The sequence below is a fragment of the Pseudomonas sp. LBUM1670 genome (genome assembly GCF_059695695.1).
In genome coordinates, this window is sequence record NZ_CP166783.1 from 1,986,941 (window position 1) to 2,044,611 (window position 57,671).

At 57.4% G+C, this 57,671-nt stretch carries 46 protein-coding genes and 2 other RNA genes (1 of these 48 cut by a window edge); 17 read left to right on the plus strand and 31 right to left on the minus strand.

Annotation, left to right across the window (positions count from 1 at the left end; genetic code table 11):
- Positions 1–138: 138 nt before the first annotated feature.
- Positions 139–235: signal recognition particle sRNA small type (ffs, locus tag ACA073_RS09065), an RNA gene on the plus strand.
- An 883-nt stretch (positions 236–1,118) separates the two neighbouring features.
- On the opposite strand, the gene ACA073_RS09070 is transcribed toward ffs (ACA073_RS09065), so the two are convergent.
- Positions 1,119–1,379 (minus strand): hypothetical protein, encoded by a 261-nt coding sequence (locus ACA073_RS09070; protein WP_497402974.1) that lies wholly within the window; start codon positions 1,377–1,379, stop codon positions 1,119–1,121.
- 1,055 nt (positions 1,380–2,434) lie between these two features.
- Between ACA073_RS09070 and ACA073_RS09075 the strand changes: the two genes are divergently transcribed.
- Entirely contained in the window at positions 2,435–5,797 is a 3,363-nt protein-coding gene (locus ACA073_RS09075) for an SIR2 family protein (protein WP_497402975.1), read from the plus strand.
- Between the two features lie 571 nt (positions 5,798–6,368).
- Here the strand turns inward: ACA073_RS09075 and ACA073_RS09080 are convergent.
- Entirely contained in the window at positions 6,369–6,992 is a 624-nt protein-coding gene (locus tag ACA073_RS09080) for a recombinase family protein (protein WP_497402976.1), read from the minus strand.
- A 451-nt stretch (positions 6,993–7,443) separates the two neighbouring features.
- On the opposite strand from ACA073_RS09080, the gene ACA073_RS09085 reads away from it, so the two are divergent.
- Positions 7,444–8,400 carry an HNH endonuclease gene (locus tag ACA073_RS09085; protein ID WP_497402977.1) on the plus strand — a complete coding sequence of 319 codons (957 nt, stop codon included), beginning with the start codon at positions 7,444–7,446 and terminating at the stop codon, positions 8,398–8,400.
- 1,081 nt (positions 8,401–9,481) lie between these two features.
- Here the strand turns inward: ACA073_RS09085 and ACA073_RS09090 are convergent.
- Positions 9,482–10,495 (minus strand): hypothetical protein, encoded by a 1,014-nt coding sequence (locus ACA073_RS09090; RefSeq protein WP_497402978.1) that lies wholly within the window; start codon positions 10,493–10,495, stop codon positions 9,482–9,484.
- Between the two features lie 326 nt (positions 10,496–10,821).
- Entirely contained in the window at positions 10,822–12,129 is a 1,308-nt protein-coding gene (locus ACA073_RS09095) for a site-specific integrase (protein WP_497402979.1), read from the minus strand.
- A gap of 123 nt (positions 12,130–12,252) precedes the next feature.
- On the opposite strand from ACA073_RS09095, the gene ffs (ACA073_RS09100) reads away from it, so the two are divergent.
- An RNA gene (ffs, locus tag ACA073_RS09100) (signal recognition particle sRNA small type) lies at positions 12,253–12,349 on the plus strand.
- A 182-nt stretch (positions 12,350–12,531) separates the two neighbouring features.
- Here the strand turns inward: ffs (ACA073_RS09100) and ACA073_RS09105 are convergent.
- Positions 12,532–12,846, minus strand: a complete 315-nt coding sequence (locus ACA073_RS09105; RefSeq protein ID WP_497402980.1) for a helix-turn-helix domain-containing protein — start codon at positions 12,844–12,846, stop codon at positions 12,532–12,534.
- A gap of 417 nt (positions 12,847–13,263) precedes the next feature.
- Here ACA073_RS09105 and ACA073_RS09110 point away from each other — a divergent pair, with 417 nt between their 5' ends.
- Positions 13,264–14,964 carry a putative bifunctional diguanylate cyclase/phosphodiesterase gene (locus ACA073_RS09110; protein WP_497402981.1) on the plus strand — a complete coding sequence of 567 codons (1,701 nt, stop codon included), beginning with the start codon at positions 13,264–13,266 and terminating at the stop codon, positions 14,962–14,964.
- Between the two features lie 118 nt (positions 14,965–15,082).
- Here ACA073_RS09110 and ACA073_RS09115 read toward each other — a convergent pair whose 3' ends face one another.
- Complete coding sequence (locus tag ACA073_RS09115; RefSeq protein ID WP_497402982.1) at positions 15,083–15,820, minus strand: substrate-binding periplasmic protein; 738 nt, start codon at positions 15,818–15,820, stop codon at positions 15,083–15,085.
- 122 nt (positions 15,821–15,942) lie between these two features.
- Between ACA073_RS09115 and dnaX the strand changes: the two genes are divergently transcribed.
- The 5 genes from dnaX to ACA073_RS09140 all read left to right on the plus strand — a co-directional run bounded on the left by dnaX (position 15,943) and on the right by ACA073_RS09140 (position 21,713).
- Positions 15,943–18,018, plus strand: a complete 2,076-nt coding sequence (gene dnaX / locus ACA073_RS09120) for a DNA polymerase III subunit gamma/tau (RefSeq protein ID WP_497402983.1) — start codon at positions 15,943–15,945, stop codon at positions 18,016–18,018.
- Between the two features lie 66 nt (positions 18,019–18,084).
- On the plus strand, positions 18,085–18,423 hold the full coding sequence (locus ACA073_RS09125) for a YbaB/EbfC family nucleoid-associated protein (RefSeq protein ID WP_008028561.1): 339 nt from the start codon (positions 18,085–18,087) through the stop codon (positions 18,421–18,423).
- 264 nt (positions 18,424–18,687) lie between these two features.
- Entirely contained in the window at positions 18,688–19,722 is a 1,035-nt protein-coding gene (gene curA / locus ACA073_RS09130; RefSeq protein WP_497402984.1) for an NADPH-dependent curcumin/dihydrocurcumin reductase, read from the plus strand.
- 65 nt (positions 19,723–19,787) lie between these two features.
- Complete coding sequence (recR, locus tag ACA073_RS09135) at positions 19,788–20,390, plus strand: recombination mediator RecR (RefSeq protein WP_497402985.1); 603 nt, start codon at positions 19,788–19,790, stop codon at positions 20,388–20,390.
- A 174-nt stretch (positions 20,391–20,564) separates the two neighbouring features.
- Positions 20,565–21,713: an acyl-CoA dehydrogenase family protein gene (locus tag ACA073_RS09140; protein WP_497402986.1), complete on the plus strand. Its 1,149-nt coding sequence runs from the start codon at positions 20,565–20,567 to the stop codon at positions 21,711–21,713.
- Between the two features lie 138 nt (positions 21,714–21,851).
- Here the strand turns inward: ACA073_RS09140 and ACA073_RS09145 are convergent, their stop codons facing one another.
- The 19 genes from ACA073_RS09145 to ccoN (ACA073_RS09235) all read right to left on the minus strand — a co-directional run bounded on the left by ACA073_RS09145 (position 21,852) and on the right by ccoN (ACA073_RS09235) (position 39,536).
- Positions 21,852–22,400, minus strand: a complete 549-nt coding sequence (locus ACA073_RS09145; RefSeq protein ID WP_027921719.1) for an adenine phosphoribosyltransferase — start codon at positions 22,398–22,400, stop codon at positions 21,852–21,854.
- Between the two features lie 80 nt (positions 22,401–22,480).
- Entirely contained in the window at positions 22,481–23,215 is a 735-nt protein-coding gene (gene fnr / locus ACA073_RS09150) for a fumarate/nitrate reduction transcriptional regulator Fnr (protein ID WP_497402987.1), read from the minus strand.
- Positions 23,216–23,326: 111 nt separating this feature from the next.
- On the minus strand, positions 23,327–24,709 hold the full coding sequence (hemN, locus tag ACA073_RS09155) for an oxygen-independent coproporphyrinogen III oxidase (protein ID WP_497404030.1): 1,383 nt from the start codon (positions 24,707–24,709) through the stop codon (positions 23,327–23,329).
- A 192-nt stretch (positions 24,710–24,901) separates the two neighbouring features.
- Entirely contained in the window at positions 24,902–25,585 is a 684-nt protein-coding gene (locus tag ACA073_RS09160; protein WP_497402988.1) for a sulfite exporter TauE/SafE family protein, read from the minus strand.
- Positions 25,578–25,796: a cbb3-type cytochrome oxidase assembly protein CcoS gene (ccoS, locus tag ACA073_RS09165; protein WP_017337529.1), complete on the minus strand. Its 219-nt coding sequence runs from the start codon at positions 25,794–25,796 to the stop codon at positions 25,578–25,580. Before ccoS ends, ACA073_RS09160 begins: the two co-directional genes overlap by 8 nt.
- Positions 25,797–25,820: 24 nt before the next feature.
- Positions 25,821–28,271: a heavy metal translocating P-type ATPase gene (locus tag ACA073_RS09170; RefSeq protein ID WP_497402989.1), complete on the minus strand. Its 2,451-nt coding sequence runs from the start codon at positions 28,269–28,271 to the stop codon at positions 25,821–25,823.
- Between the two features lie 174 nt (positions 28,272–28,445).
- Positions 28,446–28,985: a FixH family protein gene (locus tag ACA073_RS09175; protein WP_497402990.1), complete on the minus strand. Its 540-nt coding sequence runs from the start codon at positions 28,983–28,985 to the stop codon at positions 28,446–28,448.
- Between the two features lie 11 nt (positions 28,986–28,996).
- On the minus strand, positions 28,997–30,412 hold the full coding sequence (ccoG, locus tag ACA073_RS09180; protein WP_497402991.1) for a cytochrome c oxidase accessory protein CcoG: 1,416 nt from the start codon (positions 30,410–30,412) through the stop codon (positions 28,997–28,999).
- 207 nt (positions 30,413–30,619) lie between these two features.
- Positions 30,620–31,030 (minus strand): type II toxin-antitoxin system VapC family toxin, encoded by a 411-nt coding sequence (locus ACA073_RS09185; RefSeq protein WP_497402992.1) that lies wholly within the window; start codon positions 31,028–31,030, stop codon positions 30,620–30,622.
- Positions 31,030–31,284 (minus strand): type II toxin-antitoxin system Phd/YefM family antitoxin, encoded by a 255-nt coding sequence (locus ACA073_RS09190; RefSeq protein ID WP_497404032.1) that lies wholly within the window; start codon positions 31,282–31,284, stop codon positions 31,030–31,032. Before ACA073_RS09190 ends, ACA073_RS09185 begins: the two co-directional genes overlap by 1 nt.
- Positions 31,285–31,428: 144 nt before the next feature.
- Entirely contained in the window at positions 31,429–32,430 is a 1,002-nt protein-coding gene (locus ACA073_RS09195) for a metallophosphoesterase family protein (protein WP_497402993.1), read from the minus strand.
- Between the two features lie 202 nt (positions 32,431–32,632).
- Positions 32,633–33,616, minus strand: a complete 984-nt coding sequence (ccoP, locus tag ACA073_RS09200; RefSeq protein ID WP_497402994.1) for a cytochrome-c oxidase, cbb3-type subunit III — start codon at positions 33,614–33,616, stop codon at positions 32,633–32,635.
- The gene (locus ACA073_RS09205; RefSeq protein ID WP_003175465.1) at positions 33,613–33,798 is read right to left on the minus strand and encodes a CcoQ/FixQ family Cbb3-type cytochrome c oxidase assembly chaperone; all 186 of its coding nucleotides are present in this window, start codon (positions 33,796–33,798) and stop codon (positions 33,613–33,615) included. Before ACA073_RS09205 ends, ccoP (ACA073_RS09200) begins: the two co-directional genes overlap by 4 nt.
- Before the next feature lie 5 nt (positions 33,799–33,803).
- Complete coding sequence (ccoO, locus tag ACA073_RS09210) at positions 33,804–34,412, minus strand: cytochrome-c oxidase, cbb3-type subunit II (RefSeq protein ID WP_461951065.1); 609 nt, start codon at positions 34,410–34,412, stop codon at positions 33,804–33,806.
- Positions 34,412–35,854, minus strand: a complete 1,443-nt coding sequence (gene ccoN, locus ACA073_RS09215) for a cytochrome-c oxidase, cbb3-type subunit I (protein WP_497402995.1) — start codon at positions 35,852–35,854, stop codon at positions 34,412–34,414. The genes ccoO (ACA073_RS09210) and ccoN (ACA073_RS09215) overlap by 1 nt, the downstream gene beginning before the upstream one ends.
- 482 nt (positions 35,855–36,336) lie before the next feature.
- The gene (gene ccoP, locus ACA073_RS09220; RefSeq protein ID WP_497402996.1) at positions 36,337–37,290 is read right to left on the minus strand and encodes a cytochrome-c oxidase, cbb3-type subunit III; all 954 of its coding nucleotides are present in this window, start codon (positions 37,288–37,290) and stop codon (positions 36,337–36,339) included.
- A complete protein-coding gene (locus tag ACA073_RS09225) occupies positions 37,287–37,487 on the minus strand; it encodes a cbb3-type cytochrome oxidase subunit 3 (RefSeq protein WP_497402997.1) in 201 nt (66 codons plus the stop codon). Before ACA073_RS09225 ends, ccoP (ACA073_RS09220) begins: the two co-directional genes overlap by 4 nt.
- Positions 37,488–37,492: 5 nt before the next feature.
- Positions 37,493–38,101 carry a cytochrome-c oxidase, cbb3-type subunit II gene (gene ccoO, locus ACA073_RS09230; protein ID WP_497402998.1) on the minus strand — a complete coding sequence of 203 codons (609 nt, stop codon included), beginning with the start codon at positions 38,099–38,101 and terminating at the stop codon, positions 37,493–37,495.
- A gap of 10 nt (positions 38,102–38,111) precedes the next feature.
- The gene (ccoN, locus tag ACA073_RS09235; RefSeq protein WP_497402999.1) at positions 38,112–39,536 is read right to left on the minus strand and encodes a cytochrome-c oxidase, cbb3-type subunit I; all 1,425 of its coding nucleotides are present in this window, start codon (positions 39,534–39,536) and stop codon (positions 38,112–38,114) included.
- Positions 39,537–39,632: 96 nt separating this feature from the next.
- Here ccoN (ACA073_RS09235) and ACA073_RS09240 point away from each other — a divergent pair, with 96 nt between their 5' ends.
- The gene (locus tag ACA073_RS09240; RefSeq protein WP_497403000.1) at positions 39,633–40,310 is read left to right on the plus strand and encodes an alpha/beta family hydrolase; all 678 of its coding nucleotides are present in this window, start codon (positions 39,633–39,635) and stop codon (positions 40,308–40,310) included.
- 204 nt (positions 40,311–40,514) lie between these two features.
- Here the strand turns inward: ACA073_RS09240 and ACA073_RS09245 are convergent, their stop codons facing one another.
- Positions 40,515–42,080 (minus strand): methyl-accepting chemotaxis protein, encoded by a 1,566-nt coding sequence (locus ACA073_RS09245; protein WP_497403001.1) that lies wholly within the window; start codon positions 42,078–42,080, stop codon positions 40,515–40,517.
- Positions 42,081–42,411: 331 nt separating this feature from the next.
- Positions 42,412–45,153 carry an aconitate hydratase AcnA gene (acnA, locus tag ACA073_RS09250; protein WP_497403002.1) on the minus strand — a complete coding sequence of 914 codons (2,742 nt, stop codon included), beginning with the start codon at positions 45,151–45,153 and terminating at the stop codon, positions 42,412–42,414.
- 222 nt (positions 45,154–45,375) lie between these two features.
- Here acnA and rlmM point away from each other — a divergent pair, with 222 nt between their 5' ends.
- Both rlmM and tusA read left to right on the plus strand, forming a co-directional pair.
- Positions 45,376–46,449: a 23S rRNA (cytidine(2498)-2'-O)-methyltransferase RlmM gene (rlmM, locus tag ACA073_RS09255; protein WP_461951055.1), complete on the plus strand. Its 1,074-nt coding sequence runs from the start codon at positions 45,376–45,378 to the stop codon at positions 46,447–46,449.
- Between the two features lie 203 nt (positions 46,450–46,652).
- Positions 46,653–46,904 (plus strand): sulfurtransferase TusA, encoded by a 252-nt coding sequence (gene tusA / locus ACA073_RS09260; RefSeq protein ID WP_392886918.1) that lies wholly within the window; start codon positions 46,653–46,655, stop codon positions 46,902–46,904.
- Between the two features lie 68 nt (positions 46,905–46,972).
- On the opposite strand, the gene ACA073_RS09265 is transcribed toward tusA, so the two are convergent.
- The gene (locus ACA073_RS09265) at positions 46,973–48,424 is read right to left on the minus strand and encodes an MATE family efflux transporter (protein ID WP_497403003.1); all 1,452 of its coding nucleotides are present in this window, start codon (positions 48,422–48,424) and stop codon (positions 46,973–46,975) included.
- Between the two features lie 271 nt (positions 48,425–48,695).
- Between ACA073_RS09265 and pdxB the strand changes: the two genes are divergently transcribed.
- Positions 48,696–49,838: a 4-phosphoerythronate dehydrogenase PdxB gene (gene pdxB / locus ACA073_RS09270; RefSeq protein WP_497403004.1), complete on the plus strand. Its 1,143-nt coding sequence runs from the start codon at positions 48,696–48,698 to the stop codon at positions 49,836–49,838.
- Between the two features lie 154 nt (positions 49,839–49,992).
- Here pdxB and ACA073_RS09275 read toward each other — a convergent pair whose 3' ends face one another.
- Positions 49,993–50,172 carry a PA1571 family protein gene (locus ACA073_RS09275; RefSeq protein ID WP_497403005.1) on the minus strand — a complete coding sequence of 60 codons (180 nt, stop codon included), beginning with the start codon at positions 50,170–50,172 and terminating at the stop codon, positions 49,993–49,995.
- Positions 50,173–50,428: 256 nt separating this feature from the next.
- Between ACA073_RS09275 and ACA073_RS09280 the strand changes: the two genes are divergently transcribed.
- Together ACA073_RS09280 and ACA073_RS09285 are read left to right on the plus strand one after the other, a co-directional pair.
- Positions 50,429–52,195 carry an ABC transporter transmembrane domain-containing protein gene (locus ACA073_RS09280; protein ID WP_497403006.1) on the plus strand — a complete coding sequence of 589 codons (1,767 nt, stop codon included), beginning with the start codon at positions 50,429–50,431 and terminating at the stop codon, positions 52,193–52,195.
- A gap of 67 nt (positions 52,196–52,262) precedes the next feature.
- Positions 52,263–53,297: a Fic family protein gene (locus ACA073_RS09285; RefSeq protein ID WP_497403007.1), complete on the plus strand. Its 1,035-nt coding sequence runs from the start codon at positions 52,263–52,265 to the stop codon at positions 53,295–53,297.
- A gap of 118 nt (positions 53,298–53,415) precedes the next feature.
- Here ACA073_RS09285 and ACA073_RS09290 read toward each other — a convergent pair whose 3' ends face one another.
- Positions 53,416–55,344 carry a transglycosylase SLT domain-containing protein gene (locus ACA073_RS09290; protein WP_497403008.1) on the minus strand — a complete coding sequence of 643 codons (1,929 nt, stop codon included), beginning with the start codon at positions 55,342–55,344 and terminating at the stop codon, positions 53,416–53,418.
- A gap of 213 nt (positions 55,345–55,557) precedes the next feature.
- On the opposite strand from ACA073_RS09290, the gene ACA073_RS09295 reads away from it, so the two are divergent.
- Entirely contained in the window at positions 55,558–57,477 is a 1,920-nt protein-coding gene (locus ACA073_RS09295; protein ID WP_497403009.1) for an ATP-binding cassette domain-containing protein, read from the plus strand.
- 193 nt (positions 57,478–57,670) lie between these two features.
- Here the strand turns inward: ACA073_RS09295 and ACA073_RS09300 are convergent, their stop codons facing one another.
- On the minus strand, position 57,671 holds a 1-nt sliver of the coding sequence (locus ACA073_RS09300) for a universal stress protein (protein ID WP_008028495.1). 440 nt of this gene lie beyond the right edge of the window; just 1 of its 441 coding nucleotides falls inside the window; its start codon lies off the right edge, out of view; only part of the stop codon is in view: it crosses the right edge, with 1 base visible at position 57,671.

Sequence of the window (57,671 nt, forward strand, 5' to 3'; positions counted from 1 at the left end):
AAGGCTGCGATCTTTTCAGGCGTACCGCATGTCCTTGAAGCAGTTCATATTTTTTAATCCGCCCGAACGGTTGTAACTTCGTCTCAGACAGGTACAATGGCGCGGCTCGCCGTCAGGTGAGCATCGTTATGGTGACTCCATCGGTCCCCCCGCAACGATTACCCGTGAACCTGGTCAGATCCGGAAGGAAGCAGCCACAGCGGGAACATTGTGTGCCGGGGTGTGGCTGGTGGGGTCGCCACCTATCTCTAAGTCCTTGATTTTTCAAGGATTTGTCAGTTAAAAATCTTGTAGTGTGACAGCGTTTAAGTACACCCAAGTGGTGCACCATAAGCGGCATATTATCGTGCTTGCGATAGCTACTCCAGCAACTCACTGAGCGCTCTACGATTGGATCATGTAGTCGGCAGCGGTAAGTCAGCTAGAGATGCCTTCCCGCGAAAAGATGCTGAAGTGTAAGTGTGGCTTCCTGTGTGACGAGTTAGGAATGACTTGATCACTCCACGCATTCAAAGGTGTAATTCCGATCCCAGTAACCGCCCTTGATTGTCATCTTGGCGTAGCGGTTGTGTTTCAGGCATTCAGAATCAGCCAATCTCTGTGCCCCCCTGTGTATTCAGAGACTGCGACTCAACAACATTCCGTGGATTTGAATTGACCACTGACGTGGAGCATCCGCCCAAGGCAAAGATAATGCCGATCACTGCGGCATGACACCATTTCAACGGACTGTGCAGGAGGATCTTGTGCATGGGCTACTCCACGTTGTTCTGAGGGACTGGGAATGCCAGGTGCCGGGCTAGCTGCGCGATTCGAGTCGATATTGTCGTTCGGATGAAATAGGTCCGATCTGAGCATGCTTAGAGATTTAGCTTGGACAAGATCAAGCAGAGCCCTGAGATATCAGGCTCCCAGCTAAGAGCCCGCAGATGCTCAAGTGCGAACCTGTGATTATTCGGGGGATAGCTGTGAGTTTTCCTGAAGCTGCTCCCCGGTCTCAGGTGTCATCCTTTTAGAAGGAAAAACCATAGAGATGGCGAATTGGATTCTCGATTCTTGCCCCGCCTTATCCTTCAAGCTCCCGCCTGCATTGAGCCCGAAGGTAGTTATTGCAACCTTCAACCCTGCATTCCCTTCGTGGAAGCCTCAGTAGTTACACCCACATCAAAATTAACTCGCTCTACAAGCCGTGTCCGTGAAAGTGACGATTTGTCATCCACTTCAAGTGTGCGGGCGAAGCCCTTAGGACCATCATTGCTGTGAGTATTATTCTGGGTGGGGTTCACCACTGCGTCTGTGTGCTTCAGCGCTTCGTTCGCGGCTAAGATTCCTTCTGTAATCTGGGTCAGGCTATTGGCGATGAAATCCTTTAAATCCATGGCGATGTCCTCAGGCTGTGGCAGCGGAGAAACGGCCAGTGAAGGCGTAGCAGGGGTTGAGGATCATGCCTCTTGGCTTCTGGGTTATCTGGCATGGCTATGGTCCTTGGGGTGATGGTCCTACAGCGCTAGTTCATGAGCTGGAGTGACGGTGTACGTCTCTGTGGCTTAGGGTGCCGCTCGTGGCTCGGTTTGAGTTCATTCACAAATCTGCCTGCCATATGTAGGCAGCTACTTGAACCTAGCGTAGGTCATGACCATATTCCAAGAGCTGGTTTCCGTAAAGGTCTGGATAATGCACCGTGGTAATAGCAGATTTCGTTTCTTTGGTGTGTCACGATTGGCGGGTTGGATGAAAGTCTTCAGTTCATTACTATAAAATTGTTTTTTAAGTACAGGAACTGGCAGCTAACTATCTTTAGTGATCGTTGCAAAGTAAGTTATTTACTTTGTTGGCGGGGTGTATCCAGTTTTCGGTTTTACTTATCGCCTTGTCTTAGGTGATTATGTGTAAATGCCGATTGCTTGATGTAGAGGAGAATTTAAATTTATAGGGGTTTCCTCCTTTGGGTTTCAATAAGCTTCACGATAATTTTAAATGATTGTTAAGTTTTATTTTGTTGATTTTTTTGTGGGTCGGTAGGCAAAACATGGATTAGGTGTTTTTTTGCGGTGTAGTTTTTGACGATGGTCGGGCATGAGCAGTGTGTTGCGTCTGAGGGGGGGCAATCTGCATGGCGTCGAACCCCTAGGTTTGCCTTCTTTTTAATGGGGCCGGTCGTTGCTCGTGGGCGGGAAAATATTCCGGTGAAGGCTGTCTGCATTTCTGCAAGCCGACTATGGGCGTTTTTCCTTTATTTGCGGGCTCTATCTGCCTATTAAATATTGGAGAAAAGCTAAAATAAAAGTAGCATGGCCCCATTGCTAATGGCTTGGTTTACGTCTGTGTCGCTGTAGCGCTAGTGGCGTCGATAGCTGCAAATCATAGGGCGCCACGTACCTGCTGATTAGGGCGGTTTGGTGGAGCAATCAAAAAATATGCAGGGAGAGCTCTGGTGTCTGATCTAGAAAAAATCGCAAGTGTCAAATCCTCTGCTGAAAAGGGCGAGTTGGTTGTGGTTGTGGGGACCGGAGTTAGCTTAGCTCTAACCAACGGGAGCCACTCTCATCTTTCATGGAGAGGGCTGATAGAAAATGGATTTAGCTATGGTGTTGCTAAAGGGAAAATTGAGGAGGGTCAGCGAGAACGTTGGAGTCTCCTATTGGGCTCATCAGATATAGATGAGCTGTTAAGTGCCGCAGAGTTTATGGGTAAAAAACTTGAGTCTCCATCAGGTGATCTCTATAAGAGATGGATGTATAGTCTTTTTGAAAAAATAAAGCCCGAAGCCAATCAGATGTTTGATGTAATTAAGTGTGTTGCGAGCTTAAACATACCCATTGCTACATTAAATTATGATACCTTGATTGAAGAGGTTACTGGTCTTAACTCTATTTCTGTTGCGGACTTAAGAAGAACGACAGGTTGGATGCGTGGGGATGAAAAGGGCGTTTTGCATCTGCACGGATGTTGGCAAGAGCCAGAGTCGTGCATTCTTGGTATTAGGGATTACGAAAAAACCATAAATCACGAAACTAGAGATCTTTTTCAGCGTACTCTAGGTACCTTCAAGCGATTGCTATTTATTGGTTGTGGAGATACTTTTTCTGATCCGAATTTTTCTGCGTTAATACTGTGGTTACGCAATAACATGAAGGCCACAACACTTCAACATTATGCTGTTGTCGCTAATTCCCAGTGTTCTGATCGCAATAGAGATGAATCATGGCATGGTTTCGTTGAGCCTATTGGATTTGGTGATGATCGGGCAGCTCTTCCGTCTTTTTTAATGGCATTGCTAACGGATATTAAAAATAACACCCCGAAAGCGCACAGAATTAGAAAGCAAAAAGCTGACTCTGGAAAAAATGATGACTTGTTAAATGAGTATAGAGGTTTTCTCCTAAAAGACTGCGGCGAGATGGCTATTGAGGGCATTCGAGCTGATATGGAAACAGCAAGGAAACGTTTTGACTTAGAGCAGCTGTTCGTTCCATTGGATTTGCAGGCGTGTCCTCCGCATATTCCATTGGGTGATACTGAACGCGACAAAAAGCTTGCGGCTTGGGAGGAGAAAAATAAAAAAAACAAACCGTTCGGAGAGGTTTTTAGTCGTACTCGTGGATTGGCTCTTCTTGCTCTTCCTGGGGGCGGAAAATCACTATTATTAAAACGCCTTGCAGTTGCATACTCAAGTGAAGAGCGTCGCTTGCGTGGTAAGGATTTACTCCCTAAAGAAGATTTGACACCCGTTTTGATCCGGTGCAGGGAATGGCGAGATCATATAAAGCTACCAATCATGACGCTTCTTAAAAAATTAGGGGACATTACCGGATATTCATCCTTGGCAGGGCTGGGAAAGGCTCTCGTTCCGTTACTGAAAGAAGGGAAGATTCTGCTATTGGTCGATGGATTAGACGAAATTCACGACAATGCAGATCGCACAATATTTGTTGAGAATTTAAGGCGTTTTTTAGACACTTACAGGGGAATAAGAATTGTCGTAACAAGTAGGGAGGCTGGTTTTTCTCTAGTAGCACCTTGCTTGATGGAATACTGTGAGTTATGGAGGGTTGCTCCTCTAAGTAAATACGCAATCGAATTGCTATGTCAGTACTGGCATCAGTTGATGGTCACAAATGTGCAGGTTGGAATGAAGGAGGCTGCGGCACTAAGCGACCAATTGACCAGTACTGAATCATTAAGAAGGCTTGCTGAAAATCCGCTGCTGCTAACCATGTTGCTTGTAGTGAAGCATGGGGCAGGTCGCTTACCACCTGATAGAGTAAGCCTGTACGGTAGAGCGGTCGAACTTTTGCTCGATACATGGAACATAAAAGGGCATGATGCTCTTAGTATAAAAGAGTCAGTTCCGCAATTGTCTTATGTGGCTCTTGCACTTATGCGTTCTGGGCAGCAGACCGCAACGGAGAAAGAGCTACTTGTATTGCTAGAAAATGCTCGAGATAATGTGCCGCAAATTAAACGCTATGCTCGCGATACTCCTTACGAGTTTCTTAAAAGGGTCGAACTTCGTTCAAGCTTATTGCTTGAGGCCGGTCATCAGTTTGAAAAAGGGATGCCTATTCCTTTCTACCAATTCAGGCACTTGACTTTTCAGGAATATTTGGCAGCAATTGCAATTGCTGAAGGTAATTATGAAGGCTTTGATACGCGCTCCACAATATTGAAACCCTTGGCAGACAAGCTTGCGGTAGATGAGTGGAAAGAAGTTATTCCAATGGCTGCTGTTTTGGTTGGTAAGCAGGCTGAGCCCTTGATTGCTGCTTTAGTAAAAAGAAGTCTGGTTCTAAAGAAAAAAATACTGGAAGGAAAAGATTTTCCAGGTAAAGCTGATTGGCTGACTAATATTGCACTACCAAGTGATGTGTCAAGATTGGTACAAAGCCTTGCTGAGGAGGCTGAAGCTGAATCGCCAACCATTACTAAGGCATTAAACATTATTGTATTTTTTGCTAAAGGTTGCAGGACTGAGAATGACTGGCGTGCGCTTGCGTGCGGCCCTTACGGTGAAGAGTTATTACATCAATCGTGGCTGCTCTATAGAAATATGGATTGGCCGAGCGAAACTTGGATGAGAAATAGTTATGCGGGTCTGGCGATACTTAGAAAGCCAACCGCTTACTGGTTAAGCGCTGTAGGTCAAAAAGAAATTATTGCTTTAATTGAAGATACATCGCCTGAAAAAATATGCCTTGGGCTTATGACCTATGTAGGTTTGCTATGGAATAATGTAAGTTTACCGGTTCGAATCTCTTCAAAGTTTATGCCAGTTATAGAAGAGAGATTTAATCATGCACATCCTGGTATTGTGCATGTTGCTATCTGGTGTTGGGCGTTAACTCGTTATCGCTCTAAGTCTCCGGTGGTGCCCGCTATAAAGATTCTAGATGATTTGCTGCGGATTTGGTTAGATGATAATACGTTAATGACGCGAAATCTCTGTGACATGGCGTTTGGTACTTGTGATGGCATAACTCGACGTGATTGGTTGCCGTCATTATCAGCTGAAAATATTGAGACGATTCGAGCTGAAGTTCCTGCGGAGTTTTCATCTAAGGTTTCATATTTTGGTAATATATTCGTGGCCTTTCATTCTGGAAAGGTGTGGTCCGACGAACAGTTGGTTGACAGAGTCGCGCAGATAGAATGGGCTTTGGCGACTGAAGGAAGTCACCAGTGGAAGACTGTAACGAATATGTTGCAGCAGATTGAACCATATGGTGTTGACTTCCTCAAAGACAGCAGAAAGTCGCGTAAACGTAGAGGGTCTCGGAGACACGGCAATGCAGATTGATATCTTATAATTGGCCTAACCTGGTGCGGGCGGAGTTACGCCCGCAATCGGGTTATAGGTGTATGGCAGCAAAGTCAGGGGCGCGATATTTATCTCCGCTGATGTGTTGATCGTGACGTTGATTTCGTCGTCATACAATCTGGCCAAGGCTTCGGCAGAGGGAGGGGCGTGTCAAGCTGCGAGTACTTCGGACTTTTTTCCAGTGACGCTTTTTACAGTAGCATAGGGATGGCGTGGGAGCTCTGTTTTATCTAGCTGCTGGCTGAACTTGAGTGGCAGAGTAGTTTGCAGGGATCCAGATATGTTTGGCTGCTGCTCACCGGCTCACTATCTTATTTTGGCCAACTACCTAAATTTTCAAAATTGCCATGGCAGGCAGGTTAGAAATGTCGGGCCATTGAACGGGCGAATATCAAAGGGGGGATTCTGTCAAGCGGATGGAGAGTAACGTTATAGAGCGGGCTACTTAACCCGGTAGGGCTTTCCATAGGCTCGCATACCATTCTGTTTCTCGAATATCCTGAAATGAAAAAGCAACTCATGGCGCTTCTCTCATATGAGCTGAAGACGCTTACAGCGACAATTCCCTCTTGATGCGGTAAACGGTGGCGACACCGCAATCGGCTAACTTGGCGATCTTGTCCGCAGACATTTTTGGATGCTCCCGCATTAACGACTGTACCTCTGTCCACTTGGCTTCATTCTTACCCTTGCCCGCTGGCCTCCACCCAGGATCAGATGCACGCTTGTTCTCAAGGCCTTGCTTGATGCGCTCCACACGTTTCTCTTGATCAAGACGTGCCATGGTTGCCATCAGGTCTAGCAACATGCTGTTGATTACTTCCATGATTTGGCCGGTTATGCCCTTGTCCTCAACCATCATATGACTCGTGGGAAGGTCAGCCACTACCAGGCGAAGCCCCTTGGTCTTAATGGTTGACTTGAGAGTATCCCAATCAGGTTGTGAGAGGCGACTCAAGCGGTCTACAGACTCCACCAGCAACACTTCACCCTTTTCGGCGTTGTTTAGCAGGCGCATCAGTTCAGGACGAAGGAGTTTTGTCCCGCTGATGTTCTCGGCATACACACCCGTAATGTGCAAACCCTTGTCAGTAGCGAACGATTCCAAGGCGACTTTCGCACGGTGGGCGTCCTGATCCTTGGTACTGGCACGCAGATAAAGGTGAGTGTTCATGACGTACTATCCTTTAGCATTTGGTTTGATAGAGCTATGATAATAGAATCATATAGATATCCACAATAGTTATTTGATAGTTGCTTGGAGGGTGTTGCAGGACTATCAGACCTGTCTAGTCCTTTGATCGTCAGATCATCAGTATTTGTCCAGTAGCGAGGTAGTCGCCCATGGAAGCCGACGACATTGATTGACATGCTCGGCTGGGGGGAGTTTTCCATCAGAAATTTTGTGATCTGGAAATTTTTGAGCGCCTGTTTTTTAGATTGGTTCCTACCCAAAACAAAGGGGCCCCATAAGCCCCTTTGGACCGTTCTGACAGTATGTAGTCGGTCCCCCCCCTTCCCAAGACCATCTCCGTTATGATTTCACCAATGGCGCATACGAGCCGTTTCAGTGGTAGCGTTGCGCACTCAGCCTCCTCAATTCTCGTAATGACAAGGGACGTTTAATGATCAGCAACGGACGTGCTTACTGGTGGGTCAATCACAAGCAGACATTCAAGGAAGAAACCGAGGGCGGATACATTTGGTCCCCGAAGCGAAAGAAGAATGGCAGCTTTAATCAGACTTACGAGAATCTGAGTTATGTGCAGCCTGGGGATGTGGTGGTCTCCTATGCCAACACCGCCATTAAAGCTATCGGTGTCGCAACAGCGAGGGCTCAGGATCAAGGCAAGCCACAAGAGTTCGCGCAAGGGGTCGGAGATAACTGGTCAGAGGACGACGGGTGGCTGGTACCTGTTGAATGGACAATGCTTCCCGTGCCGATTAAACCAAAAGACTACATCTCTCAGATTGCGCCACTGCTGCCCGACAAGTACTCCCCTATCCGTCGAGATGGCAACGGTAATGAAAGTTGCTACCTAGCCAGCATCTCTATCAATCTGGGTCGCCTTGTTTTAACCCTGGCTGGCCCACCAGATCCAGAGGTAATCAACCGGATAGATGAGCTGGCGGACCAGATTGAAGATGATATGGCAGAGCAAGAGATTCTCGACTCCCTGCGTCAGCCAACCGAGAAGGATCAACTGGTCAGAGCGAGGCAGGGGCAGGGAGTCTTTCGTCAGCGTGTCATGTCGGTGGAAGGAAGGTGTAGGGTCACCGGGGTTGCAGATGAGCGGTTTCTGATTGCAAGCCACATCAAGCCTTGGAAGGTGTCGGATGATCAGGAGCGACTAGACGGGGAGAACGGCTTGCTGTTAGCACCTCATATCGACAGGCTATTCGACAAGGGGTGGGTTAGCTTCACTGAGGATGGGCAATTGCTAGTAACGGATGAGGCTCTCAAAGTGCTCAGAGCTTGGCATATCAAGCCCGATATCAACGTCGGTCACTTCAGTCAGAAGCAGTGTCAGTTTCTGAGCCATCACCGGCAGCATGTCTTCAAGTTAAGGCGGGATAGCTGATCTTCGCAGGCGCTGTTGGGTGAAATTACTGGTGAAGACACCGCGTATCCTGGCTCGAAAATATTCGCCAAACAATCCGGCTATCCCCGCCGTTGCTTGAAACAAATCCATTTGTAGTGGTCTAATGAATTCAGACACCCATTTAGGCGAAAATGTTCTCCATAGAGAAGTGTCTGATGACTAAGCAAGGTCATTCCTTTACGCCCAAAGTGCTCGAACAGGACAACAGCCATATCGAAGCTACTTGTTCACTTTTCCAGCAATGCTTCCATATATCTGGTCCGGTCTATTTCGTATCCTGCTTATTTAACTAAGGCTGGAAGTATTTTATCTGTTGTATTGTGTCCTCTAGGATGCCCCTATTTTATTAGGTCATAGGATGGAGCGGCTCAGTTTTAAAATATAAAAAGGCACATATGGCCAGTGCTATGTGGTCTGGTCGCTATATCATACGGCTGTGTATAAAAAACGCCTATAAATGGCGTGTTTTGGCGCATTGGTACAATGGTCCTGTCACTTGTCCTTAGATTTTTAGGCTGTGGCCAGCGAAGGTCGTGGTATTAAAAATAACAAGAAATCCTTTTATATTAATATTTTGTGTTTTTCTATGCGGGTTGTGATTTTACTGCAAACTGCATAGCGCTTGATGTGGAACTCCTGGTTAATATCCGTGATGGCGCCGTAGGCAATCGGAACGGATGTGTTTGTTAAATCTCTATGCTTTTAAAATATCATAGATGATCGCTAGGGTTATGGTCTGTTTACTTCGATTGCACGAGCTTGCGAGTGCACCCGGTACGGGTGATCAGAATCAATGAAAACCGATATTGCCTTTGGTCTTCTAAATGATCCAGCGGTTTTTAAACTTAGAGCCACTATAATGTTCAAGTCGTTCTAGATACACGCTTCGCGTAGAATGCACTTCGTGCCTTCTGGTTTAATCTGTGTTTAAAATAACTGTTTGGGTTCTAGATCCTGCTTGAAAACTTTAAATGGCGGCCATATCTCTAAGAAGTATTCTTAGGGTTGCGGCCGTTTTTATGCAGGCTAGCCGCCCAGCTTGCACCGGGCGGAATCAGTATTATACGAAGAACTGTTCCAGGCCTTCGACAGGCTTGACTGGTAAGCTTTCGCGGACATTCTTTGTCCATGTACGGGCAGTTCTCTCGGCTACCTTCCAAAGCTCCATCACAGCTTTGTTGATGTCGGCCTGTTTAAATCCGTTATTGAACCCATGTTTGATGAAGTTAATAGCTTTGGTTTTTTCATCGGCTGACCAGCTACCATTTAACATTGGGTAAATATAGATGGGGCAATTATATTTGGACGGTTCAGGAGTCAACTTCGAACGTGTGTATTTGTAGCCCAATTTCTTTGCAAAAAGGTCAAACAGTCCTCCATCAATATTCGCAGCCAAGATATGGGTTTCCCTTGCCCGATCAATCTGAGCAAACACGGATTTTTCGACAATAGTGTGGAAGTTGATAATTCCGCCTTTTTCCGTTTCAAAGAGTACGATATTTCCGGTCAAGATTGTGTCATAAATCTTATGTTCAACTGCCGATAATGTAGACGCGTTATCCTTATTTGACATTGATGATTTGTACGTTTTTACCCGAGCCGTTATTTCCGTAAGCAGACCATCCTTGATTTGCAGTTGATTATTAAAAGCTTCGGTGGTTGCAAAGATTGTTTCTGCTTCTTTGGATTTCAAGGTGAAATGATTGATATCCATGATCTCAGGAATTTCATCGATTATCAGGATGTAACCTTTGAAAAGAATCGGGTCGGTGCGCCTCAAAGCATCGTGTGTGATGATAATCAGCGGATGAGCCTTGCTCTTAAGAACTTGGGCCAAGACCCTTGTTACTGATGTTTTATTGTGTTTGATTTCATCCTGGTCACTGTTAATGATCAGGGGGGTTAGATTTGCTTTTTTCATTGTTTTCAAGATGTCGTCGTTTAATTTTAACGTTGGAAGCGCCATGACTACTTTGAATCCATTATTAATATAGTCTGGGATTTTATTGACTACGGCTTGAGTTTTACCTGCGCCAGGTGCGGCGATGGCTGTGTAAATGCACTTCTTGGTCATTACTAAATATACCTTTTTTGGGTTGAGTTGATCCTAGCTGTCAATGACCGTGATCGTCAGTGTTGGCGGGGATTTCGTTTTGGTTGAGTGGAGTATGAGGCCGTTTTGCTCAAATCTAAACACAATCGAAAAATATTTTTAATTTTATGGGTGTTGTAATGGTGTTATTTGAGGTTTGTTTGCTTGTGTTGAATAATAATTTGATTAAATCGTTATTGGCGCTGTTTTGTTGGTGGTGTGCTGTGGTGTTAGTTATTTGTTTTTAGTTTGATTTAATTATTTTGGGTGCCTTCTCGATGGATACAGCTTCGAGAGGCACCCCTTTTTTATTCGCTGGGTATCAGTTCAAAGTGTCGCAGTGCGCCCACCATAGCCTTCAATGGGCTGCGACTGCCGTAGATGCTGAACGTCACTGCACCGTCCTCGTGCCCTGCAATTCGCTTAATTAGAGAGTCTTGGACCCCGGAGTCCCGAAGATCATCGATGAGCGTATGTCGAAAACTGTGGAATGTTTTCCTGGGGTCGGTAATTCCGCGTTTTTTCTTGTAACGTCCGAACCACTTCGACGGCGCATGGCCCAGCTTTCCCCGCACTGGTTCAAGTTCAGGGAATAGGCGATCTGCCCCGGTGGCCCTGACTGACTCAACGTGGACCAGTAGACCCAGTTCGATCAGGGTAGGGTGGATGGGTAGCAAACGGCGACTGCTGGCGTTCTTGAGGTTCTGGCCTTCGCTGTTGTCATCAATGCGGATGCATTGAATGCCCTGTTGTTCAATGAAGTCATCCACACGCAGTTGGCAGAGTTCTTCCAGTCTTGCCCCGGTGGTTCGCCCAAGGAGCGGCAGCCAGTAACGCCATGGATGCTTGCGGGCTTCTGCTTTGAGTTCAGCCAGATCCAGTAGGATGCTCAGATCCTGTCGATCAAATGACAACCGGGCTTCCTTGGCAGACCCGGTCATGACATTGAGTCCCAGCAATGGGTTGTCCGCTACATATCCATTTGTCTTGCACCAGTTCATGAATGCCGAGAGCTTACGTAAGCGGTTGTTCACGGTAACGGCGGTGATGGTCTTGTAAGTGGCGCCTGACTCAACGACCTGCTTCAGGGGCTTGCCTTCATATTCGGGGCGTAGGCCGAAGTACTGTGGACAGCGACAGAGACGATCTTTCAATATTCGGGCTTGCTGTACGTCGAATGCTTCAACGGGCATGTCGCCCATCAGTTCGAACAAATCTCGTATTGAGCGTTCAACTTCGTGGGTGCTGACTTCACGCCACGTGCCACCACGTTTTCCCTCTTCTATATAGAGCTTGGACAAGCTGGCGAGCGTAGGGCCGTCACTGTTCCGCATCACGGCATTGGTTGGCGTTTTCCGTACAGCAGGTGGGATCGTTGGTGAGGGGGCAGAGTCTCGCCACTCCGAACACAGCCTACGCAGCGTCTGAAGGTCAGCCATGGGGTGGGCGTTCAAGTGGCTGTGGACTTGCTGGGCGAGTGAGGTTGCCAGGAAGAGTGCGTGTTGACGATGCCGAATGTTCAGGCTCAAACGCAAGGTGTGACACCTCGGGAAGAGATGGTTGGGTAGCCTGAGATTCAGGTAATAGACGGGTCCACGGCGGGTTATGTAGGCCATGTTGTACACCTGTGTTGTACAGCAAAGTTGTACAGTGCTGACTACACCCCGTTTTCTGACTGCCCGTGCAGCGAGTTTGCACGGTAGAAATATTGCAACCCAAAGAGCCTGAAACCCTGACCCCATCGGTCCCCCCGCAACGATTACCCGTGAACCTGGTCAGATCCGGAAGGAAGCAGCCACAGCGGGAACATTGTGTGCCGGGGTGTGGCTGGTGGGGTTGCCTCCATAACGCCTCGCGAGCCTTCTCTCGCGTTATCCATCAAAAACATCCCGTTTTGTTGTCCTGCCATGGATCTCGTCCAGGGCGGATTTTCGTCGTTTCCGTTTTGAAAGCGGCGCAAAAAAAGGAGGCCGACTTGTCGAATCACGACAAGTCGGCCTCCTTTTTCATTTCTGCCACTAAGGCTTGGACAAGGCCTGGTCAACCGCTGCAATCAGCTTTCCCAGATCCTTCCGGGTGGCTTTGTGTATGACTGCGAAAAGGTACGCCCGCTGTTCATCTTCGTCGCCCAAATCTGCGAAAAAGGCTTTCAGCTTCACGCCCAGCACATCCACAAGCAGGAACAGTGCTTCCACGCTGGGAGTGTAGGTGCCGGTTTCGAAGCGGCTGATGGTTTTGGGGTCAAAACCGGTTTTTTCGCCGAGTTCAGCCTGAGTAAGCCCCGCGACCTTGCGGTAACGCCGAATGGCTGGACCCAAACTTGAAATTTGCATCGCTCAATTCCCATTTAGAATCAAGAACTTAACGATAGATTTTTGCATTAGACAACCGCATGGTCCATCACCTTGCTTTGCAAAATGTGATGTATTTCGTAGAATCGCCGACCCAAAGGGGTATTCGGTGATCTGTTTTCGGAAGTTTGGCTGATATGGAAGAGCCCGCATTGCGCTCCCTCGAAGCGTGTGCGGAGCGCTGAAATGGTTCTGAAGCCTTGCAAAAATGTTACCGAAATCGTTGTTGCGGCCCTTTGTCAGGGTCTTTGAGCCTAGTTGATCTTCGGCTGCCAATGGGCCATCAATCGCTGTATAGGGAGTGAACACGTGGCTCTGCGCAGTACGATTCACAACATCTCTTCCGGGCATTGTGCGCTGGTCGAGCTGTACCACCGCTAGCGACAGTGAGCGTGACTCATGGATGAGAAATACCGCAGGGCAGTGGATGCCGCCGCGATTTTTTCCGAGACCGATCTGACCGGCCGGATTACGTACGTCAATGATCAGTTTTGCGCCGTGTCCGGCTATAGCCGTTACGAACTGCTCGGGCAGAACCATCGCCTGCTCAACTCCGGTCTGCACTCGGCTGATTTCTTTGCAGAGATGTGGCGGAGCATCGCGTTGGGCAATGTCTGGAAGGGCGAGATCTGCAATCGCGCCAAGGACGGCCGTCTGTATTGGGTCGAAAGCACCCTGGTGCCGGTGCTGGATGACGCCACCGGGCGGATTCACCGTTACCTGGCGATTCGTTTCGACATCAGCGAAAAGCGCCAACGGCTGCATTCGTTGCAATGGCGGGTCGGCCATGACGTGCTGACCGGACTGCCCAACCGCGCGTTTCTCTCGGATTTGCTGGATCAGGCGCTAGCCTTCTCCCGCGAGGAAAACATTCCGCTGGCGGTGTGCATGCTCGACCTCGACGGCTTTAAAGCGGTCAACGACGGCTATGGGCATGCCAGTGGCGATCTGCTGCTGGTGGAAGTGGCCAGGCGTTTGCGCGACATCGTACGTGGCGAGGATGTGGTGGCGCGGCTGGCCGGTGACGAGTTCGTGCTGGTGTTGCGTTATGTGCATGATGTGCCGGAGTTGCGTGCGGCACTGAACCGTGTGCTGGAGGCGATTTCCGCACCGTACGCGCTGCAGGGCAAAGCCCTGAATGTCTATGCCAGCATCGGCGTCACCCTGTTTCCCCACGACAACGAAGATGCCGAAACCTTGCTGCGTCACGCCGATCAGGCCATGTACGTGGCCAAGCAGAGCGGGCGCAATCGTTTTCATTTGTTCGATGTGTTCCGGGATCAAGAGGTCAAGGCCACTCACCAGATCGTCGAACGGGTACGCCAGGCGCTGGCCGCCGGTGAGTTGCGCCTGTATTTCCAGCCCAAGGTCAATATGCGTCACGGTGTTGTCGTCGGCTTCGAGGCGTTGTTGCGCTGGGAGCACCCGCGAGACGGCACGGTGTCGGCCCGAGAGTTTCTGCCGTTGGTGGAAGAAACGGATCTGATCATCGATATCGGTGAATGGGTGATGGATCAGGTGTTGTTGCAGTTGGACCGTTGGCAGCAAGCGGGGCAGGTCTGGCCGATCAGCGTCAACATTGCTGCCCGGCATTTTCAGCGGGCGGATTTCGTCGACCGCCTCAGGCAGGTGCTCGCCCGGCATGCCCGGGTCGATCCACAGATGCTCGACCTGGAGATCGTCGAGTCGGTGGCCATCGAAAACATCCAGCATGTCAGCGCCTGTCTGCAGGCCTGTCAGGAGCTCGGGGTGCAGTTTTCATTGGGCGACTTTGGCACCGGTTATTCGTCGCTGAGTTACCTCAAGCGTTTGCATACCGAGACCATCAAGATCGACAAGACGTTTGTCCGCGACATTCTGCATGATCACGATGACCTGGCCCTGACCACGGCGGTCATTGGTCTGGCCCGGGCGTTTGGCCGGCAGGTAGTCGCCGAGGGGCTGGAAAGCATCGAGCACGGTGAACTGCTGTTGCAACTGGGGTGCGACGTTGCCCAGGGTTTTTTCATTGCCCAACCGATGCCAGCGGCGGAGGTGCCGGGCTGGGTTGAAGGGTTTGTTGCGCCGCTGCAATGGCGGGTGCTCGATCAGACCGCCTGAGGTTGTCAGACCTATGAAGATCAAATGTGGGAGCGGGCTTGCTCGCGAAGGCGGTGTGTCATTCAGCATTACTGTCGACTGATACACCGCATTCGCGAGCAAGCCCGCTCCCACAGGTTCAGGGTTTGCCGACATAAAGCCGGATGATGTCATCGATTTCCCCGGACATTTTCATCCTCAGCAACGTACGCAGAACTCGCTGAACCGGCACGTTCGGATCGTTGCGCACGAAGCAGCCGACACTTTGCTCCTGTAGCACCGCCACGCCTTGCAATTGCCGGTCAGGCAGCAAGCGTTGATTGAACCAGTCCAGTGTCCACTGATTGCTCACGGCATAGCGGTAGCGTCCGGCCATGAGTTTTTCCAGCACCTGTTCCTGATTGCGCGCGTCTTCGCGAATCAGGCGGTCGGCGTCGAACAGCGGTTGCAGGGCCGGGTAGCTGTAACCCAGCACCGTACCGATGGTTTGTCGCGGCAAGTCTGCCGGGGTAATCGCGATCTCCGGTTGTTGCCGGCTGATCAGCACGTCAGGCTGAGTCCATAGCGGAATGCTCCAGATGTAGTCTCCGGACTGGTTCGGCAGCCACGACTGCGCGGCATAGCAGCGAACATCGACCTCGCCGTGTTCCATCGCGCCTTGCACCCGCGCCCGGGGCAGCACGTGAAATTCGATCGGAACGCCGACCTGGGTGGCGAGGCTGACCATCACGTCATGCAGGATGCCCTGGGTCGGACGGCCGCTCTCCAGTTGCACCATCGGCATCGCCCAACTGTCGGGCACCACGAAGCGCAACGGCGCTTCGGCGGCCGCGACGCTCAGATTCATCAACAGCAGTGCCCCCAAGGCCAGCCGCATAAACACTCCGATAAATCCCCCCAAAATGCAGCTTAGCCAGATTAGACGAGCGCGCCGGATGCAATTTTGGCCTTGCTCCGCTAGCATTAGCGGCTTGTGTTCCTTCGTGGCGACGGTTTTCGATGAGTTATCAGGTTCTTGCACGTAAATGGCGTCCGCGCTCGTTCCGCGAAATGGTCGGCCAGACCCATGTGCTCAAGGCTCTGATCAATGCCTTGGACAGCCAGCGGCTGCACCACGCCTACCTGTTTACCGGGACGCGCGGGGTCGGCAAGACCACCATCGCGCGGATCATCGCCAAATGCCTGAATTGTGAAACAGGTATCACTTCGACACCCTGTGGCGAGTGCTCGGTGTGCCGTGAGATCGATGAAGGGCGTTTCGTCGACCTGATCGAGATCGACGCCGCGAGCCGGACCAAGGTCGAGGACACCCGCGAGCTGCTCGACAACGTGCAGTACGCCCCGAGCCGTGGGCGCTTCAAGGTCTACCTGATCGACGAAGTGCACATGCTCTCCAGCCATTCCTTCAATGCGCTGCTGAAAACACTCGAAGAGCCGCCGCCCTACGTCAAGTTCATCCTGGCGACCACCGATCCGCAGAAACTTCCTGCAACTATTCTGTCGCGGTGCCTGCAGTTCTCCCTCAAAAACATGACCCCGGAACGTGTGGTCGAGCATTTGACCCACGTGCTGGGCGTCGAGAACGTGCCGTTCGAAGACGACGCACTGTGGCTGCTGGGCCGCGCCGCCGACGGTTCGATGCGTGACGCCATGAGCCTGACCGACCAGGCCATTGCCTTCGGTGAAGGCAAGGTCATGGCCGCCGACGTGCGGGCGATGCTCGGGACGCTCGATCACGGTCAGGTTTATGACGTTTTGCATGCGCTGATCGAAGGCGACGCCAAGGCGTTGCTCGAAGCCGTCCGTCATCTGGCCGAACAAGGCCCGGACTGGAACGGCGTGCTCTCGGAAATTCTTAACGTGCTGCACCGTGTCGCCATCGCCCAGGCCTTGCCTGAAGGCGTCGACAACGGCCACGGCGACCGTGACCGGGTGCTTGCGCTGGCTCAGGCCTTGCCGGCCGAAGACGTGCAGTTCTACTACCAGATGGGCCTGATCGGTCGCCGCGATTTGCCGCTGGCGCCGGACCCGCGTGGTGGTTTTGAAATGGTCCTGCTGCGGATGCTGGCGTTCCGGCCCGCCGATACCGAAGACGCGCCGAGACAACCGCTAAAGCCAGTGGGGATCAGCCAGGCCACAGTTGATTCCGCAAACTCAGTGGCTGCCGCGCGGGTGGTGGCGCCGGTAGTCGCTGCGGCAGTTGCACCCGTCGCTGCGGTTGTGGCTCCGGTTCCCGCGCCAGAGCCAGAACCGGTCGCGCCCGTTGTCGTGCCAGAACCGGTTGTCGTGCCCGAGCCTGTTGCGGTTGAAGCCGTCGTCGATCTGCCATGGAACGACCCGGTAGAGCCCGAAGTCGTCCAGCAGCCAGCCGTCGAGCCGGTGCTGGAAACCGCCGCTGAGCAACCCGAGTTGCCGCCGATGCCGTTGCCGACGCCGGACAGCGTTGTGCCGGACGCGCCGGAGTGGGCCGCTGCGCCAATCCCCGAGCCGTCTGTGGCCGACGTCGATGCCGCCACGCCCGGCATTGACCTCGACGACGAGCCGCCGCTCGACGAGGATTACATCGAGCCGGACATGGATTCGGCGTATAGCTACCTCGACGAACTGGCCAGTGAACATACCGCCGAGCCAGCGCCGGAGCCCCAGCCTGAACCGGCCGCGATGCCCGCCACCGGTCTGGCCCTGCAATGGCTGGAGCTGTTCCCGAAACTGCCGATTTCCGGCATGACCGGCAGCATCGCCGCCAACTGCACACTGATCTCCGTGGAGGGCGACCATTGGTTGATGCACCTGGACCCGGCCCACAGCGCCTTGTTCAACGCGACCCAGCAGCGTCGTCTCAACGATGCGTTGAACCAGTTTCACGGGCGCACGCTGACCCTGAGTATGGAGCTGATCAAACCCGAGCAGGAAACCCCGGCCCAAGCCGCATTCCGGCGCCGCGCAAACCGTCAGCGCGAGGCCGAGGAGTCAATCCACGGTGATCCGTTCATCCAGCAAATGATGCAGCAGTTCGGTGCGGTGGTCCGTAACGATACTATTGAACCTGTCGAAGCCCTGGTCAGTCAGGGCTAATAACTGAAGGGGTTCGGCCGAACGGGCCGGGCGCTGTTTTTATCCAAGTAATTTGAGGTGATTCCCATGATGAAAGGTGGCATGGCCGGCCTGATGAAGCAGGCGCAGCAGATGCAGGAAAAAATGGCCAAGATGCAGGAAGAACTGGCCAACGCCGAAGTCACCGGTAAAGCCGGTGGCGATATGGTCACCGTGGTGATGACCGGTCGTCACGACGTCAAGCGCGTGACCATCGACCCAAGCCTGGTCGAAGGCCTGAGCGAAGACGACAAGGAAATGCTGGAGGCTGTGTTCGCCGCCGCCGTCAACGACGCCGTGCGCAAGATCGAAGCCAACAGCCAGGACAAAATGTCCGGCATGACCGCTGGCATGCAATTGCCACCGGGCATGAAACTGCCATTCTGATTCGCCTGGGCGCGTTGGATGAGCTACAAAAAAATGCCAGGCATTGCGCCTGGCATTTTTGTTTCTGTCTGTTGGATATGTGACGACTGATACGCCGCCTTCGCGGGCAAGCCTCGCTCCTACAGGTCATGTGTCGCTCTTGTAGGAGCGAGGCTTGCCCGCGAAGAAGTCGACTCGGTCCCGGACAGAAACATCGAACGCCCAACCGCCACAAAGGTCTGCTCCCCTATACCACCGAATTCATCGTTCAAAGGAGACGCTCGCATGCCAGAAGCATTGACCCTCAACCAACGAATCGTCCTGGCGTCCCGCCCGGTTGGCGCGCCGACGCCAGAGAATTTCCGCCTGGAACGGGAAGCGCTGCCGGACCTGGCCGACGGTCAGGTATTGCTCAAGACCCTGTTTCTGTCACTGGATCCCTACATGCGCGGTCGCATGAGTGATGCCCCTTCCTACGCGGCGCCGGTGGAAATCGACGAGGTGATGACCGGTGGCGCTGTCAGCCGGGTCGAGCGTTCGCTGAATCCCAAGTTTCATGAAGGTGATCTGGTCGTCGGCGCTACCGGGTGGCAGAGCCACAGCATCAGCGACGGTCGCAACATCATTCCGGTGCCGTCCGGGCTGCCGAGCCCGTCGATGGCACTGGGCGTGCTTGGCATGCCCGGGATGACCGCCTACATGGGGTTGATGGACATCGGCCAGCCCACATCCGGCGAAACCCTGGTGGTCGCTGCGGCGTCCGGTGCGGTGGGGTCGGTGGTCGGCCAGGTGGCGAAGATCAAGGGCCTGCGTGTGATCGGTGTGGCGGGCGGCGCGGACAAGTGCCGTTATGTGGTGGATGAGTTGGGCTTCGATGCCTGCATCGATCACAAGAGCCCGAATTTCGCCGAAGAACTGGCGCAGGCCTGTCCAACAGGCGTCGACATCTATTACGAGAACGTGGGGGGAAAAGTCTTCGATGCGGTACTGCCGCTGCTCAATACCAAGGCGCGGATTCCTCTGTGCGGCCTGATCGCTACCTACAACGCCTACGATGCACCCACCGGCCCGGATCGCCTGCCGCAATTGCAGCGCACGTTGCTGACCAAGCGTGTGCGGATTCAGGGCTTCATCGTGTTCGACGACTACGGTGACCGTCAGCCGGAGTTTGTCAGCGCCATGGCGCCGTGGGTGCGTGATGGCAAGGTGAAATTCCGCGAAGACGTGGTCGAGGGTCTGGAGAATGCACCCGAGGCGTTCATCGGTCTGCTGGAAGGACGCAACTTCGGCAAACTGGTGGTGCGGGTCGCACAGAACTGAATAATTGACGCTCATTCGAGGCGCGGGTATAAACCGCGTCTCGTTGTTTTGTCGGACGTTTCCCCATGAGCTTCAGCCCTTTGATTCGCCAACTGATCGATGCCCTGCGAATTTTGCCAGGTGTGGGTCAGAAAACTGCCCAGCGCATGGCATTGCAGCTGCTCGAGCGTGATCGCAGCGGTGGCTCGCGCCTGGCGTCGGCGTTGAGCCAGGCCATGGAAGGGGTGGGTCACTGCCGTTTGTGCCGCACGCTGACCGAAGACGACCTGTGCCCGCAATGCGCCGATACCCGTCGCGACGACACCTTGCTGTGCGTGGTGGAAGGGCCGATGGATGTCTACGCGGTGGAGCAGACCGGTTTCCGTGGTCGCTACTTTGTGCTCAAGGGCCATCTGTCGCCGCTCGACGGGCTCGGGCCGGAAGCCATCGGAATTCCACAGTTGCTGGCGCGGATCGAAGAGGCGGGCACGTTTACCGAAGTCATCCTCGCGACCAACCCTACGGTCGAAGGTGAAGCCACGGCGCACTACATCGCCCAGTTGCTCAGCAACAAGGGCGTGATCGCTTCGCGCATTGCCCACGGCGTACCGTTGGGCGGCGAGCTGGAGTTGGTGGATGGCGGGACGTTGGCGCATTCGTTTGCGGGGCGTAAGCCGATCGCTTTGTAGTGTCTGGACTGACGCCTTCGCGAGCAAGCCCGCTCCCACAGGGGGAATCTATTCCAATGTGGGAGCGGGCTTGCTCGCGAAGGGCGCACCTCGGTCCATCTGATTCACACAATCCTGTTGAAAACCAAGCAAGCGCTCGGTTAACGTCGCTGAACCCTTCAGTGGAGTTCGCCGATGCCTGCCTTTCAGGAATACTTCGACCCCAGCCACCAATTGGTCCGTGACAGCGTCAGACGTTTCGTCGAGCGTGAGATTCTTCCGGACATTGACCAGTGGGAAGAAGCCGAAAGCTTTCCCCGCGAGCTTTACCTCAAGGCCGGTTCGGCGGGGATTCTGGGGATCGGTTACCCCGAAGCCCTGGGTGGCAGTCACGAAGGTGATGTGTTCGCCAAAATCGCCGCCAGCGAAGAGTTGATGCGCTGCGGCTCCGGCGGGTTGGTGGCGGGGCTCGGCTCGCTGGACATCGGATTGCCGCCGATCCTCAAATGGGCCAGGCCCGACGTTCGAGATCGCATCGTGCCGTCCGTGCTGGCTGGCGAGAAGATCAGCGCCCTGGCGGTGACCGAGCCCAGCGGTGGCTCCGATGTGGCCAACCTGCAAACCCGCGCCGTACGCGACGGTGATGTTTACCGGGTCAGCGGCAGCAAAACCTTTATTACCAGCGGCGTGCGCGCGGATTACTACACCGTCGCGGTGCGTACCGGCGCGCCTGGATTCGGTGGCATCAGCCTGTTGCTGATCGAGAAGGGCACGCCGGGTTTCACCGTAGGCCGCCAGTTGAAGAAAATGGGCTGGTGGGCGTCGGACACGGCCGAGTTGTTCTTCGACGATTGCCGCGTGCCTGTCGGAAATCTGATCGGCGCCGAGAACATGGGCTTCGCCTGCATCATGGGCAACTTCCAGAGTGAACGCCTGGCCTTGGCGTTGATGGCCAACATGACTGCGCAACTGGCGTTGGAAGAAAGCCTGAAATGGGCGCGTCAGCGCGAGGCATTCGGTAAACCCATCGGCAAGTTTCAGGTGCTTAAACACCGCCTCGCCGAAATGGCTACCGCGTTGGAGGTGTCACGGGAGTTCACTTACCGTCAGGCGGCGAAAATGGCTGCCGGGCAGAGTGTGATCAAGGAGATTTCCATGGCCAAGAATTTTGCCACCGACACGGCGGATCGGATTACCAGCGATGCGGTGCAGATTCTGGGTGGCTTGGGGTATATGCGTGAAAGCCTGGTGGAGCGGCTTTATCGGGACAACCGGATTCTGTCGATTGGTGGTGGGACGCGGGAAGTGATGAACGAGATTATCAGCAAGCAGATGGGGCTTTGAGTTTTGCGGTGTTGCGGCTGACGCCTTCGCGAGCAAGCTCGCTCCCACAGGGGATTCCAGGTGTACACAAGTTTTGTGCACGACGGAGATTAACTGTGGGAGCGGGCTTGCTCGCGATGTCGTCAGTGCAGACGCCGCTTACTTATCGGTAAGGGCAAACTGCGTCAGACAGAAAGTAGGAATCCCCATGTCTTCCAGCCGCTGCGACCCACCCAACTCCGGCAAATCAATAATCGCCGCCGCTTCATGCACCCGCGCGCCCATGCGCCGAATCAGGTTCGCCGCCGCAATCAGCGTGCCGCCGGTAGCGATCAAATCATCGAACATCACCACCGAGTCGCCTTCGCAAAGGCTGTCGGCGTGCACTTCAAGGAAGGCTTCACCGTACTCGGTCGCATAACCCTCGGCCAGCACGTCGGCCGGCAGTTTGCCTTGTTTGCGGAACAGCACCAGCGGCTTGTTCAACTGATAGGCCAGCACCGAACCAATCAGAAAGCCACGGGCATCCATGGCGCCGATGTGGGTGAAGTCGGCCTCGACGTAACGGTGGGCAAAGCTGTCCATCACCAGGCGCAGGGCGGTCGGCGACTGAAACAGCGGGGTGATGTCGCGAAAGATGACGCCCGGTTTCGGGAAGTCGATCACAGGGCGGATAAGGGATTTGATGTCGAAGGAGTCGAAGACCATCGTCGAGGTGTCCTGGCAGGCTGCAAACGTCGCAGTATACCGGCGGCTGAACCGTTTCGCTCAGCCGCGATCGTCGGAAATCAGCCTTCTATCGAACCGCCGGCCAGGGCGCAGAGCTGGATCGGGTCAAGAATGTGGATTTCCTTGCCTTCGGCGGCAATCAGCTCGTTCTGCTGGAAGCGCGTGAACACCCGCGACACGGTTTCCACCGCCAGGCCCAGGTAGTTGCCGATTTCGTTGCGCGACATGCTCAGGCGGAACTGATTGGCCGAGAAGCCGCGAGCGCGGAAACGCGCCGACAGGTTGACCAGGAACGTGGCGATGCGCTCGTCGGCGGTTTTTTTCGACAGCAACAACATCATCTGTTGATCGTCGCGAATCTCGCGGCTCATCACGCGCATCAGCTGGCGGCGCAATTGCGGCAGTTGCAGCGCCAGTTCATCGAGGCGTTCGAACGGAATTTCACAGACCGAGGTGGTTTCCAGCGCCTGCGCCGACACCGGATGTTTCTCCGTGTCCATGCCCGAAAGCCCGACCAGCTCACTCGGCAAATGGAAACCGGTGAGCTGCTCTTCACCGCCATCGCTCAGGCTGAACGTTTTCAGGGCGCCAGAGCGTACTGCATAAACGGCATCGAAAACGTCGCCCTGGCGGAACAGGAACTCGCCCTTTTTCAAGGGACGGCCACGTTTAACGATCTCGTCCAGCGCATCCATGTCTTCCAGATTCAGAGAAAGTGGCAGGCAGAGGGGAGCCAGGCTGCAATCCTTGCAATGAGCCTGGTTATGAGCACGCTGCTTTACTGGCTCGGACATTTCTTAAATCCTTGTGGGAAAACACACATAAGACGTAAGGGTAACTCACGGGAAGACAATCAGGCCAGCGCTGTGCCGTTTTGTCACATCGCGTGAAGGGGCGATGAAACGTTAGATCACTCGCGAAAACCGCTGGCGGTTCTGTTGATCCAGGTAGGCATCGAACACCATGCACACCGAACGCACCAGCAATCGTCCGGCGGGCAGTACGTTGATTCGGTCATTGGTCAGTTCGATCAGCCCGTCCTCGGCCATGCCCTGCAACTGCGGCCACAACTCGCCGAAGTAACCGCGAAAGTCGATGTTGAAGGCCTGTTGGATCTCGGCGAATTCCACGTTGAAACTGCAAATCAACTGCTGAATCACCGCCCGCCGTACGCGGTCATCGGCGTTGCACAGGAGGCCGCGGTTGGTGGCCAGTTGCGTGGAAGCCAGGGCATTCTGGTACTGATTCAGATCGCTGCTGTTCTGGCAGTACAGGTCGCCGATCTGGCTGATGGCCGAGACGCCCAGCCCGATCAGATCGCAATGGCCGTGGGTGGTGTAGCCCTGGAAATTGCGTTGCAGGGTCGATTCTTCCTGGGCAATGGCCAGTTCATCGTCGGGCAGGGCGAAGTGGTCCATGCCGATGTAGCGATAGCCGGCGGCGGTCAGCTGTTCGATGGTGCGCTGGAGCATCTCGAGTTTCTGCGCCGGCGTCGGCAGTTCGTCGCTATTGATTCGCCGTTGCGGCATGAAGCGCTCCGGCAAGTGCGCGTAGTTGAATACCGACAACCGGTCCGGTTGCAGGTTGATCACTTCTTCGACAGTGCGGGCGAAATTGTCGGGTGTCTGTCTGGGCAAGCCATAGATCAGGTCGATGTTGATCGAGCGGAATTGCAGCGTCCGCGCCGCGTCGATCACCGCCCGGGTTTCTTCCAGACTTTGCAGGCGATTCACTGCCCGTTGTACGGCCGGGTCGAGGTCTTGCAGGCCGATGCTGACCCGATTGAAACCCAGTTCACGGAGCAGGCCCATGGTCGACCAGTCGGCTTCGCGCGGGTCGATCTCGATGCCATAGTCACCGGTGTCGTCATCCAGCAAGTTGAAGCTTTTGCGCAACTGGGCCATTAGCTGGCGCAATTCGTCATGGCTGAGAAAGGTTGGCGTGCCGCCACCGAAATGCAGTTGCTCGACCTTTTGCGCCGGATCGAGGTGGCAGGCGATCAGCTGGATTTCCTGCTCCAGGCGCTGCAGGTAGGGCAGGGCGCGGCCGCGATCCTTGGTGATGACTTTGTTGCAGGCGCAGTAGTAGCAAATGTTCGCGCAGAACGGCACGTGCACATACAGCGACAACGGGCGCAGGGCCTTGCGGCTTTCGCGCAGCGCATGAAACAGGTCGAAGGTGCCGACATGACCGTCGAACTGCACGGCAGTCGGGTAGGAGGTGTAGCGCGGTCCCGCCAGGTCATAACGGCGGATCAGATCGGTATCCCAACGAATGGCGTCGAGCATCATGCGGGCATTCCCCCGGATAGGCTGGCAATATTCGCAAGTCTATGGGGTGCGGCGTTGGAGCATCTTGATTTGCATCAACGGTCAGGATTTGTGTGGCCAGTGCGGGCCTCTTCGCGAGCAAGCCCGCTCCCACAGGGGAATGCATTCCAATGTGGGAGCGGGCTTGCTCGCGAAGAGGGCGCCGCCGATCTAGTGCCCCATGAGCCAATGCTGATGCGGCCCCGGCAAGGTCCAGATGCCGAACAGCATCACCAGCAGGCCACCGGTCATGCGCACGCTGCGTTTGCGCAACAGCGCCGTGACGCGCTCGGCCGCCAGCCCCGTGGCGAGCAACACCGGCCAGGTGCCGAGGCCGAACGCGAGCATCAGCAATGCACTGTCCAGCGCATTACCCTGGCTCGCCGACCACAGCAGCGTGCTGTAAACCAGCCCGCATGGCAGCCAGCCCCAGAGTGCGCCCAGCAGCAATGCGCGGGGCAGGCTCGACACCGGCAGCAATGTGTTCGCCACCGGCTGGATATGCCGCCACAGGCCGCGACCGAGGCTTTCGATGCGGGTGAGGCCGCTCCACCAGCCGGCGAGATAAAGTCCCATGGCAATCAGCAACAATCCGGCGAGGATGCGCATGAACATCGCCGCCGGGCTGTTCGCCACCGCCCAGCCCGCCAGGCCGATCAGCAGGCCGGCAGTGGCGTAGCTGAGAATTCGCCCGAGGTTGTAGGCCAGCAGCAATCGAAAGCGTCGGGTGCGTTGGTCCTTGGGAATGGCCAGGGTCAACGCGCCCATCAAGCCGCCGCACATGCCAAGGCAATGACCGCCGCCGAGCAGGCCGAGGATCACCGCAGACACCAGCAGTGGCGCCAACTCAAACATGCGGGGGCGCCTTGTCGTCCGGTTTGACCGGATGGCCGCTGGCCTCATCGACCGCCGCGGTGTGATTCGGGTCCTGGTCGTCGAAGAGGATGCTGTGGGCCGGACCGTCGAGGTCGTCGTACTGACCGCTGTCGACCGCCCAGAAGAAGATGTAGACCGCGATGGCCACGATCAGCAGCGCGGCCGGGATCATCACGTAAAGAGCTGGCATGGCAAGGCTCCATGCCCGCGCGGCTCAGGCCGGCAGCGGGCGGGTTTCTGGCGTGGCGCTGGCGGCCGGCGCGCTCGGCAGGCGAGTCAGGCGCAGGGCGTTCAGCACCACGGTCAACGAACTGATCGACATGCCGACTGCGGCCCACACTGGCGTGATCCAGCCGAGGGCGGCGAACGGCAACATGAGGCCATTGTACAGCCCGGCCCACAGCAGGTTCTCGATGATTACCCGACGGGTGCGCCGGGCGAGGCTGAAGGCTTGCACCAGCGCGTCCAGGCGGTTGGACAACAGCACGGCGTCGGCACTGGTTTTCGCCAGATCGGTGGCCGAACCCATGGCGACACTGATGTCGGCGGCAGCGAGCACCGGGACATCGTTGACCCCGTCACCGAGCATCAACACTTTGCGTCCTTCCTTGTGCAGCTGTTGCAAGACCTGCAGTTTATCGTCCGGTCGCAAACCGCCACGGGCCTCGTCGATGCCCAGTTCCGCTGCGACGCTGGCAACCATCGGCGAGGTGTCCCCGGAGAGCAACAACGTGCGCCAGCCGCGCGCCTTGCAGGCTTCCAGTAATGCGGGTGCATCGGCGCGCAAACGGTCGTCGAGGACGAACCACGCCAGCGGTCCCTGACGGTCGCCGAGCAACAGCCATTGGCCCGCTTCATCGGGCATCAGCGGTACGGCGGTGCCGCTGAGTTCACAGACAAAACCCGGCTGGCCGATGCGCAGGCGTTGCTCACCGACCACGCCTTCCAGGCCCAGTCCGGGCGTGCTGTGGACTTCTTCGGCGGCCAGTGGCGCCCGGCCAAATGCGCGGGCGATCGGGTGCTCGGAACGGTTTTCGAGGGCGGCGGCGAGGCTCAGGCACTGATCGCTGTCGAGTGCGCCGAGGGGACGGATCGAACGCAACGCGAGGCGCCCTTCGGTGAGCGTGCCGGTCTTGTCGAAGATCACCGTGTCAATCTGGTTCAGGCCTTCCAGCACATGGCCGCGCGTCAGTAGCAGACCCAGCTTGTGCAGCGTGCCGGTGGCGGCCGTGAGGGCAGTCGGCGTGGCGAGGGACAAGGCGCACGGGCAGGTCGCGACGAGCATCGCCAGGACAATCCAGAAGGCCCGCGACGCATCCAGTTCCCACCAGACAAGGCCGATGACGGCGGCAGCGATCAGCGACAGCAAGAGGAACCACTGTGCGGCGCGGTCGGCGATTTCTGCGAGTCGCGGTTTTTCATTCTGAGCGCGGTCGAGCAGGCGGACAATGGCGGACAGTCGGGTGTCCTGGCCGAGGGCGAGAACCTCCACGGTCAGCGCGCCTTCGACGTTCAGGGTACCAGCGGTGACGGCATCGCCGAGCGTTCGCGGTTGCGGCAGGTATTCGCCGGTCAGCAGGGACTCGTCGATGCTCGACTGGCCGTCGAGGATCTTGCCGTCGGCCGGGAGGATCGCGCCGGGGTGCACCAGCACTTGATCGCCGACGCGCAGTTCGCTGAGCAGGATCCGCTCGCTCTGGCCGTCGGCACTCAGCCGCAGGCACGAGGCGGGCAGCAAGTTGACGAGTTGTGCCGTGGCGGCGGCGGTGCGTTCACGGGCGCGCCGCTCCAGATAACGCCCGGTCAGCAGGAACAGCGCAAACATGCCGACGGCATCGAAATACAGTTCGCCGACCCCGGTGATCGAGGTCCAGATCCCGGCAATGTAAGCACCGCCAATTGCCAGCGACACCGAAACGTCCATCGTCAGGTGGCGGGTGCGTAAATCGCGCATTGCGCCTTTGAAGAACGGCGCGCAGCTGTAGAACACGATCGGTGTGGTGAGGAACAGCGCGACCCAGCGCAGGATGGTGTGCAGCTCGGGACTGAGGTCGATGTTGAATTCCGGCCAGGTGGCCATGGTCGCCATCATCGCCTGGAACCACAGCAGCCCGGCGACCCCGAGTTGGCGCAAGGCCAAGCGGTTTTCGCTGGCCAGTTGTGCGCTGGCGCGGTCGGCCTGATAGGGGTGCGCCGCGTAACCGATGTGGCGCAACTCGCTGAGCACTTGGCTCAACGGCAATTGCGCATCAGCCCAGCGTACGTGCAGGCGGTGGTTGGAGAGGTTCAGGCGCGCTTCTGCCACCGCCGGCAAACCGCGCAGGTGTTTCTCGATCAGCCAGCCGCAGGCTGCGCAGCTGATACCTTCCATCAACAGGGTGGTTTCGGCGAGTTCGCCGTCGTGTCGCACGAAAGGCTTTTGCACGTCGGCGCGATCGTACAGCGCCAGCTCGTCCACCAACTGCACCGGCAACGCTTCGGGGTTGGCCGAGGCTTCGCTGCGATGCTGGTAATAGCTTTCCAGCCCACCGGCGACAATCGCTTCGGCCACGGCCTGACAACCCGGGCAGCAGAACTCGCGGGTTTCACCGAGGACGGCAGCGGTGAAGCGGCTGCCGGCCGGGACGGGCAGGGCGCAGTGGTAGCAGGACAGTTGGGTGGTCATCTAAGTGGCCATGAAAACAATATTGTTAAAACCGGGCCAGGTTCGGTGGCGAGGGGATTTATCCCCGTTCGGCTGCGAAGCAGTCGGGAAACCTGTTAGCAAAATACTACTGGAAGAATGCCGGGGGCTGCTTCGCAGCCCAACGGGGATAAATCCCCTCGCCACATTGCGACTTTACTTCTTCAGGTCTTCCGCGCCTTGCAGCGGTTCGTCACCCAGCAGCAGATCCTTGTCATGGCTGACCTGTTCTTCTTCGAACATGCGCCAGGTCTTGTCATCCTGTACGCCCAGCAGCTCGACGAAACGACGGCCATCGACCTTGTCGCTTAACTGGCCGATATAGCGACCCTGTTCAGTTTCACTGCGGGCAAGGGTGATCTTGCGATCCTTCTCGGGTTGCGTCGGCGAGATCAGGTTCAGCTCCAGGGTTTTCGGCTGGCTGTTGCCGCTCAGGCGCAGGTCGACTTCGCCGGTCACGTCATCCAGGTGCACACTGGCGCGCAGGAGCAGGGTCTGCGCCAGCAGCTCGCGGTCGAGGGAGCGGTTGATGCCTTTGCCGGCTTCGTAGTAGTTGTCGTTGACCAGGTTGTCCGGGTTTTTCACCGCGATCGTCACCATGGACAACGTCAGCGTCACCGAACAGGCGAGGATGGCGATGATGATCCACGGCCAAAGGTGCTTGTACCAGGGACTTGCGGCGTTTGCTGCGGGCATGATCACTTCTCTCAACGAATTTGTGGGCCAATGAACCGGCTCTTGGCTTCAACGTGGATGCTTTCATCATCGGCATCCTTGAGGATGAATTTCACCTCGTTGGTGCTCGATGGCAGTTTTTCCGGAGCGATGGACAGTTCGACCGGCTGGCTGAAAATCTCGCCCGCGGCGACCTTGATCTCGCGCTTGCCTTGCAGCTTCAGGTCCGGCAAGCCAGCGGCTTCCAGCACGTACGTGTGGTCGCGCTGATCCTTGTTCATGATCTTCAGGCTGTAGACGTTTTCGATCCGCCCTTCGGCGTTCTCGCGGTACAGCACGCGGTCCTTGCTGACGTCGAAACCCACCAGCGAACGCATGAAGAATGCCCCCGCGAGCAACGCCATCATGGCCAGCAACACCGCGGCATAACCGATCAGGCGCGGGCGCAGTTTATGGGTTTTTTGCCCGGACAGGTTGTGCTCGGTGGTGTAGCTGATCAGGCCGCGCGGGTAATCCATCTTGTCCATGATGCTGTCGCAGGCGTCGATGCAGGCGGCGCAACCGATGCACTCGATTTGCAGGCCATCGCGGATGTCGATACCGGTCGGGCAGACCTGAACGCACATGGTACAGTCGATGCAGTCGCCCAGGCCCTGAGCCTTGTAGTCGATGCCTTTCTTGCGCGGGCCGCGGCTTTCACCGCGACGCGGATCGTAGGAAACGATCAGCGTGTCCTTGTCGAACATCACACTCTGGAAGCGCGCATACGGGCACATGTAAATGCACACCTGCTCGCGCAACCAGCCAGCGTTGCCGTAAGTGGCAAGGGTGAAGAAACCGACCCAGAAATACGACCAGCCATCGGCCTCGCCGGTGAAGAAGTCGAGAGTCAGTTCGCGGATCGGTGAGAAGTAGCCGACGAAAGTCATGCCGGTGATGAAGCCGATCAACAGCCACATCGCGTGCTTGCTGGATTTGCGCAGGAGTTTGTTGGCACTCATCGGCGCCTTGTCGAGTTTGATGCGCTGGTTGCGGTCGCCTTCGGTGACCTTTTCGCACCACATGAAAATCCACGTCCACACGCTCTGCGGGCAGGTATAGCCGCACCAGACGCGACCGGCGTACACGGTAATGAAAAACAGCCCGAAGGCGCTGACGATCAGAATCCCTGAGAGCAGGATGAAGTCCTGAGGCCAGAAGGTGGCGCCAAAAATAAAGAATTTGCGCTCCGGAAGGTTCCACCAGACGGCTTGATGACCGCCCCAGTTCAACCACACCGTGCCGAAGTACAACAGAAACAAAAAGGCCCCGCCCATCATCCGCAGGTTGCGGAACAGGCCGGTGAAGGCGCGGGTGTAAATCTTTTCTCGAGAGGCATAGAGGTCGACGCTGTTGTTCGCGTTTTTGGCAGGCGGAGTAACGTCGTGTACCGGTATCTGGTTGCTCATCGGTTGCATCCCACGGCAGTGGAAAAATGCCTCGGTCAGTACATGCCGACCGCGGTCAAAAAGAGGTGTTGCAGTGGCGCAATGATACGCCTGTAGCTCTAGCCCAAGGGTGCGACCTTTGGTCACGTTGGTGGAAATCAAATGACGGTGTAATGACTTGAATCAATTGACTGGTGAAATTATGGACGGTTTTGCCGGTGTCGGCGTTCAGTCGGCCCAAGGATTGATCAGCGCAACGCCGCTGGACTGAAAGTCGCCGATATTGCGAGTGACCACGGTCAGGCCATGAACCAAGGCAGTCGCTGCAATCAGGGCGTCGCTTTCGTTGGTGCTGTCTGGAACGTGCAAACGGGCACAGCGCAGGGCCACGGCGGCGTCGACCGGCAAGATTCTGGCATCGAAGGCGGGCATGACATGACGCTTCAGCCAGGTCCGCAATACCTTCCCCTGCGCCGGGTCACGACGCTCCATTCGCAGAACCCCGGTCTCCAGCTCCTTTAGGGTAATCGCCGAAATAAACATGCGTGGGGCGATGACACTTTTGGCCCAGGCGACGACGTTGGCGTCTGCCCGGGGTTTGCGTAGTTCGGAGATCACATTGGTGTCGAGTAGAAACATCAGGACAGGTCCACGGGTCGATGAGTGATCGCGGCACGCTCGGTTTCGAACTCGATGTCTGCCGCTTCTGGCATCACCAATAAGTCGACAATGCTGGCGTTGTTGCCGGTCAGTTTTTGGTAGTCCTCAATGCTTAGCAGTACATGTGCCGGCTTGCCACGATCGGTGATGATAACCGGCCCTTGGCACGTGGCTTTTTTGGCACTACCTGTGTCCTGATTGAATTCACGGCTGGATATGGTGGTGATGGCCATCATGGTGACCCTCCTGAAAAATCTAATGTAGAAACGTTACTACCAAGCCCGCTGTCCGGCAACTGGTTGAAGGAAAACGGCTGTACCGTTCGTCATCGTTTACAAGGGGCGGGAGCCATCAGTTCGGACGCTGGCGCCAGACGGCTACCTGACCGGGACAGTGTGAGTCGCAATGGGGTTACGCCAGTCGTTACCGGCAATGACGTTTACCGTCAGTTGCGTTCTATCGGTCGAAAGAGCGGCAAACAACCAGCTCTGCTGAACTGCCGAGCCACTCATGAACAAGGGAATGTCGCCGTAAATATAGTTGCTCGACTCATATTTCCCGCTTCGCTTGTGCGCATTCGCGGAAAACACGGCGGTTACACCATAGTCCTCGATCATTTTTGTGAACCGCGAAATCTCGGTTTCCGTCACGGGCCAGTGGAACGGTTGACTCAGGTTGAGCAGAATAATTTTCCCTTGCGTCCGCGCCCGCTTCAAATCTCGTTCCAGCCAGTCAAGGGAAGAAGTGATTTCATAAGCGGTCGTATTGAATAACGAACGGGTGGAAAAACTGGCTGAGTAGGTGGGTTCGTTATTCAGTTGAACCAGATGAACGTCGCCAAAGTCCCTGGAGTAAGCCAGGCTTCCATACCATGTTTTCGTCATGCCGGAAGCTCTCGCGGCGAGATCAAAGTTGTCGACCTTTCCCCAGTAACGATCCTTGAGGTCGTTGACACTTCCGGCCGCCCAATCCGGGCGACCAGCGACATTGTTGTCGTAGTCAAAATTCCCCAGGCCATAGTCGTAAACGTTGTTCAGTTTATTTTGCAAAACCGAACGGATGTATGAGCGCTCGCTGTCCTTCCCGGTAGCGGTGAGATTACCGTTGATCATGACAGGAACTGCGGCAGTTCCCCCTGATTGCGCCCTGAAGTCGGCAATGCTGGTGTACTGCGCATCGATCAGCCACTTTGAGCGCGCTTGTTTGTCCGAGGCGGATTCAACTTCGCCGTTATCGGACTTTTCACTTGACGGGAATTTTGGGCTCGACGCCAGCACGATATAGCGTGGAGAAAGTTCGGAGGCGAGCACGGGTATGATGTTTACGCTACAGGCAAATATCAGCAGGCCCAGGGTTGTAATGCGGTTTGATAGTTTCATTAGAAATCCATTTCTAAGTTTTAGATGAGGTGTATGTTTGCGTTTTCGAAGGTATGCCAAGGCTCACGACTATTCAAACAGTTGCCGTGGCCGGATTGATTGGGCATGTTTCGGGCGGATTTGAGATGCAACTTTTCTTTAAATGAAAACGGCCCCGCCAATTCTCATTGGCGGGGCCGTTTTTTGTTGCATCAAGTTTGCCTTACTGGGCGTCTGCGACCGGCGCTTTCTCACCGTGAGAAAGGCTGTAGACGTAAGCGGCCAGCAGGTGAACCTTGTCGTTGCCTTGCAGCAGTTCTTGCGCAGGCATCTGGCCCTGACGGCCGTAACGGATGGTCTGCTGCAGTTGAGCGAAGCTCGAACCGTAGATGAACGCTGCCGGGTGAGTCAGGTCAGGTGCGCCCATCGCTGGCGTACCCTTGCCGGCCGGACCGTGGCACGCCACGCAGTTGGCGGCGAACAGTTTCTGCCCGGCAGCCGGGTCAGCCTTGGTGCCTTCCGGCAGCTTGCGGCCATCGAGGTTGGTCAGCACGAACGCAGCAACGTCCGCCACGCCTTGCTCGCCGATCACTTCAGCCCACGCCGGCATGACCGCATGACGGCCGCCCATGATGGTGGTCTTGATGGTTTCCGCTTCGCCGCCCCAGCGCCAGTCGGCGTCGGTCAGGTTAGGGAAGCCATAAGCGCCTTTGGCGTCGGAGCCGTGGCAAACAGAGCAGTTGGAGGCGAACAGGCGGCCACCCATCTTCAGGGCTTGCGGGTCCTTGGCGACTTCTTCAATCGGCATGGAAGCGAACTTGGCGAAGATCGGACCGAACTTGGCGTCCGACTTGGCCATTTCCTTTTCCCACTCGTGAACGCCGGTCCAGCCGGTCTGGCCGTTGGCGAACGCGGTCTGCTTCTCGTTATCCACGTAGTTGTAACCCGGCAGCAGGCCTTTCCAGTTGCCCAGGCCCGGGTACAGCACCAGGTAGCCCAAGGCGAAAATGATGGTGCCCACGAACAGCATAAACCACCATTTTGGCAGCGGGTTGTCGTACTCCTCGATCCCGTCGAAAGAGTGGCCAACCGTCTCTTCGGTGGCTTCGCTGCGCTGACCCCTGCGGGTGGACAGCAGCAGCCAGGTCAGGGCGAAGATGGTGCCGAGACTGAGGACTGTGACGTACAGACTCCAGAACGTAGTCATTCTTTGTTACTCCTAGAAGCTTGCTCGACGTGCTTGATGGCTTCGGGATCATCCGCGAAAGGCAGCAAGGTCGCGTCTTCAAACTCCGACTTGCGCTTGGGGCTGAACACCCACAACGCCAGACCGATGAAGGCCACCATCACGACAACGGTGCCCAGGCCACGAATCATCCCGATATCCATCTAAATCACCGTTTGCTTTTGATGATGGTGCCCAGGCCTTGCAGATAGGCCACCAGCGCGTCCATTTCGGTTTTGCCCTTCACAGCATCCTGAGCACCGGCGATGTCTTCGTCGGTGTAAGGAACGCCGAGCGTGCGCAAGACTTCCATTTTCTTGGCGGTTTCCTTGCCGTCGAGCTTGTTTTCCACGAGGAACGGGTAAGCCGGCATTTTCGACTCGGGCACCACGTTGCGCGGGTTGTACAAATGCGCACGCTGCCAGTCATCGGAATAACGACCGCCGACACGGGCCAGGTCCGGACCGGTACGCTTGGAACCCCACAGGAACGGGTGGTCCCAGACGCTTTCACCGGCGACCGAATAGTGGCCGTAACGTTCGGTTTCAGCACGGAACGGGCGGATCATCTGCGAGTGGCAGCCGACACAACCGTTGGCGATGTAGATGTCGCGGCCTTCCAGTTCAAGGGCGGTGCGCGGCTTCATGCCTTCGACCGGCTTGTTGGTGACGTCCTGGAAAAACAGCGGAACGATCTGGGTCAGGCCGCCGATGCTGACGGCGATAACCATGAAGAAGGCCAGCAGGCCAATGTTCTTCTCGACTGCTTCATGCTTCATCAGTGAGCTCCAACTACAGCAATCTGTTCAGCGGCTTTGGCTTCAGCCGGGTTCGAGGCGCGTACGGTACGCCATACGTTGTAGGCCATGAACAGCATGCCGCTGGCAAAGAACGCACCGCCCAGGGCGCGAACGATGAAACCAGGGTGGCTGGCTTGCAGCGCTTCAACGAACGAGTAGGTGAGGGTGCCGTCGTCGTTGATTGCACGCCACATCAGGCCCTGGGTGATGCCGTTGACCCACATCGAAGCGATGTACAGCACGGTACCGATGGTCGCGAGCCAGAAGTGCGCGTTGATCAGGCCGATGCTATGCATCTGCGCGCGACCGAACAGTTTCGGGATCATGTGGTAGATCGCGCCGATCGAGATCATCGCTACCCAGCCAAGAGCGCCGGCATGTACGTGGCCGATGGTCCAGTCGGTGTAGTGCGAGAGCGAGTTGACGGTCTTGATGGCCATCATCGGGCCTTCGAAGGTCGACATGCCGTAGAACGCCAGCGACACGACCAGGAAGCGCAGGATCGGGTCGGTGCGCAATTTATGCCAGGCGCCCGACAGGGTCATCATGCCGTTGATCATGCCGCCCCAGCTCGGAGCCAGCAGGATGATCGACATCGCCATGCCCAGGGACTGAGCCCAGTCCGGCAGTGCGGTGTAGTGCAAGTGGTGCGGACCGGCCCAGATGTACAGGGTGATCAGCGCCCAGAAGTGCACGATGGACAGACGGTAGGAGTAGATCGGACGCTCGGCCTGCTTCGGAACGAAGTAGTACATCATCCCCAGGAAGCCGGTGGTCAGGAAGAAGCCGACCGCGTTGTGGCCGTACCACCACTGTATCATCGCGTCAGTCGCCCCGGCGTAGGCCGAGTAGGACTTGAATAAGCTGACCGGCAGTGAGATGTGGTTAACGATATGCAGCATTGCGGTCACGAGGATGAAGGCACCGTAGAACCAGTTGCCCACATAAATGTGCTTGGTCTTGCGCTTGATGATAGTGCCGAAGAACACCAGAGCGTAGGTCACCCAGACAACGGCCAGCAGAATAGCCAGGGGCCATTCCAGCTCAGCGTACTCCTTGCTGGTGGTGTAACCCAATGGCAAGGAAATGCCTGCACCAACGATCACCGCTTGCCAACCCCAGAAGTGGAAGGCCGCGAGGCTGTCGGAAATCAGTCGCGTTTGGCAGGTTCGCTGCACGACGTAATAAGAAGTGGCAAACAGTGCACAACCACCGAAGGCGAAAATCACCAGGTTTGTGTGCAACGGGCGTAAGCGTCCAAAAGTCGTCCACGGCAGACCGAAGTTCAATTCCGGCCATACGAGCTGTGAGGCGATGAAGACACCGAGCCCCATGCCAAGGATCCCCCAGACCACCGTCATGATGGCGAACTGGCGGACTACCTTATAGTTATAAGCAGTCGGACTGATTGCTGTGCTCATTCTAAGGTTCCACGGTTTGGGTGTTTTATTAGGAGTAAAAATCGGCCGCAAGTATGGAGAAAGCAGGGGGTCATTGCAACGCGCCATGACCTGGGTCAATGCTTTCAAAAGCTGATTCTGCGGCCTTTCCATGCGCCGCGTAAGGACAAAATCGCCCTCGGACAAATGTCGCATCGAACGAAAATGGTGAGGGGGTCAGGTCAGTTGTAACGGGGTGTGTTCAAACGCAACGATCGGGTGACCGATGGCAATTGGCACGACAGCCGGTATCTACCAGCCTTTGCGGCCTGTCATCGAACAAATCCGTCTAACACATCGGGTTGGGTCGACCTGGAACCGGCTCATGCCAGTTCGCATCGGAGCAAGCTTAGTCCCGAATCCGGGGAATCGAAAGGGGGGCTAACGGAGGGTGCGACAATGGGTCGCAAAGGGACAGGGAACTGCCGCATTCGGGAAAAATGCGGCAGCAGAGCGGTCAAGAATTATTCGCTTTTGCCTTCCGCCTGCAAACGCTCTGTATTCAGACCGTGGGACAGGCTGTACACATAAGCGGCCAGCAATTGCACTTTATCGTTGCCGAGCAATTCGTTCTGCGCCGGCATATGGCCCTGACGGCCATGACGAATCGTTTGTTCAAGCTGCGTGAGGCCTGTTCCATAGATGAACCCGGCCGGTTGCGTCAGGTTCGGCGCGCCCATGGCTTCAGTGCCGTGGCCGTTTGCCCCATGACAGGCGACGCACAGGGTGCTGAATGCTTGCTGTCCGGCTTGCAGGTCGGCACTGCTGTCGGCCGGCAAGGGCAGGCCCGCCAGTTCATGACGCACATACGCGGCAACGTTTTTCACGCCGGCATCACCGAGGATTTCACCCCAGGCCGGCATCGCGGCCATGCGACCGCCCATGATCGTTGTCTTGATCATTTCCGCGTCGCCACCCCAGCGCCAGTTGCTGTCGGCCAGGTTCGGGAAGCCGAAAGCGCCCTTGGCGTCCGAGCCGTGGCACACCGAGCAGTTCGACGCGAACAGGCGACCGCCCATTTTCAGTGCTTGCGGGTCCTTGGCCACTTCTTCCACCGGCATGGCGGCAAATTTGGCGAAGATCGGTCCGAACTTCGCGTCCGATTTGGCCATTTCCTTTTCCCATTCGTGCACGCCGGTCCAGCCGTTCTCGTAACCCGGCAGGATGCCTTTCCAGTTGCCCAGACCCGGATACAGGACCAGATAGCCCACGGCGAACACCAGCGTGCCGGCAAACAGCATGAACCACCACTGCGGCAGCGGATTGTCGTACTCCTCGATGCCGTCGAAGCTGTGGCCCATGGTCTGGTCGACGCTGCCCTTGGTTTCGCCCTTGCGGGTGCCGATCAGCAGCCAGGTCAGGCCGATCAGGCTGCCGATGGTCAGTACGCAGATCCACGTACTCCAGAAAGTGGTCATGACCGGGTACTCCTTGTTTCAGGTTCTTGGGTGGCGTCATCGGATAGGGGGTCATCGGCGAACGGCAGCAAACGCGCTTCGGCGAATTCCGGACTGCGCTTGCTGTTGAACACCCACAACGTCAGGCCGACGAAGGCCACGAACACCACGACCGTGCCCAGGCCGCGAATCATTCCACTGCTCATTTCAAAGACCATGGGGCTCACCTCTTGCTCTTGATGGCAGTGCCGAGCACTTGCAGGTAAGCGACCAGCGCGTCCATTTCGGTCTTGCCCTTGAGCGAGGCCACGCTGCCGGCGACGTCGTCGTCGGTGTACGGCACGCCGAGGGTGCGCATGGTTTTGAGCTTGGTTTCGGTGTGGCTGTTGTCGACCGCTTGTGTGACCAGCCATGGGTAGGCGGGCATTTTCGATTCCGGTACGACGTTGCGCGGGTTGTACAAGTGCGCGCGGTGCCAGTCATCCGAGTAGCGCGCGCCGACCCGGGCCAAATCCGGACCAGTGCGTTTCGAGCCCCAGAGGAACGGGTGATCCCAGACGCTCTCACCGGCCACCGAGTAGTGACCGTAGCGTTCGGTTTCTGCGCGAAACGGACGGATCATCTGCGAGTGACAACCGACGCAGCCTTCGCGAATGTAAATGTCGCGACCTTCCAGTTGCAGGGCGGTGTAGGGCTTCATGCCTTCCACCGGTTTATTGGTCACGTCCTGAAAGAACAGCGGGACGATCTGGGTCAGACCGCCGATGCTCACGGCCAGGACCATCAGCAACATCAGCAGGCCGACGTTTTTCTCGATTGTTTCGTGTTTCATGGCGGACTCCTCAGGCCATCTGCGCGGCAGCGGCGACTTCGGCAGGCTGCGAGGCCCGCACGGTGCGCCAGGTGTTGTAAGCCATCAGGAACATGCCGCTGAGGAAGATCGCACCGCCCACCAGTCGCACGACGAAGCCTGGGTGGCTGGCCACCAGGGTTTCGACGAAGGAGTAGGTCAGCGTGCCGTCCTCGTTCACCGCACGCCACATGAGGCCCTGGGCGATGCCGTTGACCCACATCGACGCGATGTACAACACGGTGCCGATGGTCGCGAGCCAGAAGTGCGCGTTGATCAGGCCGATGCTGTGCATCTGTGCACGACCGAAGATTTTCGGGATCATGTGGTACAGCGCGCCGATGGAAATCATTGCCACCCAGCCGAGCGCGCCGGCGTGAACGTGGCCGATGGTCCAGTCGGTGTAGTGGGAGAGGGCGTTCACCGTCTTGATCGCCATCATCGGACCTTCGAAGGTCGACATGCCGTAGAACGCCAGCGACACCACGAGGAAGCGCAGGATCGGGTCGCTGCGCAACTTATGCCAGGCACCCGACAGGGTCATCATGCCGTTAATCATCCCGCCCCAGCTCGGCGCCAGCAGGATCAGCGACATCACCATGCCCAGCGACTGCGCCCAGTCCGGCAGCGCGGTGTAGTGCAAATGGTGCGGACCGGCCCAGATGTACAGGGTGATCAGCGCCCAGAAGTGCACGATCGACAGACGATAGGAATACACCGGACGCTCGGCCTGTTTCGGCACGAAGTAGTACATCATCCCGAGGAAACCGGCGGTGAGGAAAAAGCCCACGGCGTTGTGGCCGTACCACCACTGCACCATGGCATCGGTCGCACCGGCGTAAAGCGAGTAGGACTTGGTGAAACTCACCGGCAGTTCCATGTTGTTGACGAGGTGCAAAATCGCCACGGTGATGATGAACGCGCCGAAGAACCAGTTACCCACATAGATGTGCTTGGTTTTGCGCTTCATGATCGTGCCGAAGAACACGACGGCGTAGGCGACCCAGACGATGGTGATCAGGATGTCGATCGGCCATTCCAGTTCGGCGTATTCCTTGGAGGTGGTGTAGCCCAGCGGCAGGCTGATGGCCGCCAGCAGAATCACCAGTTGCCAGCCCCAGAAGCAGAACGCGGCGATTTTCGGCGCGAACAGCTGGGTTTGGCAGGTGCGCTGAACCGAGTAGAACGTACTGGCGAACAGGGCGCAGCCGCCGAAAGCGAAGATCACCGCGTTGGTGTGCAGTGGGCGCAACCGGCCGAAACTGGTCCACGGCAAATCGAAGTTGAGTTCGGGCCAGACCAATTGAGCCGCGAGAAAAACCCCGAGCCCCATGCCGACGATGCCCCACACCACCGTCATAATGGCGAATTGGCGGACCACCTTGTAGTTGTAGGCGGTACTGATAGAAGTGTTCATGGTTCCCCATCCACGGTTCAGCCGAATTGGAGGCGTTCGCGCAAGGCAGACGCTCCCTTCGCCTGGAGTTATAGGCAGACTAAAAGCGAGGCAAGCATGGACAAAGAGCACAAAGCCAGTATTGACGGGGATCAATGGGCGCAGTGTGTGCGGGATCATGGATGGTTGTGGAATGCCGCGGTATCGCCGGCATCGGCGACGCTGATTCTCGCCCATGGCGCCGGTGCACCGATGGACAGCGACTGGATGAACGACATGGCTGCGCGCCTTGCTGCGCAGGGCGTCAACGTGCTGCGCTTTGAGTTTCCATACATGGCGCAACGGCGTGTCGATGGCGGCAAGCGTCCACCGAATCCGGCGCCGAAACTGCTGGAATGCTGGCGTGAGGTGTATACGGTGGTGCGACGCCATGTCACTGGGCGTCTGGCCGTTGGCGGCAAGTCCATGGGTGGGCGGATGGCGAGTCTTTTAGCCGATGAACTCGAGGCAGATGCGTTGGTGTGCCTCGGTTATCCGTTTTATGCAGTGGGTAAACCGGAGAAACCTCGGGTCGAGCATTTGGCTGCGCTCAAGACGCCGACTTTGATTGTCCAGGGTGAGCGCGATGCGTTGGGGAATCGTGAGACGGTCGAGGGATATGCGCTATCGCCGAGTATCGAGGTGTTTTGGTTGACGGCGGGGGATCATGATTTGAAGCCGTTGAAGGTTTCCGGGTTTACCCATGAGCAGCATTTGGCTTCGGCGGCGAGTCGGGTAGCGGCATTTCTTCAGTGAAATAATGGGCGCCGAGTCGGGACCCTTCGCGAGCAAGCCCGCTCCCACAGGGTTTCGTGTCGATCACAAAATCTAACCACACCCCGGTTCACTGTGGGAGCGGGCTTGCCCGCGAAGAGGTCCGAACAGGCGACATCTCAATCAGATTGACAATAAAAAACCCGGAAGCTTTCACTGTCCGGGTTTTTGACTTTCCAACATCAATCAGCGGTTAAACCGCTCCACCAACGAATACTGGGTATTCGCCGTCTTGGTCAGCTCTTCACTCAACAACGCCGAGTGCTGTGCCTGTTCCGATGTCTGATCCGCCAGTTGCGAAATGTTGCTGATGTTGCGGCTGATTTCTTCCGCCACCGAGCTTTGCTCTTCGGTCGCAGCCGCAATCTGGGTGGTCATGTCGGTGATGTGCGCCACCGCTTCGCTGATCCCGACCAGTGCCTGATCCGCCTCAAGTACCCGCGCCACACCTTCTTCCGCCTGGCGATGCCCGGTTTCCATGGTTTGCACCGCGGTGCTCGCGGTTTGCTGGAGTTTGGCGATCAGGGCGTGAATCTGCCCGGTGGATTCGCTGGTGCGTTGCGCCAGTTGACGGACTTCGTCAGCCACCACCGCAAAACCACGCCCCATCTCGCCGGCACGAGCGGCCTCAATGGCAGCGTTCAACGCCAGCAAGTTGGTCTGGTCGGCGATGCCTTTGATCACGTCGACCACGCCGCCGATTTCGTCGCTGTCCTTGGCCAGTTGGGTCACGGTCAGACCGGTTTCACCGACCACCACCGACAAGCGCTGAATGGCTTCGCGGGTTTCCCCGGCGATGTCACGGCCGCGACCGGTCAGGCGGTTGGCTTCCTGAGTCGCGTCAGCGGTGCGCTGCACGTGGCTGGCGACTTCCTGCGTGGTGGCGGCCATCTGGTTGACGGCGGTGGCCACTTGCTCGGTTTCGATGCGCTGACGTTCCAGGCCGGTGGAGCTGTTGTGCGCCAGGGCGTCGGACTGCTTCGCTTGCTCGGTCAGGTGCTCGGCAGTGTCCTGCAGACGGGTCAGGCAGGTTTTCAGGCGGGCTTCCTGGCTGAGGATCGACATTTCCAGACGCGCCTGAGCGCCACGGCTGTCGGTGTACATCTGCGCGATCAGCGGGTCGGACGTGGTCTGCTCGGCCAGGCGCAGCAAACGCTTGAGACCGCGCTGTTGCCAGCTCAACCCCAGCAGGCCCAACGGCACCGAAAGGCCGGCCGCCAAGGCGAAGCCCCACTGGGAGTTGAGCGTGGCACCGATCATGAAGCTCAGCTGGCTGACCAGAATGAACGGCAGCCAGTCCTGAAGCACCGGCAGCCATTTGTCGGTGGAAGGAATCGCTGACTTGCCCTGGTTGATGCGTTGGTAGAGCGCTTCGGCACGGTGGATCTGTTCGGCGGTGGGTTTGACCCGCACCGACTCGTAACCGACGACCTGATTACCTTCGAAAACCGGTGTGACATAGGCGTTGACCCAATAGTGGTCACCGGTCTTGCAACGATTCTTGACAATGCCCATCCATGGCAAGCCTTGTTTCAGTGTGCCCCACATGTGCGCGAACACCGCGGCCGGTACGTCGGGGTGACGGACCAGGTTGTGTGGCGCACGGATCAGTTCCTCGCGGGAATACCCACTGATTTCGACGAACGCGTCGTTGCAGTAAGTGATCACGCCCTTGGCATCGGTGGTGGAAATCAACCGTTGCTGAGCCGGGAAGGTCCGTTCGCGTTGTGTAATGGGCTGGTTGTTACGCATGGCTTTTTCAATCCGCAAGGCTTTGAGAGGTTCTCGGCACTGTCAGGGATTTATTGAAAATATTTTTCAATAATCAGCGGTGCGTCGCAAAACGACCGTTGCGTCAGCCGGCCAGCATCGGATAGGTGAACAGCTTGTGACGGGGGCGGTAGGGGGTGGGAGCGGTGTGTATATCCATTATTTTGGTGATAGCTGCTGGCGGTTCCGCCCTTAGGGCGGGTTACTTGGGGCTTTTCCAAGTGACTCGCTGTAAAAGCGAAACCAATAGAAGCCGTTACCAAAAAAACGGATATGTCCCCAAGCCCCAAGCCCCAAGCCCCAAGCCCCAAGCCTACGACGCAATCAACTGCCGCAACACGTAATGCAAAATCCCCCCCGACTTGAAGTACTCCACCTCATTGAGCGTATCGATCCGGCACAGCACCTCGACTTTCTCGCGACTGCCGTCCTCGCGGGTGATGATGAGCGTCAGATTCATCCGCGGCGTCAACGCCACCCCCGTCAAACCCAGAATATCCAGGGTTTCCTTGCCAGTGAGGTTCAGGCTCTTGCGGTTCTGATCCAGTTTGAACTGCAGCGGCAACACGCCCATGCCCACCAGATTGGAGCGGTGAATCCGCTCGAAGCTTTCGGCGATGACCGCTTTCACACCCAACAGATTGGTGCCCTTGGCGGCCCAGTCGCGGCTCGAGCCGGTGCCGTATTCTTGCCCGGCGATCACCACCAGTGGCGTGCCCGACGCTTGATAACGCATGGCCGCATCGTAGATCGCCATTCTCTCGCCGGTGGGAATGTAAATCGTATTCCCGCCTTCCTCGCCGCCGAGCATCTCGTTGCGAATCCGGATATTGGCGAAGGTGCCGCGCATCATCACTTGATGGTTGCCGCGACGCGAGCCGTAGGAGTTGAAGTCCCGCGGTTCCACGCCTTTCTCGCGCAGGTAATTGCCCGCCGGGCTGTCGGACTTGATGTTGCCGGCCGGGGAGATGTGGTCGGTGGTCACCGAGTCGCCGAGCAGCGCGAGGACCCGGGCGCCCGTGACGTCCTTGATCACGGGCGGCGGGCCGCCGATGTCGTCGAAAAACGGCGGATGCTGGATGTAAGTCGAATCGTCCTGCCAGACATACGTTGCCGCTTGCGGCACTTCAATCGCCTGCCATTGCTCGTCGCCGGCAAACACTTCGGCGTATTCCTTGTGGAACATCGCGGTGTTGACCTGATTCACCGCGTCGGCAATTTCTTGGGTGCTTGGCCAGATGTCCCGCAGATACACCAGGTTGCCATCCTTGTCCGTACCCAAAGGCTCACTGCTGATGTCAATGCGCACCGTGCCGGCGAGCGCATAAGCGACCACCAGCGGCGGGGAGGCCAGCCAGTTGGTTTTCACCAGCGGGTGCACGCGACCTTCGAAGTTGCGATTGCCCGAGAGCACCGAGGCGACGGTCAGGTCGGCGGCCTGAATGGCTTTTTCGATCGGCTCCGGCAAGGGCCCGGAGTTGCCGATGCAGGTGGTGCAGCCGTAACCGACCAACGCAAAACCCAGTTCATCAAGGTATTGGGTCAGGCCGGCGGCCTTGTAGTAGTCGGTGACCACTTTCGAGCCTGGGGCCAGCGAGCTCTTGACCCACGGTTTGCGCTTGAGGCCTTTCTCCACGGCTTTCTTCGCCACCAGCCCTGCGGCCATCATCACGCTCGGGTTTGAGGTGTTGGTGCAGGAGGTGATTGCGGCGATCACCACCGCGCCGTTTTTCAAGCGATAGATCTGACCTTCGAAGTCGTAGTCGGCTTCACCGGCCAGATCGGCATTGCCCACCGCGACGCCACCGCCGCCTTCACTTTCGAGGCGACCGACTTCCTTGCTGGTGGGTTTGAATTGCAGGTCGATGAAGTCGCTGAACGCTTGTGCGACATTCGGTAGCGAAACCCGGTCTTGCGGTCGTTTCGGCCCGGCGAGGCTGGCTTCGACGCTGCCCATGTCCAGCGCCAGACTGTCGGTGAACACCGGTTCCTGACCCGGCAGACGCCACAGGCCCTGGGCCTTGCTGTAGGCCTCGACCAGTTTCACGGTTTCAAGTGGGCGACCGGACAGACGCAGATACTCCAGCGTGATGTCGTCCACCGGGAAAAAGCCACACGTAGCGCCGTATTCCGGGGCCATGTTGGCGATGGTCGCGCGGTCGGCCAGCGGCAGGTCGGCGAGACCGTCGCCATAGAACTCGACGAATTTGCCGACCACGCCTTTCTTGCGCAGCATCTGCGTCACGGTCAGCACCAGGTCGGTGGCGGTGATGCCTTCTTTTAACTTGCCGGTAAGTTTGAAACCGATCACTTCCGGAATCAGCATCGACACCGGTTGGCCGAGCATCGCCGCTTCTGCTTCGATCCCGCCGACGCCCCAGCCGAGTACGCCGAGGCCGTTGATCATGGTGGTGTGGGAATCGGTACCGACCAAGGTGTCGGGGAACGCGTACGTGCGGCCGTCTTCATCTTTGGTCCACACTGTGCGGCCGAGGTATTCGAGGTTGACCTGATGGCAAATCCCGGTGCCCGGCGGCACCACGCTGAAGTTGTCGAAGGCGTTCTGGCCCCAGCGCAGAAAGGCATAACGCTCGCCGTTGCGCTGCATTTCGATGTCGACGTTCTGTCCGAAGGCGCTGGAACTGCCGAACTTGTCGACCATTACCGAATGGTCGATCACCAGGTCCACCGGCGACAGCGGATTGATGCGCTGCGGGTCGCCGCCGGCCTTGGCCATGGCGGCGCGCATGGCGGCCAGGTCGACCACCGCGGGAACGCCGGTAAAGTCTTGCATCAAAACCCGCGCAGGGCGGTACTGGATTTCGCGATCGGAGCGACGTTCCTTGAGCCAGGCGGCAATCGCTCTGAGGTCGGCGCCGGTGACGGTTTTTTCGTCTTCCCAGCGCAGCAGGTTTTCCAGCAATACTTTCAACGACATCGGCAGTTTGTCGAGATCACCGAGGCTTTTGGCGGCGTCGGGCAGACTGAAATAATGGTAGGTCTTGTCGTCGATTTGCAGGGTTTTAAGGGTTTTCAGGCTATCGAGGGACGGCATAGCGATCACTCCTTTAAGTCCGCACGGCTACGGACTGAGGGGACGGACAGAGCTTTCAACCTAGCCCCGTTTGAACGTTAAAGCTAATAACTGGACTCTATGGCCAAGTCCGAGGTTCCGAACTCGGCTATCATGCGCCGGTTTTCGTGACAGGCTTTGCTTCAACGCAAGTCTGGGCATCGCGCAGTGGCTGAATTCTTCGCCAACTGCCCAGGAGTAAGAATGAACACCCTCTTTATGCATTGCCGGCCGGGCTTCGAAGGTGAAGTCTGTTCCGAGATTTCCGAACACGCCGCGCGGCTGAACGTGGCCGGTTATGCCAAGGCCAAAACCGCCAGCGCCTGCGCCGAATTCATCTGCACCGAAGAAGACGGTGCCGAGCGTCTTATGCGCGGCCAGCGTTTCGCCGATCTGATCTTTCCGCGTCAGTGGGCGCGCGGGATTTTCATCGACCTGCCGGAAACCGACCGCATCAGCGTGATCCTCGCGCACATGGCGGACTTCCCGCTGTGCGGTAGCCTGTGGCTGGAAATGGTCGACACCAACGACGGCAAGGAACTGTCGAACTTCTGCAAGAAATTCGAAGTGCACCTGCGCAAGGCGCTGATGGCCGCCGGCAAACTGGTGGACGACGCGCACAAGCCGCGTTTGCTGCTGACCTTCAAAAGTGGTCGCGAAGTGTTCATGGGCCTGGCCGAGTCGAACAACTCGGCGATGTGGCCGATGGGCATTCCCCGCCTGAAGTTTCCACGCGAGGCGCCGAGCCGCTCGACCCTGAAGCTGGAAGAGGCGTGGCACCACTTCATCCCGCGCGACCAGTGGGACGAGCGCCTGCACAGTGACATGACCGGCGTCGACCTCGGCGCAGCACCCGGCGGCTGGACCTGGCAACTGGTCAATCGCGGCATGCTGGTCACCGCCATCGACAACGGCCCGATGGCGGAAAGTCTGATGGACACCGGTCTGGTGCAACACTTGATGGCCGACGGTTTCACCTACAAGCCGCGACAGCCGGTGGACTGGATGGTCTGCGACATCGTCGAGAAACCGGCGCGCAATGCGGCGATGCTGGAAGAGTGGATCGGCGAGGGCCATTGCCGCGAAGCGGTGGTCAACCTCAAGCTGCCGATGAAGCAACGTTACGCCGAAGTGAAGCGTTTGCTGGAGCGTATTGCCGACGGCTTCAAGGAGCGCGGGATTCGGGTCGAGATTGGCTGTAAACAGCTGTATCACGACCGCGAAGAGGTCACGTGCCACCTGCGCCGGCTGGACGTGAAGAAACCCAAGTCCCGCTGATTTACGCGAATTAATGTGTGGGGCGTGTGTGGCGAGGGAGCTTGCTCCCGCTGGGCTGCGCAGCAGCCCTAAAACCAGCCACCGAGATCTTCTGATAGACCGCATAGCCAGAACTGGGGCCGCTTCGCGACCCAGCGGGAGCAAGCTCCCTCGCCACATACCCGGCAATGCGCGACAATGCCGGCCAGTTTCAGGAGTGAATCATGAGTGAAATGCTTGATACGCCGGTAGACGGCACCCTCGACGCCACCGGCCTCAACTGCCCGGAACCGGTGATGATGCTGCACCAGCATATCCGTGACCTGGCGCCCGGCGGCCTGCTCAAGGTGATCGCCACCGATCCGTCGACCCGACGTGACATTCCCAAGTTCTGCGTGTTCCTCGACCACGAACTGGTCGCGCAGCACGAAGAGGCAGGCACCTACCTCTACTGGATCCGCAAGAAGTCCGTTTAAAAGCAAAAAAACTGCGTGGGAGTTATGGCCCTTGCAGGTGCTGGCTTGCCTGCGATGGTCGCTAACGATTACGCGTGTTCATCGGTTGCTCGCGTCGTTCTGGAGTTCTTCGCTGGCAAGCCAGCTCCTACACGGATCCGCTTGCGTGCACTGCCTGTCAGGCGGATCGACAGCATCAGCGCCGCACAACTCAGGCCGACGATCAAACCCTGCCACAGCCCGCTCGGGCCGCTCGGCGTGCCGAACCAGTCGGTCAGGCCCAGCGCGTAACCCACCGGCAAACCAATGCCCCAGTACGCGAACAGCGTCAGGATCATCGTCACCCGCGTGTCCTGATAGCCGCGCAACGCCCCGGCCGCCGTGACCTGGATCGCATCGGAAAACTGGAACAGCGCCGAATACACGATCAGCATCGCGGCCACGCGAATCACCGTCGGGTCAGCCGTGTAGATCGTCGCGATGTGCTCGCGCAGCAACAGCATCATGCTCGCCGAAATACACGCGTAAGCCAGCGCCGTGCCCATGCCGACACCGGCGGCGAAACGCGCTTCACGGGGTTCCTGACGACCGAGCGCCTGGCCGACGCGCACCGTCACGGCCATGCCGAGGGAGTAGGGGATCATGAACACCAGCGAACTGAAGTTCAGCGCGATCTGGTGCCCGGCCACCACGGTGGCACCGAGGCTGCCGATCAGCAGAGCGATCACGGCAAAGATGCTCGACTCGGCGAACACCGCGATGCCGATCGGCAGTCCGATGCCCAGCAGGCGTTTGATCACCGACCATTGCGGCCAGTCGAAACGGCTGAACAACTGGCTCGATTGATACGCCGGCGCCCAGCGTTCCCAGCCGGCCATGCCCAGCGCCATCACCCACATCACAATCGCCGTGGCCCAGCCGCAACCGACACCGCCCATGGCCGGCACACCGAAGTGGCCATAGATGAAGACGTAGTTCAGCGGAATGTTCAGCGCCAGACCGCACAGCCCCAGCACCATGGCCGGGCGCGTGCGCCCCAGGCCATCACTGAAACAGCGCAGCACATGGTAGAACGCGACGGCGGGCAAGCCGCTGGCGATGCCGTGCAGGTACTGCATGCACGGGCCGATCAGTTCGGGGTCGACCTTCATGATGTGCAAGATCGGTTCGGCGCTGAGCAGCATACCGGTCGCCATCAAACCCACCACCAACGCCAGCCACAGCGCCTGTCGCACGATCGGGCCGATCTCGCTGTGCGTCCCGGCACCAAAGCGCTGAGCGACTTTTGGCGTGGTGGCCAGCAAGGTGCCGGTCATCAGCAGAAACACCGGGACCCAGATCGAGTTACCCAACGCCACCGCCGCCAGATCCCGCGGGCCGACGCGGCCGGCCATCACCGCATCGACGAAGCCCATCGCCGTGGTGGCAAGCTGCGCGATCATGATCGGCAGCGCCAGGCCGAGCAGGGTTTTCAGCTCCAGGCGAACCCGGGCGGGGCGGTTGAGGGAAATGGCGGCGGTGCGGTCAGTCACGGAATTCAAGGGCGAAACGTCCAAAAGATTTTTATGCACGAGGCGGCGCATTCTACGCCTTGACGCAGTGGTCAGGAAAAGTCCTGTGTTAGCGATTTGTAATCGCACCGCCACTTGTAGGAGCGAGCTCGCTCGCGATGGACGTTAACGATGACGCGGGTTGTCTGAGTGAACGCGGTGACCTGACGTCCTTCGCGAGCGAGCTCGCTCCTACAGTTATGCGTGCTAGGCGTGAAGAGTCATCTCCGCCTACACTGCCGATCCGCCAAAGGAGCCTGCCATGTTGATTGTTGCCGACGAAAATATTCCGCTGCTCGATGCCTTCTTCGAAGGTTTCGGCGAAATCCGCCGGGTGCCGGGACGTTCCATCGACCGCGCCGCCGTCGAACAGGCCGATGTGCTGCTGGTGCGCTCGGTGACCAACGTCAATCGCTCTCTGCTTGAAGGCAGCAAGGTGCGCTTTGTCGGCACCTGCACCATCGGCACCGATCACCTGGACCTCGATTACTTCCAGCAGGCCGGCATCACCTGGTCCAGCGCCCCCGGCTGCAATGCCCGTGGCGTGGTCGACTATGTGCTGGGCAGTGTGCTGACCCTCGCCGAAATCGAAGGCGCCGACCTCACTCAGCGCACTTACGGCGTGGTGGGGGCGGGCGAAGTGGGCGGTCGACTGGTCAAGGTTCTACAAGGGCTGGGCTGGAATGTGCTGGTCTGCGATCCGCCACGACAAGCCGCCGAAGGAGGCGATTTCGTCAGCCTCGAGCAGATCGTTGAGCAGTGCGATGTCATCAGTCTGCACACACCGCTGAAGAAACACGGTGCCGGATCGACCTGGCATCTGTTCGACAAAAACCGTTTGAACCAGCTCAAGCCCGGCACCTGGCTGATCAACGCCAGCCGCGGCCCGGTGGTAGACAACGCCGCCCTGTGCGAGGTGCTGCTGCAACGCGAAGACCTGCAAGCGGTGCTGGACGTCTGGGAAGGCGAGCCCGAAGTCGACGTGGCGCTGGCCGAACTCTGCGTGCTGGCGACGCCGCACATTGCCGGTTACAGCCTCGATGGCAGACAACGCGGGACGGAGCAAATCCATCAGGCGTATTGCGATTTTCTCGGGCAACCGGCGCGGGTCAGCCTGAGTGATTTGCTGCCGGCGCCCTGGTTGTCGCAAGTGACCTTGCACGCTGACAGTGATCCGGCCTGGGCACTGGCGATGCTGTGCCGTGGCGTGTACGACCCGCGTCGTGACGACGCGGATTTCCGCCGCAGCCTTGTAGGCAGTGTGAATGAGCAGCGTGCGGCGTTTGATGCGTTGCGTAAGAACTATCCGTCGCGGCGGGAGATCGATGGGTTGCAGGTGCGGATTGAGGGGGATGCGCCTGAGTTGTTGAAGATCGTGGCGGCGTTGGGTGCAACGGCTGTCTAGAGACCGGGTCGGCTCCTTCGCGAGCAAGCCCGCTCCTACAGGTCATGCGCCACTGTTGGAGCGGGCTTGCTCGCGAAGGGCCGCACCACAATTCTGGATCAGCACCCACAAAAAACCCGGCCATCTGGGCCGGGTCAAGAAGACGGTGGCTATATCAATCTTGTTTGGCAGGCGTGACCAATCGCTCTTCCAGTTCGCGGCAGGCGTCCTGGATCATGCCTTCAGTGATCGGTACTTCGCGGCCTTTTTCGTCAATGATTGAGCAGCCCAGAGACTGATCTGGCTGTGTGCGGATCACTTGAATCTTGTCATCGCTGCTGTTTTGCAAGGACATGGCCTGTCTCCTCCTCAGGTTGTGTGCTTACTGTAGAACCGCCAGGTGACCGGGCTGTGACAAATCCCTGCGATCTTCTCGGGGCGGCAATACCAGTCCACCAGAAATACCGCAACCTTGCCACCCGAACTTTAGACCATTAGCGTCTAGGGGGTGGTCTTTGCGGTCATAATTAACCTGACTCGTTGTGATTTACAGAGTTTCCCCCCATTGAGCGGTATAGCCGGCCCCTTAACTTGTGAACTGGAAAACCCCGATGCTATCTGCCCGTCACCGTCGCGCGATTCGCCTGGCCAGCCGTTTCCTGGTGCCCTATCGCTGGCAGGCCTTGGGTGCGTTGCTCGCACTCATTGTCACGGCGGGCATCACCTTGTCCATGGGGCAGGGGATTCGGCTGTTGGTGGATCAGGGGTTCATGACCCAGTCAGCGCATTTGCTCAACCAGACCATCGGTCTGTTCATGCTGTTGGTGCTGGGTCTGGCGCTTGGCACGTTTGCGCGTTTTTACCTGGTGTCGTGGATCGGCGAGCGTGTGGTGGCCGACATCCGCCGTCAGGTGTTCAACCATCTGGTCTACCTGCATCCGGGGTTTTACGAAGACAACCGCAGCTCCGAGATCCAGTCGCGGCTGACCGCCGACACCACGTTGCTGCAATCGGTGATCGGCTCTTCGCTGTCGCTGTTTCTGCGCAACTTGCTGATGGTGATCGGCGGGATTGTGTTGCTGTTTATCACCAATCCCAAACTCACCAGCATCGTCGTTGTGGCTTTGCCGCTGGTGATTGCACCGATCCTGATTTTCGGCCGACGGGTACGCAGCCTGTCGCGCCTGAGTCAGGACCGGATTGCCGACATCGGCAGCTACGTGTCCGAAACCCTCGGCCAGATCAAAACTGTGCAGGCCTACAACCATCAGGTCCAGGACGAACAGCGATTTGCCGTGACCGTGGAGGAGGCGTTCAACACCGCCCGTAAACGGATTTTCCAGCGTGCCTGGCTGATTACCCTGGTGATCGTGCTGGTGCTGGGTGCGGTCGGCGTGATGCTGTGGGTCGGCGGTATGGATGTGATGGCCGGGCGGATTTCCGCAGGTGAACTGGCGGCGTTTGTTTTTTACAGCCTGATCGTCGGCAGCGCGTTCGGCACCCTGAGCGAAGTGATCGGCGAGTTGCAGCGCGCCGCAGGGGCCGCCGAGCGAATTGCCGAGTTGCTGCGTTCGGAAAATATAATCCAGCCACCGACCACGGGTCTGGTGACTTTGCCAGCGCGGGTGACGGGGAATCTGGTGCTGCAAGACGTGCGTTTTTCCTACCCGTCGCGTCCTGAAAGCTATGCCATCGATGGCTTGAACCTGTCCATCAGGGCCGGCGAAACCCTGGCGCTGGTCGGACCTTCGGGCGCGGGCAAGTCGACGGTGTATGACTTGTTGCTGCGTTTTTACGACCCGGCCGAAGGCCGCATTCTGCTTGACGGCGTACCGCTGACTCAGCTCGATCCACTCGACTTGCGCCGCTGCTTCGCCCTGGTCTCCCAATCCCCGGCACTGTTCTTCGGCAGCATCGAAGAGAACATCCGCTACGGCAATCCGACGGCGACGTTGGAGCAGGTTCAGGAGGCGGCGAAAATCGCCTACGCCCACGACTTTATCGAGGCGATGCCCCACGGTTATCAGACTCATTTGGGTGACGCAGGCCTCGGTTTGTCCGGCGGCCAGCGCCAACGCCTGGCCATCGCCCGCGCGCTGCTGGTGGACGCGCCCATCCTGCTGCTCGACGAAGCCACCAGCGCCCTCGACGCGCAAAGCGAACACCTGATCCAGCAAGCCCTGCCCAGCCTGATGAAAAACCGCACCACCCTGGTCATCGCCCACCGCCTGGCCACGGTGAAAAACGCCGACCGGATCGCGGTGATGGATCAGGGGAAGCTGGTGGCGGTGGGCACGCATCAGGAGTTGATTGCGAGCAATGCGCTGTATGCACGGCTGGCGGCGTTGCAGTTCAATGATGGACATGAAGCGGCGTGAATGAGCGCTGCTGAATACTGCCGGGTTCGGGCATTATGTCGGCCTCAGTGCGAGCATGGATGAGGATATGAGCCGTTATCAACCACCGTTGACCCTGACCACCAAAATGCTCGCGTTGATCGCCGGGATCAGTGAGCAGATCGGTCAACTTTCGGCTGTGGATGATCGACGGCAGACGCCTCAACTGCGGCGGGGCAATCGTATTCGTACGATTCAGGCTTCTCTGGCGATCGAGAACAATACCCTGAGCATCGAGCAGGTGACTGCTGTTCTGGCGGGGCAGCGAGTGCTGGGATTGCCTCGGGAAATCCAGGAAGTGCGTAATGCCTTTGCGGCTTACGAAGCCATGCCGGATTGGCAGCCAAGTAGCCGAGCCGACCTGCTGCGAGCCCACGAGTTGCTGATGGGGGGATTGATTGACGACTGTGGGCAGTTTCGCCGAGCCGGAGTGGGCATTTACCGTGGCGAGAAATTAGTCCACATGGCGCCGCCACCGAGTCGCATTACGCATTTGATGGATGATTTGCTGGCGTGGCTCGGGGCTTCGGACTGGCATCCATTAATTGTCAGTTGCGTGTTCCACTACGAGTTCGAGTTTATCCATCCTTTCGCCGATGGTAATGGGCGAATGGGGCGACTCTGGCAAACCTTGATCCTTAGCGAATGGCGCCCCGTGCTGGCTTATCTGCCGGTCGAAGCCGTGATTCGAGAGCAGCAGGACGCTTACTACACGGCGTTGTCGGCAGCCGACCAAATGGCCGAAGCGACCCCTTTTGTCGAGTTCATGCTGCAAGCATTAAGCCTGGCGCTTGAGGAAGCCGCCCGCAGCGAGCCAGTGACCGACCTAGTAACCGACCTGGTAACCGACCCAGTAGGGAAACTGCTTTCGGCGCTCCATGCGATAGGCCCGCTTAAAATTAGCGACTTAATGGCAGAGCTCGGTCTGGTTCATAAGCCGACCTTTCGGACTAACTATCTCAGGCCCGCATTGAATGCCGATTTGATTGAAATGACCCAGCCTGAGTCGCCCAGCAGTCCGGCTCAAAAATATCGACTGACCCAGCGGGGCAAGCAGGTTGCCGCACGCCTCAAGTCGGCGTAGACATTCCTGATGCCAATAAAAATGCCCGCATCAATCGATGCGGGCATTTTTGTTTGCGGCTCAAAGCGAAGATCAAAAGATCGCAGCCTGCGGCAGCCCCTACATAACCGGTTCCCGGTTATTGATCATCAAAATACCGCTCATGCCAGTCCACCAACGGCTGTGGCGAGTTAAGCTTCTGGCCGTAGATCACTGAATACGACAACACGTTCTGCACGTATTGGCGGGTTTCGTCGAACGGGATGCTTTCCACCCAGACGTCGAAACTCAGGTGATCCGCGCCGCGCAGCCACTGGCGCACGCGGCCCGGGCCGGCGTTGTAGGCGGCAGAGGCGAGGACGCGGTTGCCGTTGAACTGGCTGTGCACTTGGCTCAGGTAGGCGGCGCCGAGCTGGATGTTCTTGTCCGGATCGAACACTTGCTGCGGCGAGGCCAATGGAATGCTGAACTTGCGCGCGGTTTCCTTGGCGGTGCCGGGCATCAGTTGCATCAGGCCGCTGGCGCCGACGCCGGAGCGGGCGTCGTCCATGAAGGCGCTTTCCTGACGAGTGATGGCGAACACCCAGCTCGAGTGCAGGCCACGAACCTTGGCTTCACGTACCAAAGTTTCGCGGTGGGCCATCGGGAAGCGGATGTCGAGGTCGTCCCAGTACTGCGCCTGACTGATGGTGCGAATCGCCGGGAAGTACCATTTCAGGTCGTAGGCCAGTTTCGCCTGGGCGACCATCTCGTCGCGATTGAAGTGGCGGCTGACGTGATACCACTCGCGACGCCCGTCGACGATCTGCCCGCGTGCGTGGAATTCCAGGGCGCGACGTACCCCCGGCGTGTTGCGAACCTTGTTGATCAACGCCTGGCTGAGCACCAGCGGCTTGTTGATCAGCGAGTAAGGCAGTTGCGAACGATCGGCCGCGAGGAAACCGTAGAAGTCACGTTCGCGGGCGAGGCCTTTATAAAGCGTCTGTGCTTCCGGGTTCTGCGGCTGCGCCAGTTCCAAGCTGCGGGCCTGCCAGTAGCGCCAGCGGTTGGTGGTCGCCAGGTCCTGCGGCAAACGGCGGGTCAACTGATACGCATCGTCCCAGCGGGCCAGACGCAACAGCAGGCGCAAGCGCCATTCGGACACAGTGTTGTCGCGCAATTCCGGGTCGTACTTGGTCATCACGTCCAGCGCGCGAGGGTCGAATCGGCGTGCGAGGGTCAGGCCGATTTCCCGGGCGATCGCGACTTTTTCATCACGGGAAAAATGCATGCTGCTGGCATAACCGTCGAGCAATTCCATCGCCTTGTCCGGGTCTTGCTTGGCCAGACGGCGCAAGCCGAGGCTGACGATGTCAGACATCGGTTCATCGGCCGGGGTGAAGCGCGACGGCTGATTGAGCAGTTCAGGTTTCTGCGCCACCTCCACCAGCAAGCGGCCGCGAGGGGCGAGGGTGGTCAGGCCGTTGACCAGGCTGTTGGCCAGCGGATAGTTGCGCGCCTGAGCGGCCAGCTTGGTGCGCTCCCAGCGTTTCTGTTCGGTCAGTTGGCCTTCGGCCGCCCAGGCGCCGAACAAGCCGTCGCACGCCTCCGGCAGGGATTTACCGGTCAGCCAGAGTTTGTTCGCGTTGGCGTAGCCTTCGGATTTCTGGTTTTGCCCGATCTGGTACTGCGCGTTCAGGCAGTCCAGTTCGGTGAAATTCAGCTTGGGGTCGTAGTACTTGACGAAGGTCGCCCAGTCACCACGCTCGGCCAGCCAGCGCAACCAGCGCAATTTCATCCAATTGGCTTGCGGCAGGTCACCGTGTTCGGCGAGGAATTTCTCGATCTCGGCGTTGCTCGCGGTTTTCAGGCGCGCGGTCAGTTCGTCATACGCCAGATACGGCTCCAGCGGGTAATCGCTGAGCGCCTGGCTGTAACGGAAATAAGGACCGGTATCGCCCTTGGCCAGCGCGCGCTTGGCTTCATCGTAATACTGGCGCTGGGTGGAAAGGTCCACCGCCTGGGCGGTTTGAACGACAGTGGCAGAAAGAAGAAAACAGGACAAAAGACTGAAAAGGCGACTGCGCATGAGACATCCGGGCAGAGAAATCATGACAAGTGCGGGCGTGGGCCGCACTGAATAATCTGTAGCTTAGCCTTTTGCCAGCAGCGGGCGAAAGCTTTGCGGGCCTGTCAGCATCAGTTCGCAACATTTGTCATGCAGAGTGTCGCGAAGGTGAAATTGCCGGCCTTCTGAAGCCTCAAGTCAGGTAGAATGCGCGCCCGGTTTTTGGAGAAGCTCATGACCCTGCTCAAATTCAGCGATGTGTCCCTTGCTTTCGGCGCTATGCCGTTGTTGGACAAGGTGTCCTGGCAGATCGCCCGTGGTGAGCGGGTGTGCATCATCGGCCGCAACGGCACTGGCAAGTCCAGCATGATGAAGCTCGTCAAGGGCGACCAGAAGCCCGACGACGGCTCCGTTTGGCGCGCACCCGGTCTCAAGATTGGCGAATTGCCGCAAGAATTGCCGGTAGCCGACGAGCGGACTGTGTTCGACGTGGTGGCTGAAGGCCTGGACGGTGTCGGCGAGCTGCTCGCGCAGTATCACCACCTGAGCCAGAACATCGTCACCGACGCCGATCTGGACAAACTGATGCACGTCCAGCACGACCTCGAAGCCCGCGACGGCTGGCGTTTGCAGCAACTGGTAGACAGCACTTTGAGCCGTCTGCAGTTGCCGGCCGACAAGACCCTCGCCGAATTGTCCGGCGGCTGGCGTCGCCGCGTTCTGCTGGCGCAGGCGCTGGTGTCCGAACCGGATCTGCTGCTGCTCGACGAACCGACCAACCACCTGGACATCGGTGCAATTGCCTGGCTCGAAGAAGCGCTGAAGGATTTCCAGGGCGCCGTGCTGTTCATCACGCACGACCGTTCCTTCCTGCAGAACCTTGCCACTCGCATCCTCGAACTGGATCGCGGCGGCCTGATCGACTGGAACGGCGACTACGCCAGTTTCCTCGTGCACAAAGAAGCCACGCTGGCCGCTGAAGAAACCGCCAACGCGCTGTTCGACAAAAAACTGGCCCAGGAAGAAGTCTGGATCCGTCAGGGCATCAAGGCCCGTCGCACCCGTAACGAAGGTCGCGTGCGTGCACTGAAAGCGTTGCGCGTCGAGCGCAGCGAGCGTCGTGAGCGTACCGGCAAGGCCAACATTCAGCTGGACACCGCTGACAAGTCCGGCAAACAGGTGATGGTCCTCGAGAACGTGAGTTTCGCTCACCCGGGTGGCCCGTTCCTGATCAAGGATTTCTCGATGGTCCTGCAGCGCGGCGACCGTATCGGTCTGCTGGGCGCCAACGGTACCGGCAAGACCACGCTGCTGAAACTGATGCTCAGCGGTCTGCAACCGACCAGCGGCAAAGTGGAAGAGGGCACGCGCATCGACGTGGCCTACTTCGACCAGTTGCGCCATCAGTTGGACCTGGAAAAGACCGTGATCGACAACGTGGCCGAAGGTCGCGACTTCATCGACATCGACGGTCAGAGCCGTCACGTGCTGAGCTACCTCGGCGACTTCCTGTTCAGCCCGCAGCGTGCCCGCACGCCGGTCAAGGCGCTGTCTGGTGGTGAGCGTGCCCGTCTGTTGCTGGCGAAACTGTTCAGCAAGCCAGCGAACCTGCTGGTCCTCGACGAACCGACCAACGACCTCGACGTGGAAACGCTCGAACTGCTGGAAGAGGTCTTGCTGACCTTCAACGGCACCGTGCTGATGGTCAGCCACGACCGGGCATTCCTCGACAACGTGGTCACCAGCACCCTGGTCTTCGAAGGTGAAGGCAAGGTTCGCGAATACGTTGGTGGTTACCAGGACTGGCTGCGTCAGGGCGGCTCGCCGCGCCTGCTGGGCGTGACCGAGAGCAAGTCCGGCAAGGCCGACCTGAACTCTGCCGTTGTCTCAGCCGAACCTGCGCCAGTCGCAGCAGCCGTCGAAGCACCGGTGGCGAAGAAGAAGCTCAGCTACAAGTTGCAGCGTGAGCTGGAAATGTTGCCGGCTCAGATCGAAGCCATGGAACAACAGATCGCAGTCGTTGAGGCCCAGATGGCCGATGCTGGCTTCTATCAGCGTCCTGCTGCCGAGACCGCCGCGGTGATCGCTCAGTTGGAGCAATTGCAGGCTGAGCACGACGTCATGGTCGAGCGTTGGGCCGAGCTGGATGCCTGATTGAACCAGTAACAAAAAAGCCCGGCGCTCAGTGATGAGCGCCGGGCTTTTCATATGTAATACGATCTGCAGACTGGCGCAGATCCACTTGTGGGAGCGGGCTTGCTCGCGAAAGCGGTGTATCAATCAACATTGAAGTCGGCTGATACACCGCTTTCGCGAGCAAGCCCGCTCCCACAGGGTTTTTGTATTGT

Excerpts from the sequence above, each read along its gene's own strand:
- ccoN (WP_497402995.1), bottom strand. The coding sequence starts at position 35,854 with ATGAGCACAGCAATCAGTCCGACTGCTTATAACTATAAGGTAGTCCGC.
- ACA073_RS09145 (WP_027921719.1), bottom strand. The coding sequence starts at position 22,400 with ATGGTCTTCGACTCCTTCGACATCAAATCCCTTATCCGCCCTGTGATC.
- hemN (WP_497404030.1), bottom strand. The coding sequence starts at position 24,709 with ATGCTCGACGCCATTCGTTGGGATACCGATCTGATCCGCCGTTATGAC.
- rlmM (WP_461951055.1), top strand. The coding sequence starts at position 45,376 with ATGAACACCCTCTTTATGCATTGCCGGCCGGGCTTCGAAGGTGAAGTC.
- ccoO (WP_461951065.1), bottom strand. The coding sequence starts at position 34,412 with ATGAAGCATGAAGCAGTCGAGAAGAACATTGGCCTGCTGGCCTTCTTC.
- ACA073_RS09185 (WP_497402992.1), bottom strand. The coding sequence starts at position 31,030 with ATGTTTCTACTCGACACCAATGTGATCTCCGAACTACGCAAACCCCGG.
- ACA073_RS09160 (WP_497402988.1), bottom strand. The coding sequence starts at position 25,585 with ATGTTTGAGTTGGCGCCACTGCTGGTGTCTGCGGTGATCCTCGGCCTG.
- dnaX (WP_497402983.1), top strand. The coding sequence starts at position 15,943 with ATGAGTTATCAGGTTCTTGCACGTAAATGGCGTCCGCGCTCGTTCCGC.
- pdxB (WP_497403004.1), top strand. The coding sequence starts at position 48,696 with ATGTTGATTGTTGCCGACGAAAATATTCCGCTGCTCGATGCCTTCTTC.
- ACA073_RS09115 (WP_497402982.1), bottom strand. The coding sequence starts at position 15,820 with ATGCGGCTGGCCTTGGGGGCACTGCTGTTGATGAATCTGAGCGTCGCG.
- ACA073_RS09290 (WP_497403008.1), bottom strand. The coding sequence starts at position 55,344 with ATGCGCAGTCGCCTTTTCAGTCTTTTGTCCTGTTTTCTTCTTTCTGCC.
- tusA (WP_392886918.1), top strand. The coding sequence starts at position 46,653 with ATGAGTGAAATGCTTGATACGCCGGTAGACGGCACCCTCGACGCCACC.
- ACA073_RS09195 (WP_497402993.1), bottom strand. The coding sequence starts at position 32,430 with ATGAAACTATCAAACCGCATTACAACCCTGGGCCTGCTGATATTTGCC.
- ACA073_RS09095 (WP_497402979.1), bottom strand. The coding sequence starts at position 12,129 with ATGGCCTACATAACCCGCCGTGGACCCGTCTATTACCTGAATCTCAGG.
- ccoP (WP_497402996.1), bottom strand. The coding sequence starts at position 37,290 with ATGACCACTTTCTGGAGTACGTGGATCTGCGTACTGACCATCGGCAGC.
- curA (WP_497402984.1), top strand. The coding sequence starts at position 18,688 with ATGCCAGAAGCATTGACCCTCAACCAACGAATCGTCCTGGCGTCCCGC.
- ACA073_RS09225 (WP_497402997.1), bottom strand. The coding sequence starts at position 37,487 with ATGGTCTTTGAAATGAGCAGTGGAATGATTCGCGGCCTGGGCACGGTC.
- ccoG (WP_497402991.1), bottom strand. The coding sequence starts at position 30,412 with ATGAGCAACCAGATACCGGTACACGACGTTACTCCGCCTGCCAAAAAC.
- fnr (WP_497402987.1), bottom strand. The coding sequence starts at position 23,215 with ATGTCCGAGCCAGTAAAGCAGCGTGCTCATAACCAGGCTCATTGCAAG.
- ACA073_RS09245 (WP_497403001.1), bottom strand. The coding sequence starts at position 42,080 with ATGCGTAACAACCAGCCCATTACACAACGCGAACGGACCTTCCCGGCT.
- acnA (WP_497403002.1), bottom strand. The coding sequence starts at position 45,153 with ATGCCGTCCCTCGATAGCCTGAAAACCCTTAAAACCCTGCAAATCGAC.
- ccoP (WP_497402994.1), bottom strand. The coding sequence starts at position 33,616 with ATGACTACGTTCTGGAGTCTGTACGTCACAGTCCTCAGTCTCGGCACC.
- ccoO (WP_497402998.1), bottom strand. The coding sequence starts at position 38,101 with ATGAAACACGAAACAATCGAGAAAAACGTCGGCCTGCTGATGTTGCTG.
- ccoS (WP_017337529.1), bottom strand. The coding sequence starts at position 25,796 with ATGCCAGCTCTTTACGTGATGATCCCGGCCGCGCTGCTGATCGTGGCC.
- ACA073_RS09170 (WP_497402989.1), bottom strand. The coding sequence starts at position 28,271 with ATGACCACCCAACTGTCCTGCTACCACTGCGCCCTGCCCGTCCCGGCC.
- ACA073_RS09090 (WP_497402978.1), bottom strand. The coding sequence starts at position 10,495 with ATGACCAAGAAGTGCATTTACACAGCCATCGCCGCACCTGGCGCAGGT.
- ACA073_RS09240 (WP_497403000.1), top strand. The coding sequence starts at position 39,633 with ATGGACAAAGAGCACAAAGCCAGTATTGACGGGGATCAATGGGCGCAG.
- ACA073_RS09285 (WP_497403007.1), top strand. The coding sequence starts at position 52,263 with ATGAGCCGTTATCAACCACCGTTGACCCTGACCACCAAAATGCTCGCG.
- ACA073_RS09295 (WP_497403009.1), top strand. The coding sequence starts at position 55,558 with ATGACCCTGCTCAAATTCAGCGATGTGTCCCTTGCTTTCGGCGCTATG.
- recR (WP_497402985.1), top strand. The coding sequence starts at position 19,788 with ATGAGCTTCAGCCCTTTGATTCGCCAACTGATCGATGCCCTGCGAATT.
- ccoN (WP_497402999.1), bottom strand. The coding sequence starts at position 39,536 with ATGAACACTTCTATCAGTACCGCCTACAACTACAAGGTGGTCCGCCAA.
- ACA073_RS09080 (WP_497402976.1), bottom strand. The coding sequence starts at position 6,992 with ATGAACACTCACCTTTATCTGCGTGCCAGTACCAAGGATCAGGACGCC.
- ACA073_RS09110 (WP_497402981.1), top strand. The coding sequence starts at position 13,264 with ATGGATGAGAAATACCGCAGGGCAGTGGATGCCGCCGCGATTTTTTCC.
- ACA073_RS09190 (WP_497404032.1), bottom strand. The coding sequence starts at position 31,284 with ATGGCCATCACCACCATATCCAGCCGTGAATTCAATCAGGACACAGGT.
- ACA073_RS09205 (WP_003175465.1), bottom strand. The coding sequence starts at position 33,798 with ATGGATATCGGGATGATTCGTGGCCTGGGCACCGTTGTCGTGATGGTG.
- ACA073_RS09085 (WP_497402977.1), top strand. The coding sequence starts at position 7,444 with ATGATCAGCAACGGACGTGCTTACTGGTGGGTCAATCACAAGCAGACA.
- ACA073_RS09175 (WP_497402990.1), bottom strand. The coding sequence starts at position 28,985 with ATGCCCGCAGCAAACGCCGCAAGTCCCTGGTACAAGCACCTTTGGCCG.
- ACA073_RS09125 (WP_008028561.1), top strand. The coding sequence starts at position 18,085 with ATGATGAAAGGTGGCATGGCCGGCCTGATGAAGCAGGCGCAGCAGATG.
- ACA073_RS09140 (WP_497402986.1), top strand. The coding sequence starts at position 20,565 with ATGCCTGCCTTTCAGGAATACTTCGACCCCAGCCACCAATTGGTCCGT.
- ACA073_RS09280 (WP_497403006.1), top strand. The coding sequence starts at position 50,429 with ATGCTATCTGCCCGTCACCGTCGCGCGATTCGCCTGGCCAGCCGTTTC.
- ACA073_RS09105 (WP_497402980.1), bottom strand. The coding sequence starts at position 12,846 with ATGCAAATTTCAAGTTTGGGTCCAGCCATTCGGCGTTACCGCAAGGTC.
- ACA073_RS09070 (WP_497402974.1), bottom strand. The coding sequence starts at position 1,379 with ATGGATTTAAAGGATTTCATCGCCAATAGCCTGACCCAGATTACAGAA.
- ACA073_RS09275 (WP_497403005.1), bottom strand. The coding sequence starts at position 50,172 with ATGTCCTTGCAAAACAGCAGCGATGACAAGATTCAAGTGATCCGCACA.